We start from the raw sequence: 55,956 nt of genomic DNA, 5'->3' as shown, positions 1-55,956 counted from the left end.
TCAGGCGTTAGGCGGCAATGCAATCAATATTGCGGTAGTTCTTCCTTCGGCCAATCCGCCGCAGCGTTTAGGGTCGCCTCCGGATAGTGTTCAACTTTCACGCGATCGGTTTGCTCGCCGATGACGACTGACGCAACAGGCTGCTTCACATGGCTTGGGCTTCGGCCGCTCCTCGGCTCGTGGGTTCTTGCCAAAGCCCTGGTCATAAAGGCTGGTAGTATTTCGGCGGCAGTGGTTCTCGGTAGATTGGGCGATAGGCGCTCCGGCCATCCCGGGCATTGCTGCCTAACAAGTCATTCAAGCCGAACCCGCATCTTGGCTTCGTTCAAGGCAGTCGTAGCAAGTTGTGGTTTCGGTTCCCGATCTGCATGGTGCGGTTCGGCTTAATTCCGGCGTTATGCGGTAATGCAATCAATATTGCTGTAGTTCTTCCTTCGGTTAATCCGCCGCAGCGTCCAGGGTCGGCTCCGGACAGCACTCTCTGACTTTCTCGCGATCGGGTCGTTCGTCGCTTCGATGTCGGTTGATAGATTTGGGTACTCCAATTGGCCTTGGCTTCGGCGGTTCCTCGACTCATGAGTTCTTGCCAAAGCGCTGGTCATAAAGGCTGGTAGTATTTCGGCGGGGTGGTGGTTCTCGGGGCGGGGCGACAGCTACACCGACTAATCCGGGCATTACCACATAACAAATCATTCAAGCCGAACCCGCATCGTTGGCGCCGCGATCTGACGCACTGCGGTTTAGCGGGCCGGCTTAATTCTGACGTTAGAGCGCTTATGAACAAATCGGCGGCTTTGACAACAGCTCTACTTCTTATCGCTATCGGCGGAGGCTATTGGCTGTTTCAGCGGGCATCCCGAGAAGAACCAGCACAGTCTTGGGTAATGGGACGCGACACTGTACAAACCATTCGCCTGTACGCATCTGGCAACTTCGCTGGATCCAGTTGGTGCGACATCTGCCCGCCTGACCAACAAAGTGGCACATGGTCGGAGACGCCTTCGGCAATCATCTTGCATACCAGCTCGGGTCAATCTGTCACCTTCAATCGGATTCAGTTCCGCGGGTGCAGCGCACTGGTTCGTGCGGATGCGCCACCACCCAGGTTTCCAACACAGGTATTCTTTCCGGAGGGCGACCGCTGTGGGGACGCGCTCTAACAATTCATTCAAGCCGAACCCGCTTCGCGGGTCGGCTTAATTCAGGCGTTAGGCGCTGTCATGCCAAAAGTAGCAATGCCAATTTGGGCTCTGATCGCTCTCCCAACAATCTGGGCTGTTTCGCTCACTTGCGCCATTGTCTTCAAATCAAATCCAACCGTCGTTCAAATTTCCCTATTAACCAGCTTCTTTTCCACCGCGGCCGCATTCGTAATAGTTCCAGTTTCAACCTATGCGCTAATTGCCAATCCTGACTTGCGTAGCTTCCAGCAGATCGCTGGTACTACGCTTTGCGCTCTTCCCGTCTTACTAATCCTTGCGTCATTCTTTTTTGGTGGCATTTGACTATAGGTGCTTGCGCTCTATCGCAGGCGCCTAACAATTCATTCAAGCCGACGCCGCTTCGCGGCGCGGCTTAATTCAGGCGTTAGGCGCCGCGAGAGTACTTCGCACCGGAAAGGAGAAATATGGAGCATCAACACCTTGGCTCTTGCCTATGCGGCGCGGCGACTTTCAAGGTTGAGGGCGTGTTTGACCGCTTCTTCCTCTGTCACTGTACCCATTGCCGTAAAGACACTGGATCAGCTCACGCAGCAAATTTATTCTCGTCGACGGCCAAGTTCGAATGGCTTTCCGGCCAGGACAAGGTCCAGACGTACCACCTTCCGCAAACCCGTCACGTCCGTTGCTTCTGCTCGGCTTGTGGCTCCGCAATGCCACATGTCACTAATGAGTTCCTTGTCGTCCCTGCTGGCTGTCTTGACACGGAACTCGCCTTGACTCCAGACGCTCATATTTTCGTTGCCAGCCGAGCGGCTTGGGACGCAAATCTAGCTAGCATTCCCGTGTTTGATGCGTTTCCCTCATAGCGGCACCTAACAATTCGTTCAAGCCGAACCCGCATCGGGGCGGCGCCTGACTGCACGTCTTCGGCTATATTGCATCCAGTCGCCGCCCCGATGCGGGTCGGCTTAACTCAGGCGTTAGGCCGCAGGAGAGACCATGAGGCGCACTTGGACAATCATTGGTGTTGCCGATGTTGCTCGCAGCTTCAGCTGGTATCAGTCGCTGTTCGGTCAACCCGACACGGGCCCTGCTCATAGCTACTTCGGGCAGATCCTGGATGGAGACGGGACGGTTCTCCTCTGCCTTCACCAGTGGGGCTCACACGATCATCCAACGCTAACCAGTCCCGAACATTCTCAGCCTGGTAACGGGCTTCTGTTGTTCTTCCGCGTAGATGACTTTGACGAGACGCTCGTCCGTGCGCGAGCCCTCGCCAATAAGTTAGAGGAGGAGCCTAATATCAATTCCAACACGGGTACTATGGAGTTTGCACTCCGCGACCCTGATGGGTACTACGTTATGGTCAGCGCCGTTGCTGCGGCCTAACAATTCGTTCAAGCCGAACCCGCATCGGGGCACCGCCTGGGTGCTTTTCCGCTACGCTAGCACCCAGTCGCCACCCCGCTGCGGGTCGGCTTAACTCAGGCGTTAGGCCCCTTGTTCAGAAGAATCGCAAGCTTGATAGATCGCAAACCGGCCCGGCTCGCACTCGTTGCAGTCTGGGTTGGCTGCGCGCTTCTACTTGGACCTTTTGTGGTTGTCCTGCTAGTTGTGGGATTCCGTGAGCCAAGACTTCTTGCGCTTGGCGTCGGAGGTGCTGCAGGGCTGCTTGGCGCCTTCTTTCGCATCGGCGCCGGGCCACGCTTTTTCCTCCTGACCAAGTGGGAGCGCGGCGGAGTAGCGATTTGCATTGCCGGCGGGATTGCAGCCGCATTCTTTGCGACGTTCGCTTTGCCAGGAAATATCTATTGGGCCACGCTCATTCCACCAGTTGGACTAATCGGCCTGCTTCTTCTGGCCGGATCGATCAAGGGTCCCGCGCCGGGGCCTAACAATTCATTCAAGCCGAACCCGCTTCGCGGGTCGGCTTAATTCAGGCGTTAGCCATACATGATGCATCTAGGCAGATTCTGGTTCAAAAACGACGAGGTCGTGCTTCTATCGGGCTCTCCGAGAGAGGTCGAGGCGCTTGCCTCAACTCTTGAGGAGACACGGAAGCGCGGTGATTCTGCCTTTGTTGTAAGCGATCTCGCTCTTGTATCTGTAAAGCACCCTGCGCACTTGATTGCTGTGCAAACTTCCACTGCAGCCGCCCTGGCTGAGGGTGAGTTTCATTGGCCCAGCCTTGGTGGTACTGACCACATTGGCACCATCAACAAGCTCCGAGATATTGCGCAGCGCGAGAGTGAGGATTCCTTTCCGCTTCTACGCACTCCGGCAAGCCTGCTCGTGGCTTGTCACAGTCACTACAATGACCAGTGGTGGTCGGTGTATGGCTAACAATTCATTCAAGCCGAACCCGCTTCGCGGGTCGGCTTAATTCAGGCGTTAGGCCGCAAATGCAAGATCGCACCATTTCCATCAAGATCCTACTCGCGGAGACGTTTCGCCTCCTGCTGCAATTCCTGGTACTTGTTGCTTTGGTGGGCGTCGCCTGCCTTATCTTGTATCTCTGGCTCGGCACCCCAAAGCTGTTAGCCGTTGTTTTTGCGTCGTTCTTCGCACTGTTCTTCTTCTCAGCGCCTCTTGCATCTTCTGCCGTTCGGTTAAAGCGCGGGCTTCGGCTATTCACGCGAGCTGGCGGCAAAACGTTGTTGTTCTCGTTTGTCTGGGGGTCTATTGTCGTGGCCATGTTCATTGCAACACTACAGCTTTGGCAGGGCATGGAGGCAACGCTTCTCAACTACGTTGCAGCAACGGCAGTGGCCGGCATTTTTTGCGCTGCTATGGCCGCGATTCCTTCCGGTCGCTAGTCGGTTTGCGGCCTAACAATTCGTTCAAGCCGAACCCGCATCGTGGCGGCGCCCGCGTGCCTACGCTACGCTAGCGCGCAGTCGCCGCCCCGCTACGGGTCGGCTTAACTCAGGCGTTAGGCATCTAGAAGCATGACCGACCAAAAAGATAACTTCTCCAACTGGTGCAAGTTCCTATTTGGCGGATTCCTTCTGGGATCTGGTGCGGACGCGCTTTATCAGTTCATTGTTTCTGGCCAATCCACCTTTGGCCCTTCGTCGCGTTTTCCGTTTGGACTGGGCGGAGAGTCTGCCGCGGTGATCTACGTCATTTACGTTGTTGGCGGTGCATTGCTTTGTTTTTCTGGCGCAAAGGGTTTGATCGCAAAGTGATCGGCACGATGCCTAACAATTCATTCAAGCCGAACCCGCATCTCGGCTTCGTTCAAATGCCCGGTTTGAGATGTATTCTCTGGTCACAACCGATCCGTTGCGGGTCGGCTTAATTCAGGCGTTATGCGGTAATGCGATCAATATTGTTGTAATTCTTCCTTCGGCTAGTCCGCCGCAGTTTTTAGCGCCGGCTCCGGATAGCGCTCCCTGATCTTCTCGCGCCCGGGTTGCTTGTCGCCTCGAGTTCGGCGGATTGATCTTAGTGTTCCATTTGGCTTTGGCTTCGGCCGTTCTTCGGCTCATGGGTTCTTGCCAAAGCGCTGGTCATAAAGACTGTTAGTATTTCGGCGGGGTGGTGGTTCTCGGGGTTTTGGCAGGTACGCCGACTATTCCGGGCATTACTGCATAACAAATCATTCAAGCCGAACCCGCATCGTTAGCGCCGCGATCTGACGCACTGCGGTTTTGCGGGTCGGCTTAATTCTGACGTTAGGCCCGCATCATGCAAAGTCGCGATTCCAATAAAGCACTAAGCATCGCGTCTCTGGCAGCACTGGCCGCTGCCTTGGCGCTGTCGGTTCCGTTTGTTGAGCGACTCATCGCTGCTATCTGGCAGTGGTACAAATTTGCTGGCTATTCGGACGCAGGCTATATCACGCTCAGCCTCAAAACCGGCCTGCTCTTCTCCGGTTTGCTAGCGGCCACCTTTGGGTCCGCCCTGTGGTTCAATCAACTTGCCAAACGCCGCGCTGCACCGCGCGCCAGGAGCTTGTCTTTTCTGGCCATGTGGATTGCGGCGGCCGTTCTGGCGGCGTACTGGCTCTTGGGCATGAGTGGCTTCAATGTCTGGCGGGCCTAACAATTCATTCAAGCCGAACCCGCTTCGCGGGTCGGCTTAATTCAGGCGTTAGGCGTGCTATGACACTATTTATCAGCTCGCTGCTAATTATGGTTTGTTCTTCCATCATCGCTGGCGTGCTCAGCTATCGGCTCAAGCTAAGCCAGCCAGACTTGCATCAATCTCTGCAAATAAATCCTTGGCAGCGAGCACCTCAATTTTGGGTCTATCACCTTTTGGCACCATCAAAATTCCGTAATCTAGGTCGCATCGACAAGCTCTTAACCGCAGTTTCAATCGTTCTGCTATCTGCAGGACTCATTACTTTGGTGGCGTGTGTTCTGGATTTCGCTAGGCATGGCAACATCTAGAGCGCACGCCTAACAATTCGTTCAAGCCGAACCCGCATCGGGGCGGCGCCTGACTGCACGCCTTCGGCTATATTTGCATCCAGTCGCCGCCCCGCTGCGGGTCGGCTTAACTCAGGCGTTAGGCGTCAGCACATGACTACCTCGCAAACTGTTGATTGGCATCTGTTGTGTCACGCATATGGTGAGGCTGGCGATATCCCGTCTCTGCTCAAAAAGATCGAGAGTTTTCCCGCTGAGACCGATTGGCAGGCGGAGCCATGGTTCTCGCTCTGGAGCTCCCTCTATCACCAAGGCGATATCTATTCGGCATCTATTGCGGCCGTACCTCAGATCGTCTCTGTGCTGTCCCAAGCGCCGAGCAAGGCCACCCTCGGCTTTTATTTACTGCCCACTTTGATCGCCATCGCTGACAATGCCAATCCAACTGACGTGCATGCTGGGATGCGGGACAGCTTCAATAGGGCGGTCGCAACTCTCGGAGCCATTGCTGCATCAGAACTTCCTTCCATCGTCGATGAGCATGTAGCAACCGCGGCACAAGCCGCCGTTTTAGCCTCTCATGGCGACTACCGACAAGCAGGCGAGTTACTTGAGGCAGACGCCTAACAATTCGTTCAAGCCGAACCCGCATCGGGGCACCGCCTGGGTGCTTATCCGCTACGCTAGCACCCAGTCGCCGCCCCGCTGCGGGTCGGCTTAACTCAGGCGTTATGCGGTAATGCAATCAGCATTGCGGTAATTCTTCCTTCGGTCACAGCGCCGCATCGTCCAGGGTCGCCTCCGGACAATTGTTTCCAACTTTATTGCACCCATCCGTTTGTCGCTTCGATGTCGGCGGATTGATCTGGGTGCTGCGATTGGCTTTGGCTTCGGTCGTTCTTCGGCTGATGGGTTCTTGCCAAAGCTCTGGTCATAAAGACTGTTAGTATTTCGGCGGGGCGGTGGTTCCCGGTTGCCTTGGCTGGTTTCCAATCCTTCTGGGCATCTACCGCATAACAAGTCATTCAAGCCGAACCCGCTTCGCGGGTCGGCTTAACTCAGGCGTTAGGCGGCAATGCAATCAATATTGCGGTAGTTCTTCCTTCGGCCAATCCGCCGCAGCGTTTAGGGTCGCCTCCGGATAGTGTTCAACTTTCACGCGATCGGTTTGCTCGCCGATGACGACTGACGCAACAGGCTGCTTCACATGGCTTGGGCTTCGGCCGCTCCTCGGCTCGTGGGTTCTTGCCAAAGCCCTGGTCATAAAGGCTGGTAGTATTTTGGCGGCAGTGGTTCTCGGTAGATTGGGCGATAGGCGCTCCGGCCATCCCGGGCATTGCTGCCTAACAAGTCATTCAAGCCGAACCCGCATCTTGGCTTCGTTCAAGGCAGTCGTAGCAAGTTGTGGTTTCGGTTCCCGATCTGCATGGTGCGGTTCGGCTTAATTCCGGCGTTAGGCGGCAATCATGACTACAGAACCCGGTGCTGGCTGGTGGCTCTACTTCTGGATTCTCGCCCTTAGCAATGTAGTGTCGATTTTTTTGGATCCACCGGACCTTGCGGACTGGATACTCCTAATCTTCAGCGGGATCGCACTAGCGGGGTTATGGGGCTATCTGCGCAACCAGGCCATAGGCAACCGTCTATTCTGGGCCGCCTTCTTTGGCGTCAGCGTTCTCGTCACGGCCTACTGTCTCGTTAGGCCATTCTTCCTTAATCCTGAGTTTCGTGGCCTTGTTCTTGGCGCTGCGCTGATCGGGCTGGCCCTTAGTGCGCCCTTACTCTTGGCGCTGTGGCGTTACGCATTCCGCAGCTCAAACCTCTGGGACAGCTCGCGTGCCGCCTAACAATTCATTCAAGCCGAACCCGCATCAGGGCGGCGCCTGAGTGCACGCCTTCGGCTATATTCGCACCCAGTCGCCGCCCTGCTGCGGGTCGGCTTAATTCATGCGTTATGCGGTAATGCAATCAGCATTTCCGCAGTTCTTCCTTCGGTTAATCCGCCGCACCGTCCAGGGTGTCCTCCGGACAACTGTTTCCAATTTTATTGCGCCCACTCGTCCGCCGCTTCGATATAGGCGGATTGATGTGGGTGCTTCGATTAGCGTTGGCTTCGGCCATTCTTCGGTTCATGGGTTCTTGCCAAAGCCCCGGTCATAAAGGCTGTTAGTATTTCGGCGGGGCGGTGGTTCCCGGTGGCGTTGGCAGGTTTCCAACTCTTCTGGGCATCTACCGCATAACAAGTCATTCAAGCCGAACCCGCATCGTTAGCGCAGCGATCTGAAGCACTACGATTGGCGGGTCGGCTTAATTCCGGCGTTAGGCCCCAAATGACACATTGCAGCGCGTTCAGCCCAGACGCAGCACTTGTTGCAACCGCTGACCTATTGGCACAGGAGCTGGCGGAAGTTCGCCCGCTGGGCGTTGCACGCTTTGAACGGCGCTATGAGTATCAGCCGTTGATCGGCGGCTGCGCCAACTTCATCGGCTACGGTTCGGATGGTCTGACTAGCTTAGAGATCTCGTACCTGTCCCCAACTGATCCGCGAGCAGTCGATGCGTTGTCATGCATCATCGCTCGTGGAGAAAAGCGGATCTATGTCTCGGACTACTTGGCGCATGTAGGGCACGATCGAGCGTTCCTAAGCAACTTCCCGCCTCGTCCGCCTGACGAGTTCGTACGGTCGGCTATCGGCACTCTCGCAACGCTCGGCAGGTTCCACGATCTTTCCGCCGCATTAGCAGGCGCTGACGTTGTTAAAATCCCTTTCGACTATGAAGGCTACCGGTAGTTGGGGCCTAACAATTCGTTCAAGCCGAAACCGCATCGGGGCGGCGAATGGCTGCACGCCTTCGGCTATATTTGCATCCATTCGCCGCCCCGCTACGGTTCGGCTTAACTCAGGCGTTAGGCCCCAATGACAATTGACCCGAACAAGTCTGACCCTTGGCCCGACCCACCAATTCCGGATTTAGACGGTGATGGGTTCATGCGCCCGCCGTGGGCGAAGTATCCAAATTTGCGACATGGCTCTATGGGCTGGCGCATGGGCCAGGGCGAGGCATACCGTGATGACTTCAACATCTGGTGGTCACGCCAACCAAGGCTTATACGTTTGGCAGTCAGGACAAATTATCCTGAGCCGGAAGAATGGGCTGGTTTCTGGCGGTCCCAGTTTGGGGCCTAACAAGTTCGTTCAACCCGAACCCGCTTCGTTCCACCAACAACATGGCAGATAAAGCTTGCCATGTTGTTGGCTCCACTACGCAGGTCGGGTTAACTCAGGCGTTAGGCGGCACAAGAAGAGTATGGCGACCAACAAGATCAGTTACAGAGAGATGTTCTCTACTCTTCTTCTGAGGATGGCCCCGGCTCTAGTCTTGATTACTCTTGCGTATCGGGCAGCTCGTCGTGATATTCCCGCAATCGCTGAAATGTCGGCTCATTTCACTGACTACGTGTTCTTGCTTCTAATTTTTTTAGCCGTCTATCTGACCGCTGGAAAGCTAATTATCCGGCTGTTACGGGACGGAAAATCTGGATCGGAAGGTTCCGATGGTGCCGCCTAACAATTCGTTCAAGCCGAACCCACATCGGGGCGGCGCCTAACTGCACGCCTTCGGCTATATTTGCATCCAGTCGCCGCCCCGCTGCGGGTCGGCTTAACTCAGGCGTTAGCGCCCATGAGCAAGCGTTACTGGTTATTTGGGGTTTTAGTAGCAGCGGGAGTCGGCGGATTCCTCTGGTACAACTCAGCTTATGGCTGGCACTCGGTCGCTGATCCCACAGATGAGTTTGGGCTAGAGTTCCGCTACCTGGGCTGCAACGACTGGCCGGAGAACCGGCCATATGAGACCGCCATCCAAAGCTCCGTGGCGGACTCGAGCATCACCTATCGCGTCGGTGATCCAGCAGGCTGCGGTTACTCGGTGAGACAACCAAAGTACAAGCTAGTCGGTGACACTCTGAGCCTTTCCTACAACTTGTACACCCCGAGTGGTGATGTCGCGGCCTGCATCTGTGAGTACAAGTCAGAGTTCCGCTTTCGCACAAACCCCGAGGCGTCTCATGTTGTCTTTGACCACTCTGGTGGCTAGTCGGCATGGGCGCTAACAATTCGTTCAAGCCGAACCCGCATCGGGGCATCGCCTGGGTGCTTTTCCGCTACGCTAGCACCCAGTCGCCACCCCGCTACGGGTCGGCTTAACTCAGGCGTTAGGCCCCATGTCACACACTGTCGCAAACCAAATTAAATCGGCAAAAAAAATACATGAATCCACGCGGCCTGCTCTCTAGCGATTTGCGCCTTCGATGGTCCACTACAACGGACAGCCTTGAGGTAATGCATCCGGACGCAGAGCTATTTCCTGATCCGCTGGTGCAGATCCGCTCGGCCACGCTCGCTGGCATGTCGTTTGACCAAGCATCAAAGTTCATCGGCGAGACCGTTGTGCTACTGGTCCCAGAGCTACGCGACAGATACGTTGATCCTTTATCGGGTGAGCGCATAGATGCCGCTGGGGCCTAACAATTCGTTCAAGCCGAACCCGCATCGGGGCGTCGCCTAGGTGCTTTTCCGCTACGCTAGCACCCAGTCGCCGCCCCGCTACGGGTCGGCTTAACTCAGGCGTTAGGTGTTGCTCATGCCCATTGTTGCCATCTGCTGGAATATAGTTTTCGTTCTTGCCGTTTGGGAGACGGTAGGGAAAGCTAGGCAGATTGGCCTCAGTAGAATTCGCTTTCTTACGACCAGCACTAAGGCGGCATGCGTTCTTATGCTAGTTGGATTAATAATCGGCATTGGAATGCTAGTTGTTGCTTACCATTCGATTGCCGCAGGTAATGTGCATGAATTCTGCAGGCGATGCTTTTCCAACGACAACTTCTCGTACGCATCGAGGCCGTTCTCTTATTTGATTACAGTTGCCGCGATTTTCGAGGTTTCCCTTGTAGGGTTCTTTGTTGTATTGCTCGCCTACAACTCTTTGAGATTCATCCGAGGCAACACCTAACAATTCGTTCAAGCCGAACCCGCATCGTGGCGTCGACTGGGTGCTTTTCCGCTACGCTAGCACCCAGTCGCCACCCCGCTGCGGGTCGGCTTAACTCAGGCGTTAGGGCCCACATGAAGCCTGCTGAGCAACGGATACTTGATGACATTGAGCAATTTGGATGCCATGTCACATCTGTGTTTGATCCCGATCAGGTAGATCCGTCATTCTCGTACTCCATCGGCCTTACAAGGACCCTTGGCGTTCCGGAGGTCATTGTTGTTGGGGTTCGCCCCGAGTTGGGCCACTCGCTCGTCAATCTCTACATGGATCGCTCGCGCAGCGGTGAGTCTTTCTTGCCTGGCATTCCCTACCTAGGCTTCCTTAGCGGCTTCCCGGTGTACTTCCGATCGGTATTGGAGACTCACCGCAGTAGCTACATGCTTTCCGCAACATGGCTTTACGGCAACACTGACTATCAAGCACTTCAAATCGTTTATCCAACTACTGACGGGGTCTGGCCGTGGGATCTAGCCTCCTCAGATTCGTTTCGTAACAATCAGCCGCTGCTCGACGGGGTCGCAAGTGGGCCCTAACAATTCGTTCAAGCCGAACCAGCATCGGGGCACCGCCCGGGTGCTTTTCCGCTACGCTAGCACCCAGTCGCCACCCCGCTGCTGGTCGGCTTAACTCAGGCGTTAGGCCCCTCGATGAAGTATCTCTGGCCCACTGTCCTTCTGGTCTTATCAACCCGGCTTGCTCATGCCGCTCATGGGCAATGCGTGCTACCGGTTCCTGATGGTGCGGACGTCGAGCCTTCCCCTGCCTCTGTTAGCGGTCGGCTAGTCCAAGTGAAGGCTGGCCGAGTGGTGGTACGTAACGTCCGTGGCAAGGACACTACAGTTCAAGTCAACCCGCGCACAGGTCTCTTCACCGCCTACGGTGGTGGAGTCGAGGCGCACCAACTTAAAGTAGGTCAGTACGCATCTATCTGGCTGAAAGATTGTGCCAAGCCCGGCAAGTCACCTGCTCTAGCGGTCTACCTTGAGCTGTGCTCTCTAGCGGCTGAGCCATGCCCCAAGTAGAGTGGCCTAACAATTCATTCAAGCCGAACCCGCTTCGTGGGTCGGCTTAACTCAGGCGTTAGGCCGCATGGACAGAGAAGTAGCTCCTCAACCTCACTCACATGCCGTCAATCGCGGCGACATCTTCTGGATCGCCGCCGACGAGACAAGAGGCTCGGTTCCGGGAGCGCCCCATCCTCACGTTGTCGTACAAGAGGATGTTTTCAATCACTCTCGCATCAACACTGTCATCGTCTGCTCCCTGAGCTCAAACCTCCGCAAAGCCTCCGAGCCTGGCAATGTCTTGCTGGGGCCGGGCGAGGGAGGCTTGGAGCACCAAAGCGTCGCGGTCGCTTCGCAGATATCCTGCGTCTACAAGTCACGGCTGGGGGCGCATATCGGGTCGCTCTCGCAGGCGCGCGTCGATCAGATCGTTGCAGGATTATGTTTTGTTCAAGGGGTCTTTCATCGCCGCGGATAGCATCGGGGTTATGCGGCCCAACAATTCGTTCAAGCCGAACCCAAACCGTGGCAGCGCCTACGTGCCTACGCTACGCTAGCACCCCAGTCGCCGCCCCGTTGCGGGTCGGCTTAGCCCAGGCGTTGGGCCCCAAAAAAACTCAGACCCATATGACCCTCTCACTTGGAACTATCGTTTTCTCTGCGGCGGCTCTGCTAATCGCATTAATCACCATCTTGGCGATTCGCTCAGGTCAGGTCATCTGCTATCCCGCATTCATTCAAGCCAATCGATCAGAGCGCCCCGGATTATTCTGGATGATCATTGCACTCCAAACCGTGGTGGTGGCAGCTTTCGCGTGGCTGGCGCTTGCATGAGATTCGTGGGTTGCATGCTTTGGGGTGCACGCCATCGGTGCTCGGCAATTCGTTCAAGCCGAAACCGCTTCGTTACAGTAAAGGCATGGCAGGAAAAGTTTTCCATGCCTTTGCCTCTACTACGCGGTTCGGCTCAACTCAGGCGTCAGGCCGCTTGGGGAAAACCTGCTTGATCGGAGCGCGCAAATGATCGAACTCCCCATAAGAGATCCGTGCGACCTTTGTGTGGCAGGTCGCGAAGAAAGATGGAAGATCATAGACGAAAGCGAACATACATTAACCGTGATAAATCCGTGGCAATTCGAGGTTGGCCAGTGCTGTGTGATCACGCGTCGGCATGTCGCGACGCTGCTCGATCTTTGTGACCAGGAGTGCGGGGCCGTAATGGCCGCGGCCAAGAGGGTCGCAGAGGCGCTCGTCAAGACTTATCGGCCTCTCGGAATACTTACGTTCCAAAACAACGGGGTATTCAGTGGGCAGGAAACACCGCACTTCCATTTCCATGTCGTGCCTCGGCAGAAAGGCAGTGATTGGGGTATAGGTCCGCCTCAACTCGCGACATTCGATGGCGCCGGACGCATAAGGGGTGCCTCACACGACCCAGGCGGGGACGCGCAGCGTCGAGAGCGAGTCCAAGTTTCCACCGAGCAACTTACTGAAACCGCGGACCTAATTCGTTCGAATCTGCCCCAGTAGCCAGGTTGCTGTAGTGTTCCGGCTCAGGCGTTGGGCGGTGGCAGGCTTGGTGCGGGTACCAGCCGGTGTCGGCTTGATTCAGGCGTCAGGCGCCAAGGAGATGTCATGACTGTCAAGCGTATGGACAACGTCGGCATCGTGGTAGAAGACATCGATACCGCCATTGGGTTCTTCACTGAACTTGGCCTCGAGCTCGAGGGGCGCGCTCCAATCGAAGGAGACTGGGCAGAGGGTGTCACTGGGTTGCGCGGTATGCGCGTCGAGATTGCCATGATGCGTACGCCGGACGGTCATGGCCGGATCGAGATGTCCCGATTCCTCGCGCCGCCTGTGGTCGCCGATCACCGCAACGCCCCGGTGAACGCCCTCGGTTACCTACGTGTCATGTTCACCGTGGAGGACATCGACGATACGCTCGCACGGCTCGGCAAACGCGGCGCGGAGCTCGTCGGCGAAGTGGTCGAGTACGAAGACACGTACCGGCTCTGTTACATCCGGGGTCCCGAAGGAATTCTCATCGGGCTCGCCCAGGAGCTCGGGCAGCAGACTTCCCGATGAACGCATGCGACAGGTACAGGCCTGATGGGCGGCAAGAGCGGGTGCGTGGCGGCACTGCCGCCTGGCGCGTCGACATTCAGGCAGGCACAGCGGCCAAGTCGGTGCAGGCCTGACGATCCATTCATGCCGAACCGCGTCCGATGCCGGCTTGCCGCACGATGCGCGACTCAGCGTTCCGAAGGCCCGGTCTCGTCATAACCGCTGCGGGTGAACAGGTCCGGCTGGATCAGCTCGATGAAGGCGCGCGCCTGCGGCGACAGGTATTTGCCCTTGCGCACCACCACGCCGTAGCTGCGGGTTGGGAACCAGGCGCTGAGCGAGCGTGCGGCGAGGCGGCCGCGGTCGGCGTCGGTCAGGCAGATCGAGGTGATGATGGAAATGCCCATGCCCATGGCCACGTATTGCTTGATCACCTCCCAGCCACCGACTTCCAGGGCGACCGTGTAAGGCACGCGGTTCTGCTGGAACACCAGGTCGACCAGGCGATAGGTCACCAGGCGCTTCGGCGGCAGGATCAGGCCATAGGGCGACAGGTCTTCCAGCTTCAATGTGCGCTGCTTGATCAGCGGATGCTCGGGCGGGGCGATCAGCAGCGGCTCGAAGCGGTACACCGGCGCGTAGCTGAGGTCGGCCGGCATATCCAGCATCGAGCCCACCGCCAGGTCCACTGCATCGGAGCGGAGCAGGTCGGTGCCGTCGGCGCTGGCCGCGTTGTGCAGGGTCAGGCGCACGTCCGGATGCTGGGCGCGGAAGTGCTCCACGATCTTCGGCAGCAGGTACAGGATGGTCGAGCTGTTGGCGGCGATATTGAGCTCGCCGGCGTCCAGCCCGCGGACCTTTTCGCGGAAACTGCCGTCCAGTCCATCCAGGCTTTCGACCAGCGGCTGGGCCAGTTCGTACAGCAGCTGGCCCTCGCGGGTGGGGGTCAGGCGGCGCCCGCTGCGTTCGAACAGGCCGACGCCCAGCTCCCGCTCCAGCGCCTGCAACTGCAGGGTGATGGCCGGCTGGCTGACATAAAGCGCCTCCGAAGCCCGTGAAACCGACCCCAGGCGCACGGTCTGGCAGAAAGCCCGCAACGGCTTCAGGCGATCCGATTTGTAAGGAAATCGGGGGGTTGCGATCGGTCGGTCAGCCATTGCGATGCACCATATAAGCTCAGCTTATTAATTGCATTGATAAAACTGTGTTGTCAAATAAGTAAGGCAAGAGCACGGTGAGCGCCCAGCTTGAGTGGCCTGAAACCCCTACGGCCGTCATTCCCGCGAAGCGGGAACCCAGTGACTTCAGCTCCCGGGCCCAAGTCGCTGGATCCCCGCTTCCGCGGGGACGACGGTAAGGTTTTGATGGCGCCGGCAGCCTGCAACCACCATGGAGTCGCCGCATGTCCGCCCAGCCCTTGTCCGATGCGTTCGCCCAGCCCTCGAAGGCTGCCGCCCACGACGGAGTCGTGGTGACCGCCATCTCGCCCGGGCAAGAGGCCCTTCTGACTCCCGCCGCGCTGGAGCTGCTGGCTTCCCTGCATCGCCTGATCGAACCCCAGCGCCAGGTCCGCCTGGCCGCGCGCAAGCAGCGCCAGGCGTTCTTCGACGCCGGCGGCCTGCCGGATTTCCGCGAAGACACCCGCGCGATCCGCGAGAGCGACTGGAAGGTCGCCCCGATCCCGGCCGCGCTGCAGGACCGGCGGGTGGAGATCACCGGCCCGGTCGATCCGAAGATGGTCATCAACGCGCTGAACTCGGGCGCGAAGGTGTTCATGGCCGACTTCGAGGATTCCACCGCGCCGACCTGGGCCAACCTGGTCGCCGGCCAGCAGACCCTGATCGCCGCCGTCGCCGGGACGCTCGCATTCGCCGCCCCCGCCTCCGCGAACGGCACGCCCGGCAAGCAGTACGCGCTGAAGCCGTTCGAAGAGCAGGCGGTCCTGATCGTGCGCCCGCGCGGCTGGCACCTGGACGAGAAGCACGTGCGCATCGATGGCGCGCCGGTCGCCGGCGGCCTGTTCGACCTGGCCCTGTTCGCCTTCCACAACGCCAAGGCTTTGGCTGCGAAGGACCGCGGCCCTTATTTCTACCTGCCCAAGCTGCAGTCGATGGAAGAGGCGGCGCTGTGGGAAGCCGCGCTGTCGCATATCGAAACCACGCTCGGCCTGGACCAGGGCCAGATGAAGGCGACGGTGCTGATCGAAACGCTGCCGGCGGTGTTCGAGATGGACGAGATCCTGCACGCGCTGCGCGGCCGCATCGTCGGCCTGAACTGCGGACGCTGGGACTACATCTTTTCCTACCTGAAGACCTTCCGCAGGCACCGCGACAAGGTCCTGCCCGAGCGCGGCCAGGTGACCATGACCCAGCCGTTCCTCAAGGCGTATTCGGAACTGCTGATCCAGACCTGCCACCGCCGCGGCGCGCATGCGATGGGCGGCATGGCCGCGCAGATCCCGATCAGCGGCGACGAAGCCGCCAACGAGCAGGCCATGGCCCGCGTGCGCGCCGACAAGCTGCGCGAAGTCAGCGCCGGCCACGACGGCACCTGGGTCGCGCATCCGGCGCTGATTCCGATCGCGCGCGCGATCTTCGACCAGCACATGCCCGCCGCGAACCAGCACGGCGTGCTGCGCGAGGACGTGAAGGCGAGCCGCGACGACCTGATCAAGCCGTCGCTGGGCACCATCACCCGCGCCGGTTTCGAAGGCAACGTCGAAGTCTGCGTGCGTTACCTGGCCGCGTGGCTGGACGGCAACGGCTGCGTGCCGATCCACTGGTTGATGGAAGACGCGGCCACCGCGGAGATTTCCCGCACCCAGCTGTGGCAGTGGCTGCACTCGGACGGCCTGCACCTGGCCGACGGCACGCTGATCGATTTCGCGTTGCTGGAACGCGCGCTGTTGAACCTGCCGTCGCGGCTGGGCGACACCAGCGCGCTGCCGGGCGGCACGCGTATCGGCGAGGCCATCGCCTTGCTCGACCAGCTCAGCCATGACGACGAGCTGGCCGAGTTCCTGACCCTGCCCGCTTACGAACGCCTCGATTGATTCCATGTAGGAGCGGCCATGGCCGCGACCTTTTTGAGTCGCCTCACATCAAGAGCTCGCGGCCATGGCCGCTCCTACAACACCTCTATTGTCCTTAACCCACGCGAGAAACCACCATGAGCAAGCTGCCGACCGCCGAAGAAATCAAGCACGACTGGGCCACCAATCCGCGCTGGACCGGGATCACCCGCAACTACACCGCCGAGGACGTGGTGCGTCTGCGCGGCACGGTCAAGGTCGAACACTCCATCGCCAGGCTCGGCGCGGAAAAGCTGTGGGGTTACCTGCAGAAGGAAGATTTCGTCAACGCGCTCGGCGCGCTGACCGGCAACCAGGCCATGCAGCAGGTCAAGGCCGGCTTGAAGGCCATCTACCTGTCGGGCTGGCAGGTCGCCGCCGACGCCAACCTGGCCGGGCAGATGTATCCGGACCAGTCGCTGTATCCGGCCGACTCGGTGCCGGCGGTGGTCAAGCGCATCAACAACACCCTGCTGCGCGCCGACCAGCTCAACCATGCCGAGGGCGACGACAGCATCGATTACCTGCAGCCGATCGTTGCCGATGCCGAAGCCGGTTTCGGCGGCGTGCTCAATGCGTTCGAGCTGATGAAGGCGATGATCGAGGCCGGCGCTTCCGGCGTGCACTTCGAGGACCAGCTGGCCTCGGTGAAGAAGTGCGGACACATGGGCGGCAAGGTCCTGGTGCCCACGCGCGAGGCGGTCGAGAAGTTGAACGCCGCGCGCTTGGCAAGCGACGTCATGGGCGTGCCGACCCTGCTGGTCGCGCGCACCGACGCCGAAGCCGCCGACCTGCTGACCAGCGACATCGACGACAACGACAAGTCGTTCGTCACCGGCGAGCGCACCGTGGAAGGCTTCTACAAGACCCGCAACGGCCTGGACCAGGCGATCAGCCGCGGCCTGGCCTACGCTCCGTACGCCGACCTGGTCTGGTGCGAGACCGGCAAGCCGGATCTGGAATTCGCGCGCAAGTTCGCCGAGGCCATCCACGCGAAGTTCCCCGGCAAGCTGCTGGCCTACAACTGCTCGCCGTCGTTCAATTGGAAGAAGAACCTGGACGACGCGACGATCGCGAAATTCCAGAAGGAAATCGCCGGCTACGGCTACAAGTTCCAGTTCATCACTCTGGCTGGCTTCCACGCGCTGAACTATTCGATGTTCAACCTGGCGCATGGCTATGCGCGCCGGCAGATGAGCGCCTTCGTCGAACTGCAGGAAGCCGAATTCGCCGCCGCCGACCGCGGCTTCACCGCGGTCAAGCACCAGCGCGAGGTCGGCACCGGCTACTTCGACGCGGTGACCCAGGCGATCCAGCAGGGCCAGTCCTCGACCACTGCGCTGAAGGGTTCCACCGAGGAAGAACAGTTCCACGGCGACAAGGCCGCCTGAGCCCTGTTCCGACGGAAGGCGGCATCGGGCCGCAGGCTGGGCCGCACGCCGGAAAAACCGGCCTGCGGCCTGGCTTTTGCGGACCCCTTCTGGTGTTATCCTCCGGTTCAGCGAATTGGGGCGTGACATGAATTCGGAGAACGTAGCGCTGGTCGCCGGCTACGCGCCGGGACAGCCGGCCACAGCAGCATTGCTCAACGACCCGACCACTGCGGTGCTGTCGACGGAGGAGTGCGAGCTTTTCGCCCAGGTCGGGCGCGTGCGGCCGGTCGCGGCAGGCGAGAAACTCTTCGCCCGCGGCGAGATGGGCACCGGCATGTACGTGATCCTGCAGGGTGCGGTGGCGCTGGATTTCGGCGAGGACCTCAACGAGAAACACCTCGGCGCGCGCGAATTCTTCGGCGAGCTCGGCCTGCTGATCGGCGATCACACGCGTGCCGCTTCGGCCACGGCGCTGGTGGAAGGCGTGCTGCTGGAATTGCGGCACCATGAGTTCCAGGTGCTGGTCGATCGCGACGCCGGCCTGGTCTCGCATTTCCTGCGCCGCGCGATCATGCGCGTGGTCTCCAACGAGCAGAACCTGACCCATCGCCTGCGTCGCCGCAACCAGGAGCTGCAGGCGGCGCTGGACAGCCTGCGGGTCACCTCGCACCGGCTCAACAAGAGCGAGGAGCTCAACCGCACCGACGAGCTCACCGCGCTGTACAACCGCCGCGGCCTGGCCATGTTCCTGGAGCAGGGCCGCAACAACGGCGGTTACCACGGCTACGGCCTGCTGCTGATCGATTGCGATCGCTTCAAGGACGTCAACGACCTGCACGGGCACCTGCTCGGCGACCGCGTGCTGCAGAGCGTGGCCAACATCCTGCGCTCGCTGGCCGGGTCGCAGGATTTCGCCTGCCGCCTGGGCGGCGACGAATTTTGCCTTCTGCTCAAGGCCCACAGCCGCGACGAGATGCTGCGCTACGCCGATTTCGTGGTCAGTACCGCGCTGGCGCTGCAGCAGATGCAACCGACGCCGCCGCTGATCACCACGCTCAGCGTCGGCGCCTGCCTGGTCGATCCGGCGCGCGAATGGAACGACTGGTACGCGCAGGCCGATCAGGCCCTCTACCGGGCCAAGAGCGTCGGCGGCAATCGCGTCGAGTGGCAGGACTGAAGGGCGGCAGGCGACCGGGATGAACGATTTCTTCCGCACCCCGTCCGAAGGCCCGCAGCTGCGCACCCTGTTGCTGACCGACTTGGTCGATTCGACCGGGCTGGTCGAACGCCTGGGCGACACCGCCGGCGCCGAACTGTTCCGCGAACACGACCAGCTGGTGCTGAAACTGCAGCAGCAATGGCGCGGGCGCCTGATCGATCGTTCCGATGGCCTGCTGCTGCTGTTCGAGCGCCCGGTGGACGGCCTCGGTTTCGCTCTGGACTACACCCGCGGACTGCGCGACCTGGGCAAGGCCCGCAAGGTGGAGCTGCTGGCGCGCGCCGGCCTGCATGTGGGCGAGGTGCTGACCTGGAAGAACAGCGACGCGGCGGTGCAGGTCGGGGCAAAGCCACTGGAAGTAGAAGGCCTGGCCAAGCCGATGGCCGCGCGCCTGATGACCCTGGCCCGGCCGGGCCAGATCCTGCTCTCGTCGGTGGCCGAGCCGCTGACCCGCCGCGCCTCGCGCGAGCTGGGCGAACGCGGCAAGAACCTGTTGTGGAAGTCCTATGGGCGCTGGCGCTTCAAGGGCGTGCCGCAGGCGCAGGAAATCCATGAAGTCGGCGAAGTCGGCCTCGCGCCGTTGCGTATGCCCAGCCACAACCCCAAGGCCTGGCGCGATATCCCGCTGTGGCGCCGGCCGGCGGCGCTGGTCGCGGAAGTGGCGCTGCTGGCGGGCCTGGGCATCGGCGCGTGGTTCCTGGGCAAGCCGCAACCGGCCATCGCCTTCGCCGAGCGCGACTGGGTGGTGGTCGGCGACCTGCGCAACCTGACCGGCGAGCAGGTGCTGGACGATTCGCTGCAGCAGGCGTTCCGCATCAGCCTGGAGCAGTCGCGCTACGTCAATCTGTTGAGCGACATGAAGGCGCGCGACACCCTGGCGCGGATGCAGCGCCAGCCAGGCACGCTGCTGGATCGCGCGACGGCTTCGGAGATTGCAATACGCGATGGCGCGCGCGCGGTGATCCTGCCGACGGTGTCGGAAGTGGGCGGACGCGTGCGCTTCAGCGCCGAGGTCATCGATCCGCATACCCAGACCACGGTGTACGCGGAATCGGCCGACGGTGTGGGCGTGGGCTCCGCGCTGGATTCCATCGACAAGGTCGCCGGGACATTGCGCGGGAAACTGGGCGAGGCGCTGGCTTCGGTCGAAAAGGATTCCGAGCCATTGCCGCAGGTGACCACCCGGAATCTGGATGCGTTGCGGGCGTATGCGCTTGCACAGAAGGCGTATGGGCACGGCGATTACAAAGAGGCCATGGGCTACTACGAACGAGCCGTCAACCTGGACGGTAAATTCGCCTTGGCGCACATGGGCGTGCTTCGCGCCTACAACGCGATGCAAAGATTGCCCGAGGGACTGCCGAGTCTGCGTCGCGCCCATGCATTACGGGACCGTTTGCCTGCCCGCGAACAACTTTATCTCGACGCGTGGATAGCGCAGGTGGATGCTCCGGACAAGGTCTACGAAAGCTGGATGCAGATGTCCAACCTGTATCCGGAATACTTCCCCGCGGCTGCGAACGTCGGTTATTCGCTTGAGGTACTGAACCGGTATTCGGAGGCAGTGCCTTATGTAACGCGCGCTACCTCGCCCAAGTATGAATTCGCGCCGCTGGCGGCAGAGCTGTTGGGGCGGATGAAGCTTGCACTCGGCAATTACGCGGAGGCGGACAAAGCATTCGGCATGGCCATCAAGAGTGGCCTCGGCAGCTCCAAGGCCTGGCGCGCGGCCGGTTACGCTGCGCAGGAACGGTTCGACGAGGCCGAGCGTGCGTGGCCGAGGCCGGCTGAAATCGACTCCGGGCATTTCGAACGGGTTTCCATCTACCTCGACCAGGGCAAGTGGGATCTGGCGATCGCGGAAGCTCGCCAGGTCGAATCCACGACTCTGCCTGGTACCAGCCGGTTCCGGGAAGGCCTTTTTCCACTGGCGGTCGCCCAGTGGGCCAAAGGCGACCACCAGGCATCGCTGGCAACACTGGAGACGCTGTCCGCGCTGGCGCTGAAATCGCTTGAATCGGCACAGAGCAACACGGGTGCGAGGGACGACGCCTCACTGGCTGCTTACGCGGGGCTCCTGGCGCAGCGGATGGGTAACGGGGATATCGCGGCGAAGGCGATTCGCGGGATCCAGAAACGGGAAAAAACCTCCTCGTTGCCGCCGGTCGGTTCGTTGTTGCAGATCCTGATGGCAAGCGAGCCCCAGCGAAAAGACGATCCGTCCGCGGTGATCGCCGAGCTCGCACCGCTGGTGGATGGGAACGAGCTTTTCCAGACCCATGTGGTCTTGTTGGAGACCTACGCGGATGCGGGCAGCCTCGACAAGGCCCTCGTCGAGGCGCGTTGGCTCACTGTCAACCGCGGGCGCGCTTATAGCGAATTCGGTGGATGCAAATGGTGCCAACAGGCATTGAACGTGACCGATGCCAGGATGGCCAGTCTGCGTGCGGCCGAGCTGCTGAGCAAACAGTCGCGCCCTGCCGAAGCGAGGCGCGAACTGGCGTCCTTCGACCGGCACTGGCCGGTACGTGTGCTCCCGGATCAGCTGCGCTTGCGGCGCACCGCGCTGGAAGGCACGTTCAAGTGAATCGGCTGCATGGCCAGTTCCGAGATCAGTGAGGTCTTGATTTCCTGCCTGGCTTTCTGCACCACAGCCTTGGGCGCGATCTTTTCGACGTGGAGACGATCATGCAGTCGCTGGAGGTTTTCCGCTGCGGCCGCGTCTCCCTTCGGCAGCTTGTAACCGGCCTTGACCAGCGCTGCCCCCGGGTCCTTCTTGAACAGCCGACGGAACTCGTTGTCGGTGCCGAGCAGATCGAGCAGTTTGTCCGCGACTTTCGGATCCAGCGGTGTCGGCTTGCCCGCAGCGCCCGTCTTCTTCGTTGCCATGTAGTTCCCCTAGCCAAAGCCCGTTGCAGGCCGGTCGGAACGCAATCTAGCCTTGTCCGTGTCGCTAAACAACCGTAGGGTTCGGGCTGTCGTAGGTTCGGGGAAACAGGATGCGGGTGCGTCGTTGCAAAGTGCTTTACCTGGAACCGCGCGAAAAGGCCGAGTTCGATCTGGAGTCGCTGCTGGCCGGTGGCAATGGAATGCGTCACGGACAGCACTGGTTCGCGTTGGCCCCGCACTTGGGCGAAGAAATCGAAGTCGATTCCGCCGAACGCGACTTGCTCGGCATCTTGAGCCCGGACGAATGGACTGATAGCCGCCAGCTATCCGATGACGCTTCTGCCGCCCTCAAGTGTCTATTGAAAAAGGGACTGGTCGTCGGCGCCGGAAAGCGCCACGCCGCCCTGCGCGAACGCGATGAAACCCTGCGAAGCGTGTACTGGCATCCGCTGTCCGCGACCGCGCACGCCTTCACCCGTTGGCACGATGCCGATGCCGTGCAAGCGACGAAAAACACCGGTACCGAAACCGCCGGCGAACTGCGCGAAGTCCTGGGCGCGCCGCCGGTGGAAGCCCTGGATCGTGGCGACAGCGGGCAACGCATCGTCCTGCCGCGCACCGCCCGCACCGACTTCGACCAGCTGCTCGCACGCCGCGCCACGTGCCGCAACTTCGACGCCGAAAAGCCGCTGCCTTACGCCTTGTTCGCCCAACTGATGGAGCGCGTGTTCTCGGCCCAGTCGCACGTCCGGGTCAGCGACGACACCGTGTTCCTGAAGAAGACCAGTCCCTCCGGCGGCGGCCTGCATCCGATCGAGGCCTACCTGATCGTGCAGGGCGTGGAAGGCGTGGTCCCCGGCCTGTACCACTACCACTCCATCGCCCACGCGCTGGAACCGCTGCCTGCGCCGGATCGTCCGCTGCAGGAACTGGCCATGGCCGCCGTGGCCGAACAGCACTGGTTCGCCAATGCCCATGTCATGGTCCTGCTGGCCCCGCGCTATGACCGCTCGTTCTGGAAATACCGCAACCACGCCAAGGCCCATCGCGCCGTCATCCTGGAGGCCGGGCATCTCTCGCAAACGCTGTATCTGTCCGCGACCGAAGCCGGCCTGGCCGCCTACATCACCTGCGCGATCAACGAAGTGCCGCTGGAACAGGCCTTCGCCCTGGACCCGATCAGCAGCGGCGCCCTGGCGATCTGCGGTTTCGGCTGGCGCGGCGAGGAAATGGTGACCATGGAACTGGACCCCGACGGCGAGATCTGGCACACAGAAACCCCCACCTTGTAGGTCCGAGCTTGCTCGGACCTACAAGGTGGATCAATGGAGGGCGCAATGGCTGTCAGGTGCTCCTTGTGATCACACCAGATCGGTCGCACCTGAAATCCACCGGCACCACCAGAACGGATAATCCTCGATCCTCGTCACCAGGCCCTTCCGCAACGGATTTGCGACCAGGTAACGCGCCTGTGTCCGCAAATCTTCCTCGCTTCTCAGGCAATGCTCGTAGTAGCCACCCTGCCAGAGCGGCCCCGATGAACCCGCGCCCAGATTGATCGCCCGTGCGGAGCGCGACTTGAAGCGTTGCAGGCAGCGTCCCAGCGATCCCTGTCGCAACTGGAAGAGCCAGTGCAGATGATCGGGCATCGCGACCCAGGCAAGCGTGTCTGCCGTGCCTTCCCTGGTAACGCGTTGCAGCTCATCGCGGAGGATGCCTGCGTTGTCCCCCTGTACGAGCAGCGGCCGCCTGTCACGCACTACCGCAGTAATGGAGTAATAGGCGTCGACCTGGGAAACGCGCCCTCGCAATAGATGGAAATTCGCCATGGGATAGATTTTCCGGGCAACGTAAGTCACCGGATATCGGCGACCAACGCAACCGGCCGTAAGCAAAATCCGATTCCTGGTTCTGTAGGTCCGAGCTTGCTCGGATGCTCTCGGCGAGGAATCAAGGGCATCCGAGCAAGCTCGGACCTACAAAGATTGGCGGCATCCGGGGATGAACGGCATCGGGCAGTTAACCGGGTTTCGCCTGGACGGGCGATTTCCGCGGCAACCCATCCTGCGGATCCACATCCGCCCACGGCACATGGTCTTCCCAGTACGCGTGCGTCTGCGGCATCCGGTCCACCGGGGTGGTGAAGTGGGCCAGGGCGATGTGCAATTCGCCGGGCCAGCGTTCGCTGCGGAAGAACATCATCGTCCCGCAATGGCCGCAGAAACCTCGTTCGGCGCCGGGCGTCGATTCGTACCAGCGCAGTTGCCGCTTCGCATCGCCGATCACGCAGCGTGTCGCGTCCATCCCCACCCAGGTCACGAAGGCCGCCCCGTGCGCGCGCCGGCACAGGCTGCAATGGCAATGCGCCACCCATTTGCTCGGCAGCGTGGCTACCAGGGTTATGTCGCCGCAGAGGCATTGGGCGTGGGCGGTGGTCATGGCGTACCTCGTGACGTTCAATTCCCCGGTCGTCATCCCCGCGTAGGCGGGGACCCGGTGACTTGAAGTCATTGAGAGCAAAGTCGCTGGGTTCCCGCCTACGCGGGAATGACGATCAGGAGCGGGATTCCTCGCTGCCGCTTACTTCTTGATCTCCTGCTTGTGCGTCTTCAACGCCTCGGCCAATCCCGGCACGCCGTCCGCACCGGCCGGAACGCTGATACTGGAACCGGCGAAGTCGCTGCCGATCGGTTCCGCGCGACCGCCCAGGCACTGGCTGAGGAAGCCCTCGGCCACCGCGTTGAAGGCCTTGCTGTTCTCGGGGCGGGCGAAGCCGTGGCCTTCGTCCGGGAACAGCACGTAGGTCACCGGGATGTCCTTCGCCTGCATCGCCTTGACGATCTGGTCGCTCTCGTCCTGCTTCACCCGCGGATCGTTGGCGCCCTGGCCGATCAGCAACGGCTTGCTGATCTTGTCGGCATGGGTCAGCGGGGAACGTTCGAGCAGCCACTTCTTGCCTTCCTCCGTGCGTGGATCGCCCATGCGCTTGGCCAGTTGCTCGAAGAAACTGGCCCAGTACGGCGGCACCGTGCTGAGCAAGGTGTTGAGGTTGGACGGACCGACGATGTCCACGCCGCAGGCGAAGGCGTCCGGGGTGAAGGTCAGGCCGGCCAGGGTGGCATAGCCGCCATAGCTGCCGCCCATGATCGCGACCTGGTCCGGAGTGGTGACGCCCGACTTGACCGCCCACTGCACGGCATCCAGAAGATCGTCGTGCATCTTCGCCGCCCACTCGCCGTTGCCGGCATTGGTGAACTCCTTGCCGAAGCCGGTGGAGCCGCGGAAGTTCACCGACAGCACCGCATAGCCGCGGTTCGCCAGCCACTGCGCATAGCCGCTGTAACCGTAGCTGTCGCGCGCCCAGGGGCCGCCGTGCACGAACAGGACCATGGGCACCGCGTTGTCGGCCTTGCCGTCGCCATCGGCGTCCGCGCTCTTCGGCAGTGTCAGGTAGCTGACCAGGGTCTTGCCGTCGCGCGACCGGATTTCCTGCGGCCATTGCGGGACCAGTGGCTTGCCGTCCAGCCTGGGTCGCGCAGAGAACAGCTTGGTCAGCGTCCCATCGCCGCCGCGGTCGTAACGGTAGTACACCACGGGGGCCTCGGCGGCCGAATACACCACGATCCAGGTCTTGTCGTCGTAGCTGCGGCTGTTGACCGATACGTTGCCGGGCCCGAGCGCTTCGAGCTTCTCCAGATCGGCGGCGATGGCCGGATCGGTCGCCTTCCATTCCTCGCGCAGGTAGTCCACGGCGACCGCCTGGACCACGCCGGTCTTGGGATCGGCCAGCGAGTTGCCGACATCGGCGCGGGCATCCTCGAACACCAGTTTTTTCGTGCCGCTGGCCACGTCGATGGCGTACAGCGCGGCGGTGTTGCGGCCGCGCGAATCGATCATGTACAGGGTCTTGCCGTCGGTGGTGAGGCCCGCGGGCGTGGTGCTGAGAGAATCCTCGAACGGGATGTCGTCGTACTTCGTCCAGCCGCCCTTGCCATCCGGCTGCAGGATGTCCTGGCCGCCGTCGAGCCGCGATTTCAGCGCATAGCGCACCTTGTAGTCGGCATCGGCCAGGTAGCCGCCGATCTGTTGCTCGTTCTTTTCCACCAGGGAGCGCTTGCCCGTGGCCAGATCGACGCGGTAAAGATCGTGCCACTGCGCATCGCGGTCGTTCATGCCGACCAGGATCGATTCGGGATGCAGCGCGCTGACCCCGCTGACCTGGGCGGTGGTCTTGGGGAAGGGAGTGAGATCGGTGGCCTTGTCGGTGAGCAGATCCACGGCGAACAGATGGAAGTCCTCGTCGCCGCCGCTGTCGCGCAGGTACAGCAGGGTGTCGGGCTGGTACGCCCAGGAGTAATTGCGGATGCCGCGGGCCTTGTCGCTGGTGACCGCGCGGGCCTTGCCCGGATCATCGGCGGGCGCCACCCACACGTTGAGCACGCCGTCCACCGGCGCCACCCAGCTGAGGTACTTGCCGTCCGGGCTGATCTGCACGATGGAGCGCTCGGGATTGCCGAACAGCGCGTCGCGTGCGATCAGTTCGGTGCTGGCGATCCGCTGCGCGGCGGTGGCCTTTTCCTGGGCCAGGGCGGTGGAGATCGAGAGGGACAACAGCAGGCAGGTCGCGGGGATCAGGTGGCGTCGCATCGGACATCGCTCCAATGTTCGGGGAAAGGGATCTGGATCGTCCGGAACCAGGGGCCGGACGCGGAGTACAGCATGGCGTTCATCAGTAAAGCGTAATGCGGGTAGGGGGTGAGTGGAGCACGGGCTGGGAGCGGCATGCATGTGACACAAGGCAGGGGGCCGCAAGGTTTTGTAGATCCGAGCTTGCTCGGATGCTTTTCGCATTGAAGTCAGGATATCGCCAGCTCTGCAAGGAAACAGCGAGAGCATCCGAGCAAGCCCGGATCTACGCCCCGAAGGAAGTCCCCTTGGGGGACAAGGCTTAAGCCGCGTCACGCGTGTCGCCGCGGTCCACGCGCCGATAGCCGAGCGCTTCGGTCAGATGCGCGGTGGCGATGGAAGCGGCACCGGCCAGGTCGGCGATGGTGCGGGCCACGCGCAGGATCCGGTGCATGGAGCGCGCTGACAGTTGCAGGCGTTCGATGGCCCGCTCCAGCAGCGCCTGGTCGCGGTCCTGCAGGCGGCAGAAAACCATGGTGTCGGACTGGCCGAGTTGCGCGTTGGCCTTGCCGGCGCGTGCATGCTGGATCGTGCGCGCGGCTTCCACGCGCAGCCGTATCGCGGCGGTGGGTTCGCCTTCGGGCGCATCCGGACGCAGGTCCTGTGGGGGCAGCCGCGGCACTTCGATATGCAGGTCGATGCGGTCCATCAGCGGCCCGGAAATCCGCGCGCGATAACGGCGGATGTTTTCCGGGCTGCATCGACAGCGGGCGGAGGGGTCGCCGGCCCAGCCGCAGGGGCAGGGATTCATCGCCGCGACCAGTTGGAAGCGCGCGGGGAATTCCGAACTGCGCGCCGCACGGGACACGGTGACGGTGCCGGATTCCAGCGGCTCGCGCAGCACTTCCAGGGCCTTGCGATCCCATTCCGGCAGCTCGTCCAGGAACAAGACGCCGTTGTGACTGAGCGAAATCTCGCCGGGGCGCGGATCGGCGCCGCCACCGACCAGGGCCACCGCGCTGGCGGTGTGGTGCGGCGAACGATAAGGACGTTGCCGCCAGCGCGAAGGATCCAGCCCGCGGCCGCTGACCGAGGCGATGGCCGCGGTTTCCAGCGCTTCCGATTCGCTGGCTTCCGGCAGCAGGCCGGGCAGGCGCGAGGCGAGCAGGGTCTTGCCGCAACCCGGTGTGCCGATCAACAACAGATGGTGATTGCCGGCTGCAGCGACTTCCAAGGCGCGACGCGCGTGCAGTTGTCCGCGCACGTCGGCCATGTCCGGTATCAGGCTGGGTTGCGGCGCCGGGGCCGCTGCGATCGGCAACTGCTTGGTCCGGTTCAGGGCCGCGCAGACTTCCAGCAGGGTGCGCGCGGTGTAGGCCTCGACTTCGCGGGCGAGGGCGGCTTCGGCGCCGCTGCCCAGCGGCACGATCAGCTTGCGCCCGGCGCGTGCCGCGGCCAGCGCCGCGGGGAGGATGCCATCCACCGTGCGCAGCTCGCCGGTCAGGCCGAGCTCGCCGAGGAATTCGTATTCGCTCAGCGCGTTGCGGTCGATCTGGCCGCTGGCGGCGAGGATGCCGAGCGCGATCGGCAGATCGAAACGCCCGCCGTCCTTGGGCAGGTCGGCCGGGGCCAGGTTGACGGTGATGCGCCGCTGCGGGAATTCGAATTGCGCGCAGAGGATCGCGGCGCGGACGCGGTCGCGGGATTCGCGCACCGCCGCTTCCGGCAGGCCGACGATGTGGATCATCGGCAGTCCGCCGGACAGGTGCACCTCCACCCGGACCGGAGGCGCGGCCACGCCGGCGCGTGCACGGCTGTGCACCAGCGCAAGGCTCATGGCGGCGGGGCCTAGTGCTGTGGGGTTTGCGAAGAAGCGCGTTCGGCTTCCAGCGCGGCAGCCACGGCGCGCTCCAGCGCATCGAGCTTCTCGCGCGTGCGCAACAGCACCGCGCGCTGCACGTCGAACTCCTCGCGGGTCACCAGGTCCAGCCGGGACAAGCCGGATTGCAGCGCGCTCTTGAAGGTCTGCTGCAGTTCTTCCCGGGATTCGCGCAGGCCCGGCGGCACCAGGTCGCTGAGGCGGCGGGCGAGGTCGTCGATGTGGTTTAGGTCGATCATGTGGGAGCCCTTGTTGGCATGCCATCCGGCAGTGCGTGCAGCCTGACTGCGTCGCCGCGATCGCGCCATCGGCATTCGCTGCGGCGTGGGGTCAGGTTATTCCGACGCCAAGTCCTTGGCGCCCATTGAACCCGACCCCCAGCCGGGCTGCAACCGGAAAGGCGGCAACCGGGATATCCTGAGGCCAGCATCCTGGCGAGGAAACCTTCATGAAAATGATCATGGCCATCATCAAGCCGTTCAAGCTGGACGACGTGCGGGAAGCGCTGGCCGAAGCCGGCATCACCGGCATCACCGTCACCGAGGTGAAGGGTTTCGGCCGGCAGAAGGGCCACACCGAACTCTATCGCGGCGCCGAATACGTGGTCGATTTCCTGCCCAAGGTGAAGCTGGAGATCGCGGTCACCAACGATCAGGTCGACATGGTGGTGGAAGCCATCGTCAAGGCAGCGGGCACCGGCAAGATCGGGGATGGGAAGGTGTTCGTTTACGAACTGGAGCGGGTGGTGCGGATACGGACGGGCGAACTGGATTCGGACGCGCTGTAAAGGAGGGGAAATGGATCGCGAAACAACAGGATTCGACGCACGCCTTCAGCAGGCGCTCGCACTGCTGGATGCCAAGGGGCTGGGCAAGAGCACTTACGCACCACCGCTGTTCCGGCTGCTTTGGAAGCTGGGTGTCAAAGTGCCGCCACCGCATATGGCCGGCTTTGCGTTCAATGGTCTGTTGATGGGTGGATTCTTCGGCGTGTTCTGGGGCCTGCTGATGTGGCTGATTCTGTGGGGCCGCCAGGACATGCCACTAGCGGTCGCCGCAATCGCGGCGTTGCTTGCCGGTGCGTTGTTCGGTCTGGCGATGGCGTGGTACATGCGCTACAGCGCGCGCAAGCATGCGATTCCTCGTTGGCGGGATTTCATCCGCGAATGAAAGAGGCGACGTAGCCCGGGTAGAGCGCAGCGAAACCCGGGGCTCTTTGTTCCGATCTGTCTAAGCCCCGGGTTTCGCTGCGCTCTACCCGGGCTACAAGAGCTTTATTCGCCCAGCGCCTTGGCCACGAACGGCGGCGCCACCAGCGCGCCGGTGTGCAGATGCGCGCTGTAGTACAGCGTCTCGAACGCCTTGCTGCTGGCATCGCCTTCGCGGAAGTCGAAGTTGCCGCCTTTACGGGCCAGCGTGACGCTCCACCAGCCGGTCGGATAGCACGGCTGCGGGAACGGCAGGGTCTTGAACGTGGTGAAACCGGCCTTGCGCATCTCGCCGCGCATCTCCTTGATCAGGTCCAGCAACGCCAGTGGCGATTCGGATTGCTGTACCAGGATGCCGTCGTCCTTCAGCGCGCGGAAGCAGGATTCGTAGAAGGCCTTGTTGAACAGGCCCTCGGCCGGGCCGACCGGATCGGTGGAATCGACGATCACCACGTCCACGCTGCCGGCCGGGCAGTCGGCCATGTAGGCCACGCCGTCGTCGAACAGCAGCTCGGCGCGCGGGTCGCTGTTGCTGTCGCACAGCTCGGGGAAATACTTCTCCGACATGCGCGTGACCTGCTCGTCGATGTCGCACTGGGTCGCGCTCTGCACGCCGGGGTGCTTAAGCACCTCGCGCAGCGTGCCGCAGTCGCCGCCGCCGATGATCACCACCCGCTTCGGATCGGCATGGGTGTACAGCGCGGGATGCGAAATCATCTCGTGGTAGAAGAAGTTGTCGCGCGTGGTCAGCATCACCGCGCCGTCGATCAGCATCAGGTTGCCCCAGTCGGTGGTGGCGTAGATCTCGATCTTCTGGAACGGCGATTGCACCTCGTCCAGCTTGCCGGTGGTGCGGAAGCCGATCGCCGAGCCGGTGGGCTGGAAGTGCTCGATGTACCAGGTGCTGTCGTTTGTCATCGCCGTGGGGCCGGTTGCCGGAAGAGGGCGCGAATTGTACCGGATGGCGGGTTACAGCCCGGCGGCGATGACTTAGCATCCTGTTGGGACGACACGGGGCGTGGAATGCGATCGGCGGAATCGAAGCGCAAGCTGGTGGAACGGCTGGAGCGGGAGGCGGAAGCGGCGCCTGCGCGATACCGTTTCAAGCTGACGATGCTGGCGGCACTGGGCTATGGAGTGTTGGCGGCGGCGCTGGCGCTCACGCTGGGCCTGCTGGCATTCATCGTGCTGTACATGCTGATCGTGCGCCCGCCGGCCGATCCCTGGATCGCCCTCCCGATCATCGTGCTGGGAATGACCGGCACCATCGTCCTGCGCTCGGTATGGATCAGGTTCGTGCCGCCGGAAGGCCACCACCTGCAGCCTGGCGAAGCGCCGGAACTGCGCGCCGAGATCGAACGCGTGCGCAGCGCGGTAGGCGCCGGATCAGTGCACGGCATCGTCATCAATGCCGAACTCAATGCCGCGGCCGCCTATGTGCCCGACGGCCTGGCGCTGTGGCGCCAGCGCCATTACCTGGTGCTGGGGCTGCCGCTGCTGCAGGCGCTGGACCGGCGCGAACTTGCCGCGGTCATCGCCCATGAGTTCGGCCATTTCCACGGCGGGCATGGACGCTTCGCCGGATGGATCTACCGGCTCCGCGGCAGTTGGCAGCGACTGATGGAGGGCATGGCCGGCGAAGGCGTCTGGGGCGGCCAGCTGCTGTGGTTGTTCTTCCGCTGGTATGCGCCGTACTTCGACGCGTACAGCTATGTGCTGGCACGCCGCCACGAATATGCCGCCGATGCGGTGGGTGCGCAGGTGGCCGGCGCCGAGGCGATGGCCAGCGCGCTGGTACGGATCGAGCTGGCGTCGGACTGGCTGCATGGCGAGTTCTGGCCGGAGGTGGAGCGTTCGGCGCGCATGCAGTCGTATCCGCCGATGGAAATGCAGGAGCGGCTGGCCGAACGCTTGCAACGGGGCCTGCCGGCGCGCGCGCGCATTCCCGCGCGGCTGCTCGGCCGCGAACCGGGACTGGACGACACCCATCCGACCCTGGAGAAGCGCCTGGCGGCGTTGCGGATCGACCCGTCGCTGGCAATCGAACGGAACGCCACGGAATCGGCATCCACCCTGCTGGGCGAGCGCCTGGTTCCGCTGAGGGAACGCTTCAGCCGCGAATGGCAGGCCGCGGCCAGACCCGAATGGCAGGCGCTGCATCGCCAGTCGGAGATCGAACGCAATCGCCTGGCCGAACTGGAAGCGCAGCCTGGCCATACCGCCAACGAAGCGATCGAACTGGCTTGCCTTTCGGAAGATCACCGCCTCGGCGTCGATGCCTTGCCGCTCTACCTGTCGGCGCTGGAGCGCGTGCCTTCCGACGCGCGTGGCCAATACCGCCTCGGCGCGCTGCTGCTCAAGCGCGAGCGCGAAGCCGAAGGCATCGAACGCCTGCAGCGGGCCATGGAGCTGGACGCATCGTTGATACCGCCGGTACTACGCTGCCTGGATGACTACGCACGCGGCTTGCCGGCGGAATCGGCGGTTGTCGCAACGATCGAAACCCTGCGTGCACGCTATCTGCCGCAGCTGCGCGAGCCCGAGACCCGCCACGCACCGGTGGGCGACGAGGATCTGCTTCCGCACGCCCTGGAGGCCGCGCAACTGCGCGATCTGGCGCGAACGCTGGGAGGCTACGAGAAAGTCCGCAGCGCCTGGATCGCGCGCAAGCGGCTGCAGGGCGCCGAGGTGATGCCGCATTACCTAGTCGTGCTGGACTGGGCGGGTTCGGTGGCCAGCGAGCGGGCCGCCTTGCCGCGTATCGCCAGCCAGTTGGCGTTGTCCGGCAGTTGCACCGTGCTCACCCTCACCAGCGAGGCGGCGCTCGCGCGCCGGATCAAGCGGATCGTCGGCGAACCGGCTTACCAGCGCCCGTAACCGGAGCGGCATGACGACGGCGTTAGAATGCGCGTCCGTTTTCGCCACCAGAGCCCGCCCCATGTCCAGTTGGTCCCTCGACCAGGCCCGCAAGACCTATTCCATCCCGCATTGGGCGGAAGGGTATTTCGACGTGGACGCGGCCGGGCATGTGGTGGTCAGTCCCCGGGGCGGGCAAGGCAGGGCGATTTCGCTGCCGGAGATCGTCGACAGCGCCCGCGCCAACGGCGCCCGCATGCCGTTGCTGGTGCGCTTCCCGGACATCCTCGGCGACCGCCTGGGCAAGCTGCAGGCGGCATTCGCCCAGGCCCAGTCCGAGTGGGAATACGCCGGCGGCTACACCGCGGTCTACCCGATCAAGGTCAACCAGCATCGCGGCGTGGCCGGTACCCTGGCTTCGCACCACGGCGAAGGCTTCGGCCTGGAAGCGGGCAGCAAGCCCGAGTTGATGGCGGTGCTGGCCCTGTCGCGACCCGGCGGGCTGATCGTCTGCAACGGTTACAAGGACCGCGAATACATCCGCCTGGCCCTGATCGGCCGCAAGCTGGGACTGCAGACCTTCATCGTGATCGAGAAGCCATCCGAGCTGGCGCTGGTGATCGAAGAGGCCAAGGCGCTGGGCGTGAAGCCGGGCCTCGGCGTACGCATGCGCCTGGCGTCACTCGGCGCCGGCAAGTGGCAGAACAGCGGCGGCGACAAGGCCAAGTTCGGCCTGTCTCCGCGCCAGGTCCTGGACCTGTGGAAGTCGCTGCGCGATGCCGGCCTGCAGGACACCCTGGGCCTGCTGCATTTCCACATGGGCTCGCAGATCTCCAACGTGCGCGACATCGCCAACGGCATGCGCGAGGCCACGCGCTATTTCGTCGAGCTGTCCAAGCTCGGCGCGGCCATCAGCCATGTCGATGTCGGCGGCGGCCTCGGCATCGATTACGAAGGCACGCGTTCGCGCAGCTACTGCTCGATCAACTACGGCCTCAACCAGTACGCGTCCAACATCGTGCAGCCGCTGGCCGAAGCCTGCGAGGAACACCAGCTGACGCCGCCGCGCATCGTCACCGAATGCGGCCGCGCCATGACCGCGCACCACGCGGTGCTGATCGCCAACGTGTCGGAAGTGGAGCAGGCGCCGGAAGGCCGGGTGCCGCCGGCGCATGACGACGAGCCGGCGGTGATCCGCCACCTGCGCGAAATCCACGGCGAACTCGATTCGCGCCCGGCGGTGGAGCTGTTCCACGATGCCCAGCACCACCACAGCGAAGGCCTGTCGCTGTACGCGCTGGGCCAGATCGACCTGACGCACCGCGCCCGCATCGACGACCTTTTCTACGCGATCGCCCACGCGGTGCGCGCGCGCCTGGACAGCAGCGAGCGCAACCACCGCGACCTGCTCGATGAACTCAACGAGCGCCTGGTCGACAAGTACTTCGTCAACTTCAGCGTGTTCGAATCGATTCCGGACGTGTGGGCGATCGACCAGGTGTTTCCGATCCTGCCGATCGAACGCCTGGACGAAGCGCCGCAGCGCCGCGGCGTGATCGCCGACATGACCTGCGATTCGGACGGCATGATCAAGACCTACGTGGAGAACGAAGGGCTGGATTCCTCGCTGCCGCTGCATGCGTTGAATCCGGGCGAAAGCTATCGCCTCGGCTTCTTCCTGGTCGGCGCCTACCAGGAGATCCTCGGCGACATCCACAACCTGTTCGGCGACACCGACACGGTGGAAGTGAAGCGCGAGGGCGACGGTTTCAGCATCAGCCAGCAACGCCGCGGCGACACCACCGACGTGATGCTGGATTACGTGGGCTATGCGCTCGCCGATCTGCGTGCGGCATATGCCGAGCGGGTGGCCATGGCGGAGTTGCCGACGGAAGAAGCGAAGATGCTTGCCGAGGCGCTGGAAGCGGGGCTGACGGGTTACACCTATCTGTCGGATGAGCCGCTGAGCTGAAAGCTCTTGCCCCCTCCCTTTGCGAAGCAAGGGGAGGGTTGGGGAGGGGTTGCTCTTGATCTTGCTTTTAAAGCACTCCGCGAAGAGCCAAGATCAAGATCAAGAGCCAACCCCCTCCCAACCTCCCCCTCCCCGCTGCGCGGGCAAGGGGAGGGGCTAGAAGCATCGCTTCCGACACGCACGCAGCCTCCTCGTTCCTGCCAACCACCAACGGAATCCCACTCCGTGAAATACCCCGGCCTCGACCTCCTGCGCGCCCTCGCCATCGTCTGGGTGATGCTGTTCCACTCCTTCCTCGTCGGCGGCCTGGGCGAGGACTACAGCTGGCTTTCCCGTTACGGCTGGATGGGCGTGGACCTGTTCTTCGTGCTCAGCGGCTTCCTGATCGGCGCCCAGGTGCTGGCGCCGCTGGCGCGGGGCGGGCGCTTGTCGTTCCGCGATTTCTATATCCGCCGAGCGTTCCGCATCCTGCCGGCGTTCTGGGTGGTGCTGGCGCTGTACCTGGCGTTCCCGGTGTTGCGCGAAGCGCCGGGGCTGGAGCCGTGGTGGAAGTTCGCCACCTTCACCATGAATCTGTCGATCGACTACGCCAACAACGCCGCGTTCTCGCACGCCTGGTCGCTGTGCGTGGAGGAGCATTTCTACCTGGTGTTCCCGCTGCTGGCATGGGCGATGCTGCGCAAGCCTTCGGCGGCGAAATTCGTCGGCTTGTGCGTGCTGCTGGTGGTGGCGGGAATCGCGCTGCGCAGCGTCACGTGGCTGCACGACACCGCGCTGGCCGCGAACGGCGGCCTGCAGCGCAACTGGTTCGTCGAGGACATCTATTACCCGACCTGGGCCCGGCTCGATGGACTGCTGGCCGGCGTGGTGCTGGCCGCGTGCAAGGTGTTCCGCCCGCAGTGCTGGGAGCGCGTGCAGGCGCAGGCCAATACGGTGCTGCTGCTCGGCCTGGGCGTGATGGCTGCGGCGCTGTGGCTGTTCAAGCAGCGCACCGGTTTGCTGGGCAATGCGATCGGCTGGCCGGTGCTGGCGCTGGGGCTGGCGTTGCTGGTGTTCGCTGGTGCCGGCAACCGCAGTGTGATCGCGCGCTGGCGCGTGCCCGGTGCGGCGTGGCTGGCGGCGATTTCCTACAGCCTGTACCTGGTGCACAAGGCGGTGTTCCATCTGGTGGAAACCGCCTGGGGCCCAGCACTGGAAGGGCGTGGCGTAGTGGCGTTCTGCGTCTACGGCGCTGCCGCGCTGTTGGCCGGTGCGACGTTGTACTACGCGGTGGAGCGGCCGTTCCTGCGCTTGCGCGAACGCCTGCCGGTATTCGGGCGTGCGGTGGACGTGCCGGCTCCCGCCATCAAACCTTTCAGGGATACCGGCACGGCGTAGGAGCGTCCATGGGCGCGAGCTCTTCGTCCAGATCGCAGAACCCCGTGAAAGAGCTCGCGCCCATGGACGCTCCTACAGGGGCATCGATCGTCAGTGGCGATGGACCTGGAACGCCGGGAACGACTGCGTCACCGGCATGATTTCCAGCCGGTTGATGTTGAGGTGCGGCGGCAGGGTCGCGATCCAGAACAATTGTTCGGCGATGTCTTCGGCGGTCATCGGGTTGGCGCCGCCATAGACGCGGTCCGAGGCGGCCTGGTCGCCGTGGGTGCGGACCACGGTGAATTCGGTTTCGGCCATGCCCGGTTCGATGCTGGTCACGCGCACGCCGGTGCCGTGCAGGTCCGATCGCAGGCCCAGCGAAAACTGCTTCACGAAGGCCTTGGTCCCGCCATAGGTATTGCCGCCGGGATACGGATAGCTTGCCGCCACCGAGCTCATGTTGATGATCACGCCCTTGCGTTCGACCAGGGTCGGCAGCAGGCGATGGGTCAAGGTCACCAACGCGGTGATGTTGGTATCGATCATGGTGCGCCAGTCCTGCAGGCTGGCCTTCTGCGCGGGCGCGGTACCCAGGGCCAGGCCGGCGTTGTTGATCAGCACGTCGATGTCGCGGAAGCCTTCGGGCAGGGCCTCCAGCGCGGCCTCCAGCGCGGTTTCGTCGCGGATGTCGAACGCGGCGGCATGCACCCGGTCGGCACCGAACCGTTCGACCAGCGGCTGCAGGCGTTCGGCGCGGCGGCCGGTGGCGATCACCCGCCAGCCGGCGGCGGCGAAGCGTTCGACGGCGGCGGCGCCGAAACCGGAAGTGGCGCCGGTGATGAGGACGGTCTGGGTCATGGGGGAGTCTGTCGGAAGTGGTGAGTGCAGGAAAAGCAATGTACTAAAAATACGTTTGCGATGAGCGCCGCATCAAAGCCTGCCCCGTGCTCGATACGGGGTCCGGGGCAAGCCCGCCACGAACGGGATTCTTCGCAGCCGTCACCAGACGAAGGGAATCAGCCGCTTGGTCTGCCGCGCATACTCGGGATACTGCGCGGGGAATGCCTCGGCCAGAACGCGCTCCTCGATGCGTATACGCCGCAGGAACGCGATGGTCACCGGCACCATCACCACCAACAGCGACCACAGATTGCCCAGAGCCAGGCCGAAACCGAGGAAGGTCATCAGCGCGCCGGTGTAGGACGGATGCCGCAGCAGGCGATAAGGACCGCGACGGATCAGTTCATGGCCTTCGCGAATGGCGACATCGACGGTGAAGAAATCCGCCAGCACGCGGATCGACCAGAAGCGCAGCATCATGCCAGTGGCCATCAACAGCAGGCCGATCCAGAGCAGCGGCAGGCGTACGGCGCCGAAGTGGCCACCGGCGCGGGAGGACAGCCACACGGCGATGCCGATGCACAGATAGATGGTCACCAGCAGCATGCGCAGGGTGCCGCTGTCGCGCGAGCGCGAGCGGTCGCCGGAGCGGCGGCTCCAGCCCAGCCAGATCTCGCCCGCGGCCCAGATCGTGGTCAGCGCGACGAACAGTTTGCCGGCGAGGGAGGCGATGTCGATCATGGCCTGCTCCGTTCCAACGTTCTCCGGCTCACCGCTTGAACGCCATGAGCACGATCCCGGCACTGACCAGGCCCACGCCCAGCCATTCGCGGCTGTCGAGCCGTTCGTGCAGGAAGGCCAGGGCGAACAGCGCCACCAGCACCAGGCTGCCCTTGTCCACGGCGGCGACCTTGGACGCGTCGCCGGCCTGCAAGGCGCGGAAATAACAGACCCAGGAAGCGCCGGTGGCGAGGGCCGAAGCCAGCAACCAGCCCCAGGTGGAAGCAGAGACCGAGGCCGGTGGCCGCCACTTGCCGCTGCCGAGCACGAACGCGGCCAGCACCAGCAGGATCATCGCTGTGCGGACCAGGGTGGCGAAATCGGAATTGATGTCCTGCAATCCGGCCTTGGCGAAGATCGCGGTCAAGGCGGCGAATACCGCCGAGAGCAGCGCCCAGAACAACCATTGCGAACTGGCGGCCATGGTCCGGTTTTCCTGTCGCGGGAATCCAAGGATACCCCTGCGACGAGACTGCCCGGACTACTGGGCATCGCGCGGTGTTACTGCGCCTTGATCGCCATCGCCGGCAATCCGCCGCTGGCGAGTTTGCGCTTGGCTTCGGCCAGTTCGCTGGCGCTGCCATACGGCCCCATGCGCACGCGGTACACGGTCTTGGCGCCGATCCGCGCCGATTCCACCCGTGCCGACAAACCCAGCAGCGCGATCTTCGCCTTGGTGGATTCGGCGTCGCCGGAGGCGCCGAAGGCGCCGGCTTGCAGGATGTAGCGCGCATCGCTGACGGGTGCGGCGGCGCCGCTTGACGGCGTGGCGGTTGTGGCGGACGCGGTCGTGGCAACGGTCGTGGCCGCGGCTGAGGCCGGCGCAGCCGCTGGCGTCTCCACTATCGGGGTCGGATTGCCGCTACCGGAGGGAGTCGCGGCAGCTGCGGCTGCCTTCTGCGCACGCGCTGCGCTGGCCTGTTCCTCGCGCGCGCTGGCGGCGAGTTCGGCGTCGGACATCTGCACTTCCTTGCCGGGAAGCAGGTCGTAGAACTCGTACTGGGTTTCCTTGGCCGCGGAGTCGTCGACCTTCGCCTCGGGTTGCGAAGTGGCGGTGGAGGTTTCCGGGGCGATGGCGTCGGCATCGGCCACCTGCGCCGGCAAGGCATCGGGATTGGGTTGCGGGCGGAAGAAGCCGTCGCCGTCCTTCTTCATCAGCCCGGGGACGATGAAGAACGCCGCTGCGCCCAGCACCAGTCCCGCGATCAGCCACACCCAACCCGGCGTGCCGTTGCCCGAATTGCGCCGCGCCTGGTTCTTGTTGCGTCGTGCCGCCATCCAACTACTCTCCAATCACATCTTTTCGGGGGCGCTGACGCCCAGCAATTCCAGTCCGTTGGCCAGCACCTGCCGCGCCGCGCAGGCCAGGGCCAGTCGCGCGTCGCGGGTATCGGCGTCTTCCACCAGCGCCTTCACTTCGTGGTACCAAGTGTGGAAAGCATAGGCCAGTTCGCGCAGGTATTGCGCGACGAGGTGCGGTTCGAGCAACTGTCCGGCGTTCTCCACCACTTCCGGGTAGCGCGACAGTTCCACCATCAGCAACAGCGAATGTTCGTCGTCGAGCAAGCCGAGCCCGGCCAGGCCGTTGCCCTGGTCGTAGCGGTAGCCCTGCGCGACGGCCTTGTCGAGGATGCTGAAAACGCGGGCATGCGCGTATTGGACGTAATAGACCGGATTGTCCTTGCTCTGTTCGCGGGCCAGGTCGATGTCGAAGGTGAGTTGCGAGTCGGGCTTGCGCGCGATCAGGAACCAGCGGGTGGCGTCGCGGCCGGCTTCCTCGATCAGGTCGCGCAGGGTGAAGTAGCTGCCGGCGCGCTTGGACAGCTTCACTTCCTCGCCGCCGCGCATCACCGTGACCATCTGGTGCAGCACGTATTCCGGCCAGCCCTTGGGGATGCCGACATCCAGCGCCTGCAGGCCGGCGCGCACGCGCGCCAGGGAGCCGTGATGGTCGGCGCCGAGCTCGGTGATCGCGCGTCGGTAGCCGCGCTGCCACTTGGACAGGTGGTAGGCCACGTCCGGCACGAAATAGGTGTAGCTGCCGTCGGACTTGCGCATCACCCGGTCCTTGTCGTCGCCGAAGTCCGTGGTCTTCAGCCACAGCGCGCCGCCTTCCTCGTAGGTGTGGCCGGAGGCGTTCAGGCGCTCGACCGTTTCTTCCACCTTGCCGTCGGCGTACAGCGAGCTTTCCAGGAAGTAGGTGTCGAAGGACACGTCGAACGCGGCCAGGTCGCCGTTCTGTTCACGGCGCAACGCGGCCACGGCGAAGCGGCGGATCGCGTCGCGGTCGTCCGCGTCCTTCGCGCCGGTGATAGCGTGGCCGTCGGATTCCACGGTCTCGCCCTTCAGATAAGCGTCGGCGACGTCCTGGATGTAGTCGCCGCGATAGCCGGCTTCCGGCCAGCCGGCGTCGTCGGGCTTCAGGCCCTTCGCGCGGGCCTGCACGGAGAGCGCGAGATTCTCGATCTGCACGCCGGCGTCGTTGTAGTAGAACTCGCGGCGCGTGTTCCAGCCGTTGGCCTGCAACACCCGCGCGATGCAGTCGCCGATCGCGGCGGCGCGGCCGTGGCCGACGTGCAGCGGGCCGGTGGGATTGGCGGAAACGTATTCCACGCCTGCCGTTTTTCCTTCGCCGGAGGCGTTGAGGCCATAGGCATGGCCTTGTTCCAGCGCGGTCGCCACCTCGCGCTGGTAGGCGGCGGGGCTCATGTGGAAATTGATGAAGCCCGGTCCGGCGATCTCGACCCTGGCGATATCCGCATTGACCGGTAACGCGGCAACCAAGGCCTGCGCCAGTGCGCGCGGGTTGCTGCGCGCCGGCTTCGCCAGCAGCATCGCCGCATTGGTCGAGAAATCGCCGTGCTCGCGGGTCTTGGGGCGTTCGACCACGAAATCCGGGGTGGCGGTGTCGGCCGGCAGGGTGCCGGCGCTGCGCAGGGCGTCGATGCCCTGGGCGATCAGGGCGCGGAGTTGGGATTTCAAAGGAGTTCTGCTGGAAACGCGGATAGCGCGGAATAGGGAATTTTAGCCGAGTACGGGCTTGCGGTCTCAGCCGATCGCCATCCTGGCGATATAGCCGGAACGGGTTTCGCCAGCTTCCCTGGCCTTGCGGTCGAGCCGGCGCAGGACCCGACGTGGCAGAGTGATGTTGACGCGCTCGATGGTGTCGTCCAGCTGCGCCGGATCCACGGTCACCAGGCCGAACAACCAGCCGGCATAGGCGGCCTGGTTGCGGATGTCGTCCACGGACGAGGGCTTGGGAATGGCGTGGCCGGCGTCGAGGGCGGCATCGATCCACAGGGTCGCCGCGGCTTCGGCGTTGTCGATGGCTTCATCCAGCGTGTCGCCGGCGGAGAAGCAGCCGGGCAGGTCGGGGATGGCGACACCGAAGGCGGTAGCGCCGCTCCCGGTTTCGATCGCGATGGGATAACGCATGAAGGTGGCCTTTCTATAAGCCGGCTTGTTTTCGGATAGCCGCGACCAGGCCTTTGCCAAGGTCTTTCTTCGGATGCGGTACCACCAGCGTGCCGGGGCGCCGTGGATGCTGGAACGCAGGGTGCGAGCCGCGCGTGCGGACGAGTGCCCAGCCGGCCGCTTCCAGTTCGCGGATCAGCACCTTGCTGTTCACTTGGTGTGTATCGTACGCACCAAGGGTCGGGTGTCAACGGCACGCACTCAGACCCACCCCCGCGACGCCAGCGACACCGCCGGTCCGTCGCCGATCACGAAATGGTCCAGCAGGCGCACCTCGACCAGCGCCAGCCCCTGCTTCAGGCGGGCGGTGACCGCGCGGTCGGCGGCGGAAGGTTCCGCGTCGCCGGAAGGATGGTTGTGGCCCACGATCACCGCCGCCGCGTTGTGGAACAGGGCGCGGCGCGCGACTTCGCGCGGATGCACTTCGGCGCCGTCGACCGTGCCCTGGAACAGCTCCTCGAACGCCAGCGCACGGTGGCGGGTGTCGAGGAACAGGGCAGCGAAGACCTCGTGCCCGCGTCCGCGCAGGCGCTGGGCGAAATAGCGGCCGGCGCTGGCCGGGTCGGTGAGCACTTCGCCGCGTTCCAGCGCGGCGGCCAGGTGGCGATGGCCGAGTTCCAGTGCTGCGGCCAGCTTGCAGGCCCGGGCCGGACCCAGCCCGGGCAGGCCGGCGAGGCCGACCGGATCGTTTTCCAGCAGGGCGCGCAGCGGACCGTGGGTGGCCAGCAGTTCGCGCGAAGTCTGCACCGCGTCGCGGCCGCGCAGACCCGAACCCAGAAAGATCGCCAGCAATTCGGCATCCGACAGCGTGCCGGCGCCGTGGGCCAGCAGCTTCTCACGGGGACGTTCTTCGGCGGGCCAGTCGCGTATGTGCATATGACCAGCTTGGCGGGCGTCATGCCCCGGCGGTATCAGGCGGGCTGGGTGCATCGGGTAAGCTAACTGCCTGTACGGTGATAGGAATTCCCCGACGTGGCAAAAGAATCGGAAAGCCACTTGAAAGGCCGGCATGTACTGCTCTGCGTAGGCGGCGGCATCGCCGCCTACAAGGCGCTGGAACTGGTGCGCCGGTTGCGCGACGCCGGGGCCGAGGTGCAGGTGGCGATGACTGCCGGCGCCCAGCATTTCGTCACCCCGCTGAGCTTCCAGGCACTGTCCGGCAGCCCGACCCGCACCAGCTTGTGGGATAGCGCGGCCGAAGCGTCGATGGGCCATATCGAACTGGCGCGCTGGGCCGACCGCATCGTCATTGCCCCGGCCACCGCCGACCTGCTGGCCAAACTGGCGAATGGGTTCGCCGACGACCTGGTGACTACTTTGTGTCTGGCCACTACCGCGCCGATATCCATTGCCCCGGCGATGAATCATCGAATGTGGCTGCACCCGGCCACCCAGGCCAACCTCGCCACCCTTCGCGGGCGTGGTGTGCAGGTAATCGGTCCCGAAGATGGCCCCCTGGCCGAAGGCGAATCCGGTCCGGGTCGCCTGAGCGAGCCGGAAGACATCGTTGCCGGCCTGCTTGCCGCCAATGCCGCGACGCCGGCAACCGACAACGCCTTGAAGGGCCTGAAAGTGGTAGTCAGCGCTGGCCCGACCTACGAAGACCTGGATCCGGTCCGCTACCTCGGTAATCGCAGCAGCGGCAAGATGGGTTTCGCGGTGGCCGCCAGCGCGCGCCGGCGCGGGGCCGAAGTGGTGCTGGTCGCGGGTCCGGTCCACCTGCCCACGCCAGCGGGAGTGAAGCGCGTGGACGTGCGCTCGGCCGCACAGATGCATGAAGCGGTGTTCGCCGCATTTCCCGCCGACATCTATATCGGCGCCGCCGCCGTTGCCGATTACACCCCGCGCGCGCCGGCCGCCAACAAGATCAAGAAATCGAACGAATCGCTGGCCCTGGATCTGGTGCGCACGCCGGACATCCTCGCGGAGGTCGCCGCGCAGACCCAGGGACTGAAGCTGGTCGTCGGCTTCGCCGCCGAAACCGAGAATGTCGCCGGCTACGCGCGCGGCAAGCTGGTGGCCAAGCGCCTGGACCTGATCGTGGCCAATCGCGTCGGCGTGGCCGATGGCGGTTTCGAAAGCGATCAGAACGCGATGACCGCGTTCTGGCAGGACGGCGAACGGGTCTTCGCGCCCGGCCCGAAGACCCGGCTGGCCGACGAACTGGTCGACCTGATCGTGGAGCGCCTGGACGCATGAGCGCTCCCATCGTCCAGGCTATCGAGGTCAAGCTGCTGGATCCGCGCTTCGGCGATGAATGGCCGTTGCCGGCCTATGCGACCGCCGCCAGCGCGGGCATGGATCTGCGCGCTGCCGTGGAGGCGCCGCTGACCCTGGCTTCGGGCGACACCGCCCTGGTTCCCAGCGGCATTTCCATCCACCTGGCCGATCCGCATCTGTGCGCGGTGGTACTGCCGCGCTCGGGTCTGGGCCATCGCCATGGCATCGTGCTCGGCAACGGCACCGGCCTGATCGATGCCGATTACCAGGGCCCGTTGCTGATCAGCGTGTGGAATCGCAGCGCCGAGGCCTTCACCATCCAGCCCGGCGACCGCATCGCGCAACTGGTTGTGCTGCCCATCACGCGGGTAAGCTTGCAGGTAGTGGATACTTTTGCGGATAGCGCGCGTGGCGAAGGGGGCTTCGGTCACACAGGCGTCCGCTGAACGGGGCGACAGGAAATGGCTGAGAACAAATCGGGCAAGTCGCATTCGCCGGCTTCGGACCTGCGGCGCGCGCTGCCCATGCTGGCGGCGCTGTTCGCCTTGCTCGCCCTCTGGCTGGGATGGAGCGGTGTACGCCAATGGCAGGATGCCCGGCTGGCCGAAGGCCTGACCCAGGCGCGCGACTCGGTGCTGGCTTCTGCCCAGAAAACCCTGGATGCGCAGGCCAGGCAACTCGCCGATCGGCTTGCGGCCGCACCGGTGCAGACCGCTTTGCGTGCCGGCGATACCGCCTCCGTGGCCGCAGCGATCAGCGAAGGCTGGAAAGGCGCGGGCCAGGCGCAGATCCTGCCGGCCGACCTGGATGAGGCGTACTCGCCGACCTCGCAGGTCGGCTTCAGCAAGCTGGCCTTGCTTGAAGCCGCGCTGGCCGAAGGCAAGCCCGTCGCCAGGGTGGTTCGCGAAGGCCAGCGCAGCGCGCTGGGGGTCGCTGCACCGGCGCAGGGCAGCGTCGCCTACGTGAGCCTGCCCCTGAGCGTCTTGACCGACGGCCTGGACCACGCCGACGTTCCTTCCCAGGCTTATGTCGCGCTGCGCCAGGGTAGCTACACCGTGCAGCAGAAAGGCAGCGCCAGCCTGGCCGACGCGGCCGAGGGTCTGGCCCGCCCGGTCGGCAAGACCGGGCTGCGCGTGGTCGCCGCGACTCCCGACAGCAGTGAGGGCCCGATGGGCCTGGGTGCCATTTCCAGCCTGGTGGGGGCGACGATCTGCGGATTGCTGGCCGTGCTGGTCTTGCTGGTGGCGCGCGGACGCCTGAACCTGCGGCCCCGTGCGAGCGGTGCCGCCAGCGACGACGAGCCCACCTTGGGCCAGAGCCTGGAACGCGAACCCTTGCCGCGGGCGTCGGCTCGTGAGGCCGTCGACGACAGCGGAACGAATGCCGTGGCTCCAGCCGGCAAGCGCATCGACGTGGACCCGGGCATCTTCCGCGCCTACGACATCCGTGGCGTGGTCGGAGCCACGTTGAGCGTGGAAGTCGCCGAGCGCATCGGCCAGGCCATCGGCTCGGTGATGGAAGAACAGGGCCTGGACGACATCGTGGTCGGCCGCGACGGCCGCCTGTCCGGCCCCGAGCTTTCGGGCGGCTTGATCGAGGGCCTGCGCAAGGCCGGCCGCAACGTGATCGACATCGGCCTGGCGCCGACCCCGGTGGCCTATTTCGCCGCCTACCACCTGCGCACCGGCAGCAGCGTGGCGGTCACCGGCAGCCACAATCCACCCGACTACAACGGCTTCAAGATCGTGATCGGCGGACAGACCCTGTCCGGCGAAGCCATCACCGACCTGTACACGCGGATCAGCGAGAACCGTCTGCACCAGACCGCGCTGCCCGGCACGCTGGCCGAGCGCGACGTATCGGCCGACTATATCCAGCGCATCGCCGACGACGTGCAGCTGGATCGCCGCCTGAAGGTGGTGGTGGATGCCGGGAATGGCGTGGCCGGCGAAATCGCCCCGCAGCTGCTCGAAGCCATCGGCGCGGAAGTCATCCCGCTGTTCTGCGACGTGGACGGCACTTTCCCCAACCACCATCCCGATCCCAGCGATCCGCACAACCTGGAAGACCTGATCCAGACGGTGAAACGCTTCGATGCGGATCTCGGCCTGGCCTTCGATGGCGATGGCGATCGCCTGGGCGTGGTGACGAAGGAAGGCGAAATCATCTTCCCCGACCGCCTGTTGATGCTGTTCGCCGCCGATGTGCTGGAACGCAACCCCGGCGCGCTGGTGATCTACGACGTGAAGTGCACCGGCAAGCTGCAGGGCTGGATCCTGCGCCACGGAGGCACCCCGCTGATGTGGCAGACCGGCCATTCGCTGATCAAGGGCAAGATGCGCGAAACCGGCGCCGAACTGGCCGGCGAGATGAGCGGGCATTTCTTCTTCCAGGAGCGCTGGTACGGCTTCGACGACGGCCTTTATTCGGCCGCGCGGCTGCTGGAAATCCTGGCTGCGCGCGCGGAGACGCCCAGCGAAGTGCTCGATGCGCTGCCCAACGCGTTGTCCACCCCGGAGATCAAGGTGCCGGTGGAAGGCGATGCGCATGGAATCGTGGCGCGCTTCGTCGCCAGCGTGCAGTTCGAAGGCGCGCGCCTGACCACCATCGACGGCCTGCGCGCCGACTGGGAAGACGGCTGGGGACTGGTCCGGGCTTCCAACACCACCCCGATCCTGGTGCTGCGCTTCGAGGCCGACAACAAGGAAGCATTGGCCCGGATCATGGACGACTTCCGCGCTCATCTGGCCAAGGTCGCGCCGGAAGTGAAAGCCGCGTTTTGATTCAAGCAACGATGAAGGTGCGTCTTGAGCCGCACCCTTGCGGGTTCGACTGATTCATCCGTCGGAACTCACCGGGGCAGAAGCCAGATACCGGCAGGCGTAGGAGCGACGTGAGTCGCGATGGAGACAACGAAAAGAATTCATTCGCGACTCACGTCGCTCCTACGCGCTCCCGGGCGTCTTGCGCTCAGGACTTGACTCCGCTTCTGAAATTTCGCGGCGACAGGAAGGCGGGTCTAGTCCCGCCCTGCGCTGGATTCACTTGGTCCTGGCTTCCGCCATCGCAGTTCCGGCATCCGCGGCCGGCGGCGCCGTTTCGACACCCTTCAATTCGCGGTAGCGACGGGTGATGTCGGTGATCTCGACATCCAGCTCCGCGCGCTGCCGCTCGAAACTGGCCTGCAATTGACGCTGGCGCAACAGCTCGCGATGGCGGCTGCGGATGTTGTCGGCCATCGCCGGCGCGACCGGCTTGCCATCCAGTTCGCGATCGCCCGCGGTCTGCAGCAGGCTCACCAGGCCTTCGCGCAGGCTGGTGACGTTGTAGCGCGCGGTGCGGATGCTGTTGTCGACGATGCTGGTGCGCTCATTGAAGACCCGGCGCAGATCGTCCTCGCTCTGGTACGACATCAGCATGGCCTGTTCGGTGCGGCGCCGGGTATCGGCGGCGGCCTGGTCGACCTGGCGCTGCTGTTCGTCGGAAGCGGCTTGCGCGCGCTCCTCTTCGCTCATCGCGCGTGCCACTTCGGCGGTGCGCATCCCGCTTTTGGCGCTGATTTCCACGCGCGCGCGATTGACCGCATCGGCCGGCAACGCGTCGCTGCAGACCCGCTGGCCGTTCTCGTTCCAGCAATAGAGCTTCTTGACCGGCGCGCCGGCTTTCTGCGCCAGCGCCGGCGAGGCAATCGCGGCGCCCAGCAGCAGCAGCAGCAATGGATTTTTCGACATGTCCGGCGACCCCTCGCGCTCAGTCCGATGAACCGCTGCCATAACTCGCACGATAGGCAAGCAGGCGGTCGCGGTGGGTGACAAGTTCAGCGCTTTCGCCGGCGAAAGCAAGCAGGTCGTGAAGATTCGCGACCGCGATCACCGGCACGCCGGTTTCGGCGGCCACGGCCTGTGCGGCCGAGCGACGATCGGTGGCAGCGCCGGCTTCGCCGAGCATTTCCTGGCGGTCCAGTGCGACGACTATCCCTGCCACCCGGCCGCCGCCGGCCTGGATCAGGCCCAGCGCCTCGCGGATGGCGGTGCCGGCGGTGATCACGTCATCGACGATCAGCACCTGGCGCTCCTCCAGCGGCGCGCCGATCAGCATGCCGCCCTCGCCATGGGCCTTGGCTTCCTTGCGGTTGAAGGCCACGGGCAGGTCGCGGCCGCGGCGCGAGAATTCGCAGGCCAGCGCCGTCGCCAGCGGGATGCCCTTGTACGCGGGGCCGAACAGCAGGTCGAACCGGACTCCCGAGGCCTCCACCGCATCGGCGTAGCAGGCGGCCAGTTCCGCCAGCCGGGCGCCGCTGTCGAAGCGGCCGGCGTTGAAGAAATACGGGCTCAGCCGGCCGGACTTCAGGGTGAATTCGCCGAAGCGCAGGGCCTGGGAATGCAGGGCCAGTTGCAGGAAGCGGCTGCGGTGATCGCTCATGGGCGTGTTCTACGGTGGGGTGTCGGCAAGCCTAGCCCAAAGCCGCCGCGGCCGGCCACTCCGCGACGCGTCCCGCATCGCAGCCTGCGCATCGCAGTTCGTGCACAATCGGGCTTTAAATCTACGACAAGCGTGTCCATGCGAATCATCAGCTTCAACGCCAATGGCCTGCGTTCGGCGGCCAGCAAGGGTTTCTTCGACTGGTTCGCGGCGCAGGACGCCGACGTGCTCTGCGTGCAGGAAACCAAGGCCCAGGAACACCAGCTGGCCGGCCCCGAGTTCCTGCCGAAGGGTTACAAGGCCTGGTTCCGCGACGCCAGCACCAAGAAGGGCTACAGCGGCGTGGCCATCTACAGCAAGCGCGAGCCGGACGAGGTGCGCACCGCGCTGGGCTGGGCGGAATTCGACGAGGAAGGCCGCTATCTGGAAGCGCGCTACGGCAACCTGAGCGTGGTCTCGTTCTATATCCCGTCCGGTTCCTCGGGCGAGTTGCGCCAGGGTTTCAAGTTCCAGGTCATGGAGTGGCTGGCGCCGATCCTGGAGGAGTGGCGCAACAGCGGCCGCGACTACGTGCTGTGCGGCGACTGGAACATCGTGCGCTCGGCGCTGGACATCAAGAACTGGAAATCCAATCAGAAGAACTCCGGCTGCCTGCCGGCCGAGCGCGACTGGCTCAACGGCTTGTGCATCGACGAGGGCGGCTGGGTCGACGCCTATCGCGCGCTGCACGCCGAGGGCCAGGACTACACCTGGTGGAGCAATCGCGGCGCGGCGCGCGCCAACAACGTCGGTTGGCGGATCGACTACCAGATCGTCACGCCCTCATTGCGCGGCAAGCTGAAGGCCTGCTCGATCCATACCGCATCGCGGTTCTCGGACCATGCGCCATTCATCGTGGACTACGCCCTTTGAACCAGACCGCGGCGAAACCCGCGCGCACCGGCTGGCGACTGGTGCTGGCCAACCTGCGCCAGCCCAAGGTGCTGGTGATGTTGCTGCTGGGCTTCAGCTCCGGCATCCCGATCTACCTGGTGGGCAACACGCTGGGCTTCTGGATGCGCGAGAACGGCATCGAGCTGTCCACCATCGGCTTCCTGTCATGGGTGGGCCTGGCGTATTCGCTGAAGTTCCTGTGGGCGCCACTGGTCGACAATCTCGACGCGCCGGTGCTCGGCCGCTGGCTGGGTCGGCGCCGCGGCTGGATGCTGCTGTCGCAACTGGTCGCTGCCGCAGCACTGGTCGGTATGGCGCTGGTGCAGCCGCGCGAAGGCCAGCTGATGCTGGGGGGCTTGGTCCTCGACCAGTTGCTGGTGTTCGGCGCGCTGGCGCTGGTGGTGGCGTTCGCCTCGGCCACCCAGGACATCGTGATCGACGCCTGGCGCATCGAAAGCGCCGACAGCAACGAGCAGCAGGGGTTGCTGACTTCGACTTCGACCCTGGGTTATCGCGGTGCGCTGCTGGTCACGGATGCGCTGATCCTGATCTTCGCGGCGAATATCGGCTGGTCCGCGTCGTACGAAATCATGGCGCTGCTGCTGGGCGTGGGCGTAGTGGCCACATTGATGGCGCGCGAGCCGGCGGCATCGGTGCTGGCCGCCGCAACGCCGCATCCGGCGCTGTTCACGCCGAAGGGCTTGTTCGATGCCCTGGTCGGGCCGTTCGTCGCGTTCTTCCGCCAGCACGGCAGCTGGGCGCTACTGATGCTGCTGACCATCAGCCTGTACCGGCTGCCCGATTTCGTGATGGGGCCGATGGCCAATCCGTTCTATGCCGACCTGGGGATCGCCAAGGAAACCGTCGGCGCGGTGCGTGGCTCGGTCGGGCTGGTCGCGACCATCCTCGGCATTGCCGCCGCCGGCCTGTGCGCGGTGCGCTATGGCTTCGTGCCGACGCTGCTGGCCGGCGCGGTGCTTGGCCCGGGGTCGAATCTGGCGTTCGCCTACCTGGCCCTGCATGGCGCCGACGAAGGCGTGTTCGCTACGGCGATGATCATCGACAACTTCTGCAGCGGATTCGCCGGGGTGGCCCTGGTCGGCTACATGTCCAGTCTGACCAACATCGGTTACACCGCGACCCAGTACGCGTTGCTCAGTTCGTTCTATGCATTGCTGGGCAAGATGCTGAAGGGCTTCTCGGGCGTGGTGGTGGAGCACCTGGAGACGGGCAGGACCCTGCTTGAAGCGTATTCCCTGTTCTTCGTCGGCACGGCGCTGGTCGGCATTCCCGCGCTGTTGTTGTGCATACGCCTCACCATGCGCAACCATGGCTCCACCGACGGGGCCGCGCAGCGGGAGGCCGCATGACCGACATCGTGATGAAGGACATAGATCCGGTGCTGGCCGACCGCATCCGCCGCGTGGCCGACGCGCGGGGCTGGAACATGCATGACACCCTGTTCCACCTGCTCGAGCAGGGATTGTTCGTCACCGAGGCCGAGGTCCGCAGCGGATTCAACGACAGGGAAGTGGATGTACTGTCGGCGGCGATCACCGCGCTGAAGGATGTGCCGCGCGGGCACGGCTTCGACTGAATCAAGCCGGGTAGATCGCACCGAGCACCCGCAGGCCCTTCGCCCCGGTCACGCCGGGCAGGTTGCCGGGCCGTCCGGCCAGGGTTTCCCGCGCCAGCCAGGCGAAACCCATGGCTTCCACGTAATCCGGATCCAGCCCATGGGCTGCCGTGGATTCCACGATCGCCCCCGGTATCCGCGCCGAGAGCCGCGCCATCAGCGCGGCGTTGTGGACCCCGCCACCGCAGACCAGCACGCGCGCCGTCTCCGGTTGCGTGGCCTGCAGGGCGTCAGCCACCGTGATTGCGGTCAGTTCCAGTAAGGTCGCCTGCACCTCGGCGGGGCGCCCGGCCGCGTCGCCCAGTCGCGATTCCAGCCAGGGCAGGTGGAACTGTTCGCGCCCGGTGCTCTTGGGCGGCGGCAACGCGAACCACGGATCGTCCAGCAACCGCGCGAGCAAGTCAGCATCGACATTGCCGCTGGCGGCGAAGGCGCCGTTGGCATCGTAAGGCTTGCCGGTGTGGCGCTCGCACCACGCATCCATCAGCGCATTGGCCGGGCCGGTATCGAAACCGCGCACAGGGCCAGGCTCCTGACCAGCGTGTTTCGGAAGCAGGGTGAAATTGCCGATGCCGCCCAGGTTCAGCACCGCGCGGTCTTCTGACGCCGACTGCAGCCTCGCAGCGTGGAAGGCCGGCATCAGCGGCGCGCCGTGACCGCCCGCGGCGACATCGCGTCTGCGGAAATCGGCGACGGTGGTTATGCCGGTGCGTTCGGCGATGACATTGCCGTCGCCCATCTGCCAGGTGAAGGCGCTTTTCGATTCGGGCCGGTGGCGCACGGTCTGCCCATGCGAACCGATCGCGCGTACCTCGCCGGGATCGATCCCGGCTTCCTTGATCGCCTGCATGGCGACATCGGCGAAGATGCGGGCCAGAGTGGTGTCCAGTTCGCCCAATTCATCCAGCGAGGTCGCGCCGCCGCCCTGGCCCAGCGCGATCAGGTGCGCGCGCAGGGCGGGGTTCCAGGGATAGGTACGGCCGAAAACCAGTTCGCAATCGGGCTCGAAGCGCACCAGCGCGGCATCGATGCCGTCGGCGCTGGTACCGGAAATCAGGCCCAGGTAGAAGAGCTGGGCGGGGTGGTCGGGCATGCGTTGGCCGGCAGGGAGGCGATGGATTTCGCGGGGCCAAGCATCGCGCCCCGGACCTGCGCCCACAAGGGCGCGGTCCTGGGTATCAGCGCTTCCTGGTGGTGAGCGCAGTGGCCATTGCGGTCTTCTGGGCCGGTGCTGGCGCCTGGTCCACGTCCGCGTAGATGATGTTTTCCACCGTGCGGATCCGCGCCAGCGCATTGGCGGTATAGGTGCGGAACGAAGCCAACTGCGCGCCGGCCAGCGGTTCCGGCGGCGGCATGGTGATCGACAGCGGGTTGCGGTGCACGCCGTTGACCCGGAATTCGTAATGCAGGTGCGGGCCGGTGGCCATGCCGGTGGAGCCGACGTAGCCGATCACCGTGCCCTGGGCGATGCGCTGGCCGGCCCTGATCTTGCCGAAGCGCGACATGTGCCCGTACAGAGTGGTGTAGCCGCGGCCGTGGTCGAGGATCACGACGTTGCCGTAGCCGTTCTGCCGGCCCACGAACTGCACCCGCGAATCGCCCGCGGCCATGATCGGGGTGCCGGTGGAAGCGGCGTAGTCCACGCCCTTGTGCATGCGCATCTTGCCCAGGATCGGGTGCTTGCGCGCGCCGAAGCGCGAGCTGAGTCGCGCATAGGGAATCGGCATGCGGATGAAGGTCTTCTTCAGCGGGCGTCCCTGCGCGGTGAAGTATTCGGGCTTGTCGCCGGGACGCGCGTAACGGAAGCCGGAATACAGCTTGCCGTCGACGGTGAAGGTCGCCGCCTGCACCGGGCTGGTGCTGACCAGCTCGCCTTCGCGCCAGGTCTGCTCCACGACCACGCTGAAACGGTCGTCGGCGTCCAGGTCGGAGTTGAAGTCGATGTCGTACTTGAAGATCTCGTCGGTCATCGAATTGATGTTGGCCGCGGTCAGGCCGGCCTTGCGCGCGGAGCGGTTGAGCGAACGGCCGACCTTGCCGCTCAGCACCACGGTGCGGGTGGTGGTTTCGCGGGCGACCACTCTTTCCTTGAGCTTGTCGCCATCGAGCGTCAGTTCGACGCGATGATCGGCGTCGCGGTCGTAGCGCAGGCTGCGCAGGCCGCCCGCGACCGGAAGATCGAAAGCCAGTTCGGTGCCGGGCTTGAGTTTCTTGGCCAGCGCGGTTTTAGCATCGGCGTTCTCGAGGATGCGCTGCAGGGTTTCCTTGGGGATGCCCAGGTCCTTGAACAGCGAGGAAAGCGTCTGCCCGGATTTCACTTTCACTATCTGCCAGCTGTCGCCGACGACTCCTGCCTGGCGCGTGCTGGATAGTTCCGGCAGATCCAGGCTCAGCACGGCGTAGGGTTCGGCGGCCGGCACCTGCGTCACCGTGGAAAAACCGGGCACGATGGTCGCGACCATCACCCCGATGGTGGTGAACAGACTGGCGTGGATCCACTGCCGGCGCGTCCATCGTCTTGCCGAGAGGTGCGCTCTCACTTGATGATGCAGCGCGGAGTCGCGGAGGATCTCCAAGCGTTCCTTGAAACGCTGCGTGCGGCCGGGGCCGTCAACGTGGTTGTGCATCTGGCGGACTTCCCCGGGCCCAAGACGGCGAGCCCAATCGCGGTACCATAAACACACGAAATGTTCGCGTCAAACCATTGAGTCGAATGGCTTTTTTGACTGGCGTCACGATTAACTTTGGTTTAACTTCAGATTCACCTTTGTCAGCAAGCCCTTGCGCCTGTTCATAAATTTGGAAGCCCAGCCCTTGCCTCACACAGAAGCACTTGAACTGATCGGCCGCGGCGCCGACGAAATCCTGAAGCGCGAGGAGCTCGAAGCCCGACTCGCCGCATCCATGAAAGCCGGGGGCCGCCCTTTGCGGATCAAGGCAGGATTCGACCCCACCGCCCCGGACCTGCACATCGGCCACACCGTGCTGCTGAACAAGATGCGTCAGTTCCAGGAGCTGGGGCACCAGGTGATCTTCCTGATCGGCGACTTCACCGGCATGATCGGCGATCCCAGCGGCAAGAACGTGACCCGCAAGCCGTTGACCCGCGAGGATGTGGAGGCCAACGCCCACACCTATGCCGACCAGGTGTTCAAGGTCCTGGACCGCGACAAGACCGAACTGCGCTTCAATTCCGAGTGGTTCGGACAGATGTCCGCCGCCGACATGATCAAGCTGGCCGGCCAGCACACCGTGGCGCGGATGCTGGAGCGCGACGATTTCGCCAAGCGCTACGCCGCCCAGCAGTCGATCGCGATCCACGAATTCCTCTATCCATTGGTCCAGGGCTACGACTCGGTGGCGCTGAAGGCCGATGTCGAACTGGGCGGTACCGACCAGAAATTCAACCTGCTGATGGGCCGCGGCCTGCAGGAGCACTATGGGCAGCCACCGCAGATCGTGTTGACCATGCCGTTGCTGGAAGGCCTGGACGGGGTCAACAAGATGTCCAAGTCGCTGGGCAACTACATCGGCATCAGCGAGCCGGCCATCGATATCGTCACCAAGACCATGAAGATCGGCGACGAGCTGATGTGGCGGTGGATCGAGCTGCTCAGCTTCGATATCGGCGTGGCCGAAGCGAAATCCCTGCGGGCCGAAGTCGCCGCGGGCACGCTCAATCCCCGCGACATCAAGCTGCGCCTGGCGCGGGAACTGACCACCCGTTTCCACGATGCCGGGCAGGCCGAACAGGCCATCGCCGGCTGGCATGCGGTGGTCCGCGGTGAAGGCGATACCTCCTTGTTGCCTTTGCAGGACGTCAGCGTGCCTGCCGGAGGGCTGCGCATCGCCGCGCTGCTGACCGCCGCCGGCATCACTCCCAGCAACGGCGAAGCCACGCGCAAGCTCAAGGAGCGCGCGGTGCGCGTGGACGGCGCCGTGGTCGAAGACCCGCAGACCCACTTCGGTCCCGGCTTCGAGGGCGTATTGCAGGTCGGCAAGCGCAACTTCGCCCGCGTGCGTTTGCTGGCGGGCTGAAGGAACCGGCCAGCGCATGCAAAGCATGGTCGGTCGATGGCTCGGTGCGGGATTCGAGCGCCTGGATCCTTAATATTGCAGGCGTTTCACCTGCGCGGCGGCGTCCTGGCCGATGCGGTGGAGATAGCGCCGAGGCGGGGCCTGGCGCGCAAGCCCGGGATTCCGTTGCAACCGGGGCCGCACACGCTGCGGGACGTAATCGAGCCCGGCCATCTGCCATGGAGCTGTTGCTTCGACGCTCGCCAGCGCATGGATTCCACCTTCTGCCCGGTCGGTGCCTGGCCGGACGGGACGGCCTATGGGCTGGAGCAGGCCGGCCCGGTGCGGCTGGCAGCGGTCGAAGTGAGTATTGGCGTTGCCGCAAGGCCTGGCTCCATGGAGTCAAGCTGCCGCGGGTGCCGTTTCCTCGATCCGCTGCTTATATAGGTATATGCATCGAAGACAGACGCCATCGATTCCAGGTGACTTTCGCGATGCCGCTGCCGGGCAGCGTGCTGGCCTGCGGCGGAGTACTGGAAAGCAGGCCCACGCACGCCGAGCAACAGCTTTTCAGCTTTTCGCCGACAGGATCTGGCAAACCGCCTGGCACAGCGCCACGATTTTGCCTTCCGGATTGCGCGCTTCGCCGGTCAGGTAAAGCGTTGCGCGTGTGCGCTCGGTCAACCGCGCCACGCAGGTAATGAAGCTGGTTTCCGGCGTTACCGGGCGCAAATACTGTGTATTCAGCGAGCTGGTCACGCTGGGCGGCGCAATCAGGTACGAGAACGGTCCCAGCGTATTGTCCAGCGCCGCCACGATGTAGCCGCCCTGCATATGTCCCAGCGGATTGGCATAGCGCGGCAATGCCGGGAAACGCACGGTAAGCGAGACGCCTTCCTCATATTCCAGCGGTTCGCCCTGCATATCGAGAAGACAGGCGGGGGGAATCTGCAGGCTCATGCCTTCTGGAGCCATGGATTGCAGGCGCTCGCTGATGGTCTTGCCGGTGAGAAAAGCCATTGGAAGTTCCATTCGAGGGAGGAAATTTCCTGATTGTGGCCCAGCGGGCAGGCCGAAACCCTTGCTCCGTCTCGGCAGCTGTTCCCGCCCACAAAATTATTTCAATTACCCCCTTCCCAAAAGGATTTTCGCCGCCCATAATTCGCCCCCCTTGCAGCAGCGACGACGGTTTCGGCCGGTAAGCGACAGCAAGGGCGAAGCGGCAAAATCTCGGAAATGAGGTGTTGACGTTCTCGGAAGCCCCCCCTATAATGGGCGGCTCACTCGGACACACCGGCGCCAACACGGCAAGGGTCGAAACGAGGGAAGCAAAAAAATCTTGAAATAAGATGTTGACGCTTCCAGAAACACCCCGCATAATGTGCGGCTCACCTCGACGGAAACGACGGGGTCAACGAGGAAGGCGCTGAGGCCGACTTCGAAGCTCTTTGACAGTGTGCGCAGGTGACTTGTGTGGACGCCTGCAGGAAGGACTAGCTGTCCATCTTGCAGACGTTCG

At 63.7% G+C, this 55,956-nt stretch carries 53 protein-coding genes; 32 read left to right on the top strand and 21 right to left on the bottom strand.

The genetic code is table 11. From position 1 onward, the window contains the following. Positions 1–1,220: 1,220 nt before the first annotated feature. The 15 genes from CSC74_RS11950 to CSC74_RS11885 all read left to right on the top strand — a co-directional run bounded on the left by CSC74_RS11950 (position 1,221) and on the right by CSC74_RS11885 (position 13,686). Complete coding sequence (locus CSC74_RS11950; protein ID WP_162314674.1) at positions 1,221–1,505, top strand: hypothetical protein; 285 nt, start codon at positions 1,221–1,223, stop codon at positions 1,503–1,505. A 122-nt stretch (positions 1,506–1,627) separates the two neighbouring features. Further along, a complete protein-coding gene (locus CSC74_RS11945) occupies positions 1,628–2,029 on the top strand; it encodes a GFA family protein (protein ID WP_162314673.1) in 402 nt (133 codons plus the stop codon). A 133-nt stretch (positions 2,030–2,162) separates the two neighbouring features. Continuing rightward, positions 2,163–2,552: a VOC family protein gene (locus CSC74_RS11940; protein WP_162314672.1), complete on the top strand. Its 390-nt coding sequence runs from the start codon at positions 2,163–2,165 to the stop codon at positions 2,550–2,552. 1,013 nt (positions 2,553–3,565) lie between these two features. After that, positions 3,566–3,979, top strand: a complete 414-nt coding sequence (locus CSC74_RS11935; protein WP_162314671.1) for a hypothetical protein — start codon at positions 3,566–3,568, stop codon at positions 3,977–3,979. A 132-nt stretch (positions 3,980–4,111) separates the two neighbouring features. Next, positions 4,112–4,351, top strand: a complete 240-nt coding sequence (locus CSC74_RS11930; protein ID WP_162314670.1) for a hypothetical protein — start codon at positions 4,112–4,114, stop codon at positions 4,349–4,351. A 502-nt stretch (positions 4,352–4,853) separates the two neighbouring features. Then, entirely contained in the window at positions 4,854–5,210 is a 357-nt protein-coding gene (locus tag CSC74_RS11925) for a hypothetical protein (RefSeq protein WP_162314669.1), read from the top strand. 482 nt (positions 5,211–5,692) lie between these two features. Continuing rightward, positions 5,693–6,166, top strand: coding sequence for a hypothetical protein (locus tag CSC74_RS11920; protein WP_162314668.1), 474 nt, complete (start codon positions 5,693–5,695; stop codon positions 6,164–6,166). Positions 6,167–7,005: 839 nt separating this feature from the next. Next, positions 7,006–7,386 carry a hypothetical protein gene (locus CSC74_RS11915; protein WP_162314667.1) on the top strand — a complete coding sequence of 127 codons (381 nt, stop codon included), beginning with the start codon at positions 7,006–7,008 and terminating at the stop codon, positions 7,384–7,386. 483 nt (positions 7,387–7,869) lie between these two features. Then, a complete protein-coding gene (locus CSC74_RS11910) occupies positions 7,870–8,331 on the top strand; it encodes a hypothetical protein (protein ID WP_162314666.1) in 462 nt (153 codons plus the stop codon). Positions 8,332–9,223: 892 nt separating this feature from the next. After that, entirely contained in the window at positions 9,224–9,637 is a 414-nt protein-coding gene (locus CSC74_RS11905; protein WP_162314665.1) for a hypothetical protein, read from the top strand. Positions 9,638–10,665: 1,028 nt separating this feature from the next. Continuing rightward, entirely contained in the window at positions 10,666–11,127 is a 462-nt protein-coding gene (locus tag CSC74_RS11900; protein ID WP_162314664.1) for a DUF4262 domain-containing protein, read from the top strand. A 556-nt stretch (positions 11,128–11,683) separates the two neighbouring features. Beyond that, positions 11,684–12,076: a type II toxin-antitoxin system PemK/MazF family toxin gene (locus CSC74_RS17750; protein WP_162314663.1), complete on the top strand. Its 393-nt coding sequence runs from the start codon at positions 11,684–11,686 to the stop codon at positions 12,074–12,076. A 149-nt stretch (positions 12,077–12,225) separates the two neighbouring features. Beyond that, complete coding sequence (locus CSC74_RS17460) at positions 12,226–12,432, top strand: hypothetical protein (RefSeq protein WP_211369630.1); 207 nt, start codon at positions 12,226–12,228, stop codon at positions 12,430–12,432. 186 nt (positions 12,433–12,618) lie between these two features. Further along, positions 12,619–13,128, top strand: a complete 510-nt coding sequence (locus CSC74_RS17745) for an HIT family protein (RefSeq protein WP_162314662.1) — start codon at positions 12,619–12,621, stop codon at positions 13,126–13,128. A gap of 105 nt (positions 13,129–13,233) precedes the next feature. Then, on the top strand, positions 13,234–13,686 hold the full coding sequence (locus CSC74_RS11885; protein WP_162314661.1) for a VOC family protein: 453 nt from the start codon (positions 13,234–13,236) through the stop codon (positions 13,684–13,686). 167 nt (positions 13,687–13,853) lie between these two features. Here CSC74_RS11885 and CSC74_RS11880 read toward each other — a convergent pair whose 3' ends face one another. Next, complete coding sequence (locus tag CSC74_RS11880; protein WP_162314660.1) at positions 13,854–14,822, bottom strand: LysR family transcriptional regulator; 969 nt, start codon at positions 14,820–14,822, stop codon at positions 13,854–13,856. Positions 14,823–15,067: 245 nt separating this feature from the next. On the opposite strand from CSC74_RS11880, the gene aceB reads away from it, so the two are divergent. The 4 genes from aceB to CSC74_RS11860 all read left to right on the top strand — a co-directional run bounded on the left by aceB (position 15,068) and on the right by CSC74_RS11860 (position 21,914). Beyond that, a complete protein-coding gene (gene aceB, locus CSC74_RS11875; protein ID WP_162314659.1) occupies positions 15,068–16,717 on the top strand; it encodes a malate synthase A in 1,650 nt (549 codons plus the stop codon). A 116-nt stretch (positions 16,718–16,833) separates the two neighbouring features. Then, entirely contained in the window at positions 16,834–18,126 is a 1,293-nt protein-coding gene (aceA, locus tag CSC74_RS11870; RefSeq protein WP_162314658.1) for an isocitrate lyase, read from the top strand. A gap of 127 nt (positions 18,127–18,253) precedes the next feature. After that, on the top strand, positions 18,254–19,285 hold the full coding sequence (locus CSC74_RS11865; protein WP_162314657.1) for a GGDEF domain-containing protein: 1,032 nt from the start codon (positions 18,254–18,256) through the stop codon (positions 19,283–19,285). Between the two features lie 19 nt (positions 19,286–19,304). Beyond that, entirely contained in the window at positions 19,305–21,914 is a 2,610-nt protein-coding gene (locus CSC74_RS11860; protein WP_162314656.1) for a putative peptide modification system cyclase, read from the top strand. Here CSC74_RS11860 and CSC74_RS11855 read toward each other — a convergent pair. Next, positions 21,869–22,216, bottom strand: coding sequence for an NHLP-related RiPP peptide (locus CSC74_RS11855; RefSeq protein ID WP_162314655.1), 348 nt, complete (start codon positions 22,214–22,216; stop codon positions 21,869–21,871). The two genes, CSC74_RS11860 and CSC74_RS11855, sit on opposite strands and share 46 nt — an antisense overlap. A 110-nt stretch (positions 22,217–22,326) precedes the next feature. On the opposite strand from CSC74_RS11855, the gene CSC74_RS11850 reads away from it, so the two are divergent. Beyond that, positions 22,327–23,508 carry a putative peptide maturation dehydrogenase gene (locus CSC74_RS11850; protein WP_162314654.1) on the top strand — a complete coding sequence of 394 codons (1,182 nt, stop codon included), beginning with the start codon at positions 22,327–22,329 and terminating at the stop codon, positions 23,506–23,508. Positions 23,509–23,577: 69 nt separating this feature from the next. Here the strand turns inward: CSC74_RS11850 and CSC74_RS11845 are convergent, their stop codons facing one another. The 5 genes from CSC74_RS11845 to ubiK all read right to left on the bottom strand — a co-directional run bounded on the left by CSC74_RS11845 (position 23,578) and on the right by ubiK (position 28,960). Then, on the bottom strand, positions 23,578–24,045 hold the full coding sequence (locus CSC74_RS11845; protein ID WP_162314653.1) for an REP-associated tyrosine transposase: 468 nt from the start codon (positions 24,043–24,045) through the stop codon (positions 23,578–23,580). Positions 24,046–24,235: 190 nt separating this feature from the next. Next, complete coding sequence (locus CSC74_RS11840) at positions 24,236–24,655, bottom strand: GFA family protein (RefSeq protein ID WP_162314652.1); 420 nt, start codon at positions 24,653–24,655, stop codon at positions 24,236–24,238. Between the two features lie 141 nt (positions 24,656–24,796). Next, the gene (locus tag CSC74_RS11835) at positions 24,797–26,863 is read right to left on the bottom strand and encodes a S9 family peptidase (RefSeq protein ID WP_162314651.1); all 2,067 of its coding nucleotides are present in this window, start codon (positions 26,861–26,863) and stop codon (positions 24,797–24,799) included. A gap of 301 nt (positions 26,864–27,164) precedes the next feature. Next, positions 27,165–28,679 carry a YifB family Mg chelatase-like AAA ATPase gene (locus tag CSC74_RS11830; protein ID WP_162314650.1) on the bottom strand — a complete coding sequence of 505 codons (1,515 nt, stop codon included), beginning with the start codon at positions 28,677–28,679 and terminating at the stop codon, positions 27,165–27,167. 11 nt (positions 28,680–28,690) lie between these two features. Next, positions 28,691–28,960: a ubiquinone biosynthesis accessory factor UbiK gene (ubiK, locus tag CSC74_RS11825; protein WP_162314649.1), complete on the bottom strand. Its 270-nt coding sequence runs from the start codon at positions 28,958–28,960 to the stop codon at positions 28,691–28,693. A gap of 209 nt (positions 28,961–29,169) precedes the next feature. On the opposite strand from ubiK, the gene CSC74_RS11820 reads away from it, so the two are divergent. Further along, entirely contained in the window at positions 29,170–29,508 is a 339-nt protein-coding gene (locus CSC74_RS11820; RefSeq protein WP_162314648.1) for a P-II family nitrogen regulator, read from the top strand. Between the two features lie 10 nt (positions 29,509–29,518). Beyond that, positions 29,519–29,890, top strand: coding sequence for a DUF6404 family protein (locus tag CSC74_RS11815; RefSeq protein ID WP_162314647.1), 372 nt, complete (start codon positions 29,519–29,521; stop codon positions 29,888–29,890). Between the two features lie 104 nt (positions 29,891–29,994). On the opposite strand, the gene speE is transcribed toward CSC74_RS11815, so the two are convergent. Beyond that, entirely contained in the window at positions 29,995–30,846 is an 852-nt protein-coding gene (gene speE / locus CSC74_RS11810; protein ID WP_162314646.1) for a polyamine aminopropyltransferase, read from the bottom strand. A 105-nt stretch (positions 30,847–30,951) separates the two neighbouring features. Here speE and CSC74_RS11805 point away from each other — a divergent pair, with 105 nt between their 5' ends. From CSC74_RS11805 to CSC74_RS11795, 3 genes are all read left to right on the top strand, one after another. Beyond that, a complete protein-coding gene (locus CSC74_RS11805; protein ID WP_162314645.1) occupies positions 30,952–32,805 on the top strand; it encodes a M48 family metallopeptidase in 1,854 nt (617 codons plus the stop codon). A gap of 61 nt (positions 32,806–32,866) precedes the next feature. Then, positions 32,867–34,756: an arginine decarboxylase gene (gene speA, locus CSC74_RS11800; RefSeq protein WP_162314644.1), complete on the top strand. Its 1,890-nt coding sequence runs from the start codon at positions 32,867–32,869 to the stop codon at positions 34,754–34,756. A gap of 225 nt (positions 34,757–34,981) precedes the next feature. Next, positions 34,982–36,133, top strand: coding sequence for an acyltransferase family protein (locus tag CSC74_RS11795; RefSeq protein WP_162314643.1), 1,152 nt, complete (start codon positions 34,982–34,984; stop codon positions 36,131–36,133). A gap of 90 nt (positions 36,134–36,223) precedes the next feature. Here CSC74_RS11795 and CSC74_RS11790 read toward each other — a convergent pair whose 3' ends face one another. The 8 genes from CSC74_RS11790 to radC all read right to left on the bottom strand — a co-directional run bounded on the left by CSC74_RS11790 (position 36,224) and on the right by radC (position 42,085). After that, positions 36,224–36,973, bottom strand: a complete 750-nt coding sequence (locus CSC74_RS11790) for an SDR family NAD(P)-dependent oxidoreductase (RefSeq protein ID WP_162314642.1) — start codon at positions 36,971–36,973, stop codon at positions 36,224–36,226. A 141-nt stretch (positions 36,974–37,114) separates the two neighbouring features. Continuing rightward, the gene (locus CSC74_RS11785) at positions 37,115–37,696 is read right to left on the bottom strand and encodes a methyltransferase family protein (RefSeq protein WP_162314641.1); all 582 of its coding nucleotides are present in this window, start codon (positions 37,694–37,696) and stop codon (positions 37,115–37,117) included. Between the two features lie 28 nt (positions 37,697–37,724). After that, entirely contained in the window at positions 37,725–38,159 is a 435-nt protein-coding gene (locus CSC74_RS11780) for an EamA family transporter (protein WP_162314640.1), read from the bottom strand. Between the two features lie 77 nt (positions 38,160–38,236). Beyond that, complete coding sequence (locus tag CSC74_RS11775; RefSeq protein ID WP_162314639.1) at positions 38,237–39,013, bottom strand: SPOR domain-containing protein; 777 nt, start codon at positions 39,011–39,013, stop codon at positions 38,237–38,239. A gap of 15 nt (positions 39,014–39,028) precedes the next feature. Then, the gene (gene argS / locus CSC74_RS11770) at positions 39,029–40,717 is read right to left on the bottom strand and encodes an arginine--tRNA ligase (RefSeq protein WP_162314638.1); all 1,689 of its coding nucleotides are present in this window, start codon (positions 40,715–40,717) and stop codon (positions 39,029–39,031) included. A 66-nt stretch (positions 40,718–40,783) separates the two neighbouring features. Continuing rightward, positions 40,784–41,170, bottom strand: coding sequence for a type II toxin-antitoxin system HicB family antitoxin (locus CSC74_RS11765; protein WP_162314637.1), 387 nt, complete (start codon positions 41,168–41,170; stop codon positions 40,784–40,786). A 13-nt stretch (positions 41,171–41,183) separates the two neighbouring features. Next, a complete protein-coding gene (locus CSC74_RS11760; protein ID WP_162314636.1) occupies positions 41,184–41,363 on the bottom strand; it encodes a type II toxin-antitoxin system HicA family toxin in 180 nt (59 codons plus the stop codon). Between the two features lie 47 nt (positions 41,364–41,410). Beyond that, positions 41,411–42,085, bottom strand: coding sequence for a RadC family protein (gene radC, locus CSC74_RS11755; protein ID WP_162314635.1), 675 nt, complete (start codon positions 42,083–42,085; stop codon positions 41,411–41,413). A 96-nt stretch (positions 42,086–42,181) separates the two neighbouring features. On the opposite strand from radC, the gene coaBC reads away from it, so the two are divergent. The 3 genes from coaBC to CSC74_RS11740 are packed head-to-tail and all read left to right on the top strand — an operon-like array spanning position 42,182 to position 46,212. Then, a complete protein-coding gene (coaBC, locus tag CSC74_RS11750) occupies positions 42,182–43,408 on the top strand; it encodes a bifunctional phosphopantothenoylcysteine decarboxylase/phosphopantothenate--cysteine ligase CoaBC (RefSeq protein WP_162314634.1) in 1,227 nt (408 codons plus the stop codon). Then, complete coding sequence (gene dut / locus CSC74_RS11745; RefSeq protein WP_162314633.1) at positions 43,405–43,875, top strand: dUTP diphosphatase; 471 nt, start codon at positions 43,405–43,407, stop codon at positions 43,873–43,875. Before coaBC ends, dut begins: the two co-directional genes overlap by 4 nt. Positions 43,876–43,890: 15 nt before the next feature. Beyond that, positions 43,891–46,212, top strand: a complete 2,322-nt coding sequence (locus CSC74_RS11740) for a phosphomannomutase/phosphoglucomutase (protein WP_162314632.1) — start codon at positions 43,891–43,893, stop codon at positions 46,210–46,212. 258 nt (positions 46,213–46,470) lie between these two features. On the opposite strand, the gene CSC74_RS11735 is transcribed toward CSC74_RS11740, so the two are convergent. Continuing rightward, positions 46,471–47,139 (bottom strand): hypothetical protein, encoded by a 669-nt coding sequence (locus CSC74_RS11735; RefSeq protein WP_162314711.1) that lies wholly within the window; start codon positions 47,137–47,139, stop codon positions 46,471–46,473. A 40-nt stretch (positions 47,140–47,179) separates the two neighbouring features. Continuing rightward, a complete protein-coding gene (pyrE, locus tag CSC74_RS11730) occupies positions 47,180–47,851 on the bottom strand; it encodes an orotate phosphoribosyltransferase (protein ID WP_162314631.1) in 672 nt (223 codons plus the stop codon). A 138-nt stretch (positions 47,852–47,989) separates the two neighbouring features. On the opposite strand from pyrE, the gene CSC74_RS11725 reads away from it, so the two are divergent. From CSC74_RS11725 to CSC74_RS11715, 3 genes are read left to right on the top strand one after another with little or no spacing between them, the layout of a single operon-like run. Continuing rightward, the gene (locus CSC74_RS11725; RefSeq protein ID WP_162314630.1) at positions 47,990–48,763 is read left to right on the top strand and encodes an exodeoxyribonuclease III; all 774 of its coding nucleotides are present in this window, start codon (positions 47,990–47,992) and stop codon (positions 48,761–48,763) included. Then, the gene (locus tag CSC74_RS11720) at positions 48,760–50,154 is read left to right on the top strand and encodes an AmpG family muropeptide MFS transporter (RefSeq protein ID WP_246193178.1); all 1,395 of its coding nucleotides are present in this window, start codon (positions 48,760–48,762) and stop codon (positions 50,152–50,154) included. Before CSC74_RS11725 ends, CSC74_RS11720 begins: the two co-directional genes overlap by 4 nt. Next, positions 50,151–50,381 carry a hypothetical protein gene (locus CSC74_RS11715; protein ID WP_162314629.1) on the top strand — a complete coding sequence of 77 codons (231 nt, stop codon included), beginning with the start codon at positions 50,151–50,153 and terminating at the stop codon, positions 50,379–50,381. Before CSC74_RS11720 ends, CSC74_RS11715 begins: the two co-directional genes overlap by 4 nt. A gap of 1 nt (position 50,382) precedes the next feature. Here the strand turns inward: CSC74_RS11715 and CSC74_RS11710 are convergent, their stop codons facing one another. Together CSC74_RS11710 and CSC74_RS11705 are read right to left on the bottom strand one after the other, a co-directional pair. Next, positions 50,383–51,513 (bottom strand): anhydro-N-acetylmuramic acid kinase, encoded by a 1,131-nt coding sequence (locus CSC74_RS11710; protein ID WP_162314628.1) that lies wholly within the window; start codon positions 51,511–51,513, stop codon positions 50,383–50,385. Positions 51,514–51,598: 85 nt separating this feature from the next. Continuing rightward, a complete protein-coding gene (locus CSC74_RS11705; protein WP_162314627.1) occupies positions 51,599–53,047 on the bottom strand; it encodes a M23 family metallopeptidase in 1,449 nt (482 codons plus the stop codon). A 187-nt stretch (positions 53,048–53,234) separates the two neighbouring features. On the opposite strand from CSC74_RS11705, the gene tyrS reads away from it, so the two are divergent. After that, a complete protein-coding gene (gene tyrS, locus CSC74_RS11700) occupies positions 53,235–54,458 on the top strand; it encodes a tyrosine--tRNA ligase (RefSeq protein WP_162314626.1) in 1,224 nt (407 codons plus the stop codon). A 549-nt stretch (positions 54,459–55,007) separates the two neighbouring features. Here the strand turns inward: tyrS and CSC74_RS11695 are convergent. After that, positions 55,008–55,457: a PaaI family thioesterase gene (locus CSC74_RS11695; RefSeq protein WP_162314625.1), complete on the bottom strand. Its 450-nt coding sequence runs from the start codon at positions 55,455–55,457 to the stop codon at positions 55,008–55,010. Positions 55,458–55,956: the final 499 nt, after the last annotated feature.

Origin of the sequence: Pseudoxanthomonas yeongjuensis (assembly GCF_010093345.1) — a bacterium.
In the GTDB taxonomy this organism is placed as follows: domain Bacteria; phylum Pseudomonadota; class Gammaproteobacteria; order Xanthomonadales; family Xanthomonadaceae; genus Pseudoxanthomonas_A; species Pseudoxanthomonas_A yeongjuensis.
Note: the sequence above shows the minus strand (reverse complement) of the source record. Positions and strands in the feature narration are given on the sequence as shown.

What these genes read in the sequence shown, in the direction of transcription:
- CSC74_RS11950 (WP_162314674.1), top strand. Translation starts at nt 1,221, where the DNA reads ATGCCAAAAGTAGCAATGCCAATTTGGGCTCTGATCGCTCTCCCAACA.
- CSC74_RS11945 (WP_162314673.1), top strand. Translation starts at nt 1,628, where the DNA reads ATGGAGCATCAACACCTTGGCTCTTGCCTATGCGGCGCGGCGACTTTC.
- CSC74_RS11940 (WP_162314672.1), top strand. Translation starts at nt 2,163, where the DNA reads ATGAGGCGCACTTGGACAATCATTGGTGTTGCCGATGTTGCTCGCAGC.
- CSC74_RS11935 (WP_162314671.1), top strand. Translation starts at nt 3,566, where the DNA reads ATGCAAGATCGCACCATTTCCATCAAGATCCTACTCGCGGAGACGTTT.
- CSC74_RS11930 (WP_162314670.1), top strand. Translation starts at nt 4,112, where the DNA reads ATGACCGACCAAAAAGATAACTTCTCCAACTGGTGCAAGTTCCTATTT.
- CSC74_RS11925 (WP_162314669.1), top strand. Translation starts at nt 4,854, where the DNA reads ATGCAAAGTCGCGATTCCAATAAAGCACTAAGCATCGCGTCTCTGGCA.
- CSC74_RS11920 (WP_162314668.1), top strand. Translation starts at nt 5,693, where the DNA reads ATGACTACCTCGCAAACTGTTGATTGGCATCTGTTGTGTCACGCATAT.
- CSC74_RS11915 (WP_162314667.1), top strand. Translation starts at nt 7,006, where the DNA reads ATGACTACAGAACCCGGTGCTGGCTGGTGGCTCTACTTCTGGATTCTC.
- CSC74_RS11910 (WP_162314666.1), top strand. Translation starts at nt 7,870, where the DNA reads ATGACACATTGCAGCGCGTTCAGCCCAGACGCAGCACTTGTTGCAACC.
- CSC74_RS11905 (WP_162314665.1), top strand. Translation starts at nt 9,224, where the DNA reads ATGAGCAAGCGTTACTGGTTATTTGGGGTTTTAGTAGCAGCGGGAGTC.
- CSC74_RS11900 (WP_162314664.1), top strand. Translation starts at nt 10,666, where the DNA reads ATGAAGCCTGCTGAGCAACGGATACTTGATGACATTGAGCAATTTGGA.
- CSC74_RS17750 (WP_162314663.1), top strand. Translation starts at nt 11,684, where the DNA reads ATGGACAGAGAAGTAGCTCCTCAACCTCACTCACATGCCGTCAATCGC.
- CSC74_RS17460 (WP_211369630.1), top strand. Translation starts at nt 12,226, where the DNA reads ATGACCCTCTCACTTGGAACTATCGTTTTCTCTGCGGCGGCTCTGCTA.
- CSC74_RS17745 (WP_162314662.1), top strand. Translation starts at nt 12,619, where the DNA reads ATGATCGAACTCCCCATAAGAGATCCGTGCGACCTTTGTGTGGCAGGT.
- CSC74_RS11885 (WP_162314661.1), top strand. Translation starts at nt 13,234, where the DNA reads ATGACTGTCAAGCGTATGGACAACGTCGGCATCGTGGTAGAAGACATC.
- CSC74_RS11880 (WP_162314660.1), bottom strand. Translation starts at nt 14,822, where the DNA reads ATGGCTGACCGACCGATCGCAACCCCCCGATTTCCTTACAAATCGGAT.
- aceB (WP_162314659.1), top strand. Translation starts at nt 15,068, where the DNA reads ATGTCCGCCCAGCCCTTGTCCGATGCGTTCGCCCAGCCCTCGAAGGCT.
- aceA (WP_162314658.1), top strand. Translation starts at nt 16,834, where the DNA reads ATGAGCAAGCTGCCGACCGCCGAAGAAATCAAGCACGACTGGGCCACC.
- CSC74_RS11865 (WP_162314657.1), top strand. Translation starts at nt 18,254, where the DNA reads ATGAATTCGGAGAACGTAGCGCTGGTCGCCGGCTACGCGCCGGGACAG.
- CSC74_RS11860 (WP_162314656.1), top strand. Translation starts at nt 19,305, where the DNA reads ATGAACGATTTCTTCCGCACCCCGTCCGAAGGCCCGCAGCTGCGCACC.
- CSC74_RS11855 (WP_162314655.1), bottom strand. Translation starts at nt 22,216, where the DNA reads ATGGCAACGAAGAAGACGGGCGCTGCGGGCAAGCCGACACCGCTGGAT.
- CSC74_RS11850 (WP_162314654.1), top strand. Translation starts at nt 22,327, where the DNA reads ATGCGGGTGCGTCGTTGCAAAGTGCTTTACCTGGAACCGCGCGAAAAG.
- CSC74_RS11845 (WP_162314653.1), bottom strand. Translation starts at nt 24,045, where the DNA reads ATGGCGAATTTCCATCTATTGCGAGGGCGCGTTTCCCAGGTCGACGCC.
- CSC74_RS11840 (WP_162314652.1), bottom strand. Translation starts at nt 24,655, where the DNA reads ATGACCACCGCCCACGCCCAATGCCTCTGCGGCGACATAACCCTGGTA.
- CSC74_RS11835 (WP_162314651.1), bottom strand. Translation starts at nt 26,863, where the DNA reads ATGCGACGCCACCTGATCCCCGCGACCTGCCTGCTGTTGTCCCTCTCG.
- CSC74_RS11830 (WP_162314650.1), bottom strand. Translation starts at nt 28,679, where the DNA reads ATGAGCCTTGCGCTGGTGCACAGCCGTGCACGCGCCGGCGTGGCCGCG.
- ubiK (WP_162314649.1), bottom strand. Translation starts at nt 28,960, where the DNA reads ATGATCGACCTAAACCACATCGACGACCTCGCCCGCCGCCTCAGCGAC.
- CSC74_RS11820 (WP_162314648.1), top strand. Translation starts at nt 29,170, where the DNA reads ATGAAAATGATCATGGCCATCATCAAGCCGTTCAAGCTGGACGACGTG.
- CSC74_RS11815 (WP_162314647.1), top strand. Translation starts at nt 29,519, where the DNA reads ATGGATCGCGAAACAACAGGATTCGACGCACGCCTTCAGCAGGCGCTC.
- speE (WP_162314646.1), bottom strand. Translation starts at nt 30,846, where the DNA reads ATGACAAACGACAGCACCTGGTACATCGAGCACTTCCAGCCCACCGGC.
- CSC74_RS11805 (WP_162314645.1), top strand. Translation starts at nt 30,952, where the DNA reads ATGCGATCGGCGGAATCGAAGCGCAAGCTGGTGGAACGGCTGGAGCGG.
- speA (WP_162314644.1), top strand. Translation starts at nt 32,867, where the DNA reads ATGTCCAGTTGGTCCCTCGACCAGGCCCGCAAGACCTATTCCATCCCG.
- CSC74_RS11790 (WP_162314642.1), bottom strand. Translation starts at nt 36,973, where the DNA reads ATGACCCAGACCGTCCTCATCACCGGCGCCACTTCCGGTTTCGGCGCC.
- CSC74_RS11785 (WP_162314641.1), bottom strand. Translation starts at nt 37,696, where the DNA reads ATGATCGACATCGCCTCCCTCGCCGGCAAACTGTTCGTCGCGCTGACC.
- CSC74_RS11780 (WP_162314640.1), bottom strand. Translation starts at nt 38,159, where the DNA reads ATGGCCGCCAGTTCGCAATGGTTGTTCTGGGCGCTGCTCTCGGCGGTA.
- CSC74_RS11775 (WP_162314639.1), bottom strand. Translation starts at nt 39,013, where the DNA reads ATGGCGGCACGACGCAACAAGAACCAGGCGCGGCGCAATTCGGGCAAC.
- CSC74_RS11765 (WP_162314637.1), bottom strand. Translation starts at nt 41,170, where the DNA reads ATGCGTTATCCCATCGCGATCGAAACCGGGAGCGGCGCTACCGCCTTC.
- radC (WP_162314635.1), bottom strand. Translation starts at nt 42,085, where the DNA reads ATGCACATACGCGACTGGCCCGCCGAAGAACGTCCCCGTGAGAAGCTG.
- dut (WP_162314633.1), top strand. Translation starts at nt 43,405, where the DNA reads ATGAGCGCTCCCATCGTCCAGGCTATCGAGGTCAAGCTGCTGGATCCG.
- CSC74_RS11740 (WP_162314632.1), top strand. Translation starts at nt 43,891, where the DNA reads ATGGCTGAGAACAAATCGGGCAAGTCGCATTCGCCGGCTTCGGACCTG.
- pyrE (WP_162314631.1), bottom strand. Translation starts at nt 47,851, where the DNA reads ATGAGCGATCACCGCAGCCGCTTCCTGCAACTGGCCCTGCATTCCCAG.
- CSC74_RS11725 (WP_162314630.1), top strand. Translation starts at nt 47,990, where the DNA reads ATGCGAATCATCAGCTTCAACGCCAATGGCCTGCGTTCGGCGGCCAGC.
- CSC74_RS11715 (WP_162314629.1), top strand. Translation starts at nt 50,151, where the DNA reads ATGACCGACATCGTGATGAAGGACATAGATCCGGTGCTGGCCGACCGC.
- CSC74_RS11710 (WP_162314628.1), bottom strand. Translation starts at nt 51,513, where the DNA reads ATGCCCGACCACCCCGCCCAGCTCTTCTACCTGGGCCTGATTTCCGGT.
- CSC74_RS11705 (WP_162314627.1), bottom strand. Translation starts at nt 53,047, where the DNA reads ATGCACAACCACGTTGACGGCCCCGGCCGCACGCAGCGTTTCAAGGAA.
- CSC74_RS11695 (WP_162314625.1), bottom strand. Translation starts at nt 55,457, where the DNA reads ATGGCTTTTCTCACCGGCAAGACCATCAGCGAGCGCCTGCAATCCATG.